The organism is Pseudomonas sp. Eqa60 (assembly GCF_018326405.1).
In the GTDB taxonomy this organism is placed as follows: Bacteria; Pseudomonadota; Gammaproteobacteria; order Pseudomonadales; family Pseudomonadaceae; genus Aquipseudomonas; species Aquipseudomonas protegens.
In genome coordinates this window covers 2279534-2336825 of record NZ_AP024342.1, presented here as the reverse complement: position 1 = coordinate 2336825, position 57292 = coordinate 2279534, and the positions used below count along the sequence as shown (strand labels likewise).

The window sequence follows — 57292 nt, the reverse complement described above, 5'->3', positions numbered from 1 at the left end:
CACGGTGGCGCCTTCCATGATGTCGGCAACGTCCTTGACCACACCCTTGGGGGTGATGCCATTGGCCAGGTTGAAGGCGATCTGCTTGTCGCGACGGCGCTCGGTCTCGCCAATCGCCCGCTCCATGGAGCCGGTGATGCGGTCGGCATAGAGAATCGCCCGGCCATTGAGGTTACGCGCGGCCCGGCCGATGGTCTGGATCAGCGAACGCTCGGAACGCAGGAAGCCTTCCTTGTCGGCATCGAGAATCGCCACCAGGGACACTTCCGGCATGTCCAGGCCCTCACGCAGCAGGTTGATCCCCACCAGCACATCGAAAGTGCCCAGGCGCAGGTCGCGGATGATCTCCACCCGCTCCACGGTGTCGATGTCCGAGTGCAGGTAGCGCACACGCACGCCATGGTCGGCCAGGTAATCGGTAAGGTCTTCGGCCATGCGCTTGGTCAGGGTGGTCACCAGCACCCGCTCTTCCACGGCCACACGCTTGGTGATTTCCGACAGCAGGTCGTCCACCTGGGTCAGGGCCGGGCGCACTTCCACTTGCGGGTCCACCAGCCCGGTGGGACGCACCACCTGCTCCACCACGCGGCCGGCGTGCTCGGCCTCATAGTTGCCCGGAGTGGCCGAAACGAAGATGGTCTGCGGGCTCACCCCTTCCCACTCGTCAAAACGCATTGGCCGGTTATCCAGAGCCGATGGCAGGCGGAAGCCGTACTCAACCAGGGTCTCCTTGCGCGAGCGGTCGCCCTTATACATGGCGCCGACCTGGGGCACGCTGACGTGGGATTCGTCGATCACCAGCAAGGCATCCGCCGGCAGGTAGTCGTACAAGGTAGGTGGCGCCGCGCCAGCCGGACGCCCCGAGAGGTAGCGCGAGTAGTTCTCGATGCCGTTGCAGTAGCCCAGTTCGAGGATCATCTCCAGGTCGAAACGGGTGCGCTGCTCCAGGCGCTGGGCTTCCACCAGCTTGTTGTTGGAGCGCAGGTATTCCAGGCGCTCCTGCAACTCCACCTTGATCCCTTCGATGGCGTCCAGCAGGGTTTCCCGCGGGGTCACGTAGTGGCTCTTGGGGTAGAAGGTGAAGCGCGGCAGTTTGCGGATCACTTCACCGGTCAAGGGATCGAAGGCGCTGATGCTTTCCACTTCGTCATCGAACAGCTCGATGCGGATCGCTTCCAGGTCCGACTCCGCCGGATAGATGTCGATCACATCGCCACGCACGCGGAAGGTGGCGCGGGCGAAATCCATGTCGTTGCGGGTGTACTGCAAGTCCGCCAGGCGGCGCAGCAGGGCGCGCTGATCGAGTTTGTCCCCGCGGTCCACGTGCAGGACCATCTTCAGGTAGGTTTCCGGGCTGCCCAGGCCATAGATGCACGACACCGTGGTGACGATGATGGCGTCCTTGCGCTCCAGCAGCGCCTTGGTCGCGGACAGGCGCATCTGCTCGATATGGTCGTTGATCGAGGCGTCCTTCTCGATAAAGGTGTCGGAGGACGGCACATAGGCTTCGGGCTGGTAGTAGTCGTAGTAGGAAACGAAGTACTCCACCGCGTTGTTCGGGAAGAAGGCCTTGAACTCACCATACAGCTGCGCCGCCAGGGTCTTGTTCGGCGCCAGCACCAGGGTCGGGCGCTGCACCTGGGCGATCACGTTGGCGATGCTGAAGGTCTTGCCCGAACCGGTCACACCGAGCAGGGTCTGGTGGGCCAGCCCGGCCTCGATGCCTTCGACCATCAGGCGGATGGCTTCCGGCTGGTCGCCGGCGGGCTGGAAGCGGGTGACTAGCTGGAATTCAGACATAACGTACCTCTGGGATCATTCGTGCGCGGCAATACCGTACAGGAACAGGAAAGACCGCGTACGACCCATGTCGCCGAGGAAAAAAACCGGAATATCCTTGATGTGGAGCCGATTACCACAGCTTTCAAGGCAAAGGTCCTACACCCGCTGACACCCTGGTTATTGCAATAAGACTAACGGTCGAAAAATAAAGCGAAAAACTTGGCGCAAAAGGTCAATAGCCTGTCGCCCCACGCGATGATGGCCTCTATACTAGCTCCCCGTTTGTGCACCGCTCTAGTGCATTCGGCTGGAGCGCGACACGTCCCTCCACACTCCATTCAGAGCCGCCGTAAAAATGAGCCTGTTCTCCGCTGTCGAAATGGCACCACGCGATCCTATCCTGGGCCTCAACGAAGCATTCAACACCGATACCCGCACCGATAAGGTCAACCTTGGGGTGGGCGTGTACTGCAACGAGGAGGGACGCATTCCGCTCCTGCGCGCCGTTGTCGAAGCCGAGACGATTCGCGCCGCCCAACATGCTTCCCGTGGCTACCTGCCGATCGACGGCATTGCCGCCTACGACCAGGCGGTACAGAAGCTGCTGTTCGGCAACGACTCGCCACTGCTGGCCGCTGGCCGCGTGGTCACCACCCAGGCCGTTGGCGGCACTGGCGCCCTGAAGATCGGTGCCGACTTCCTCAAGCAGTTGCTGCCCAACGCCGTGGTCGCCATCAGCGACCCGAGCTGGGAAAACCACCGCGCCCTGTTTGAGACCGCCGGCTTCCCGGTGCAGAACTACCGCTACTACGACGCTGCCACCCACGACGTTAACCGTGCTGGCCTGCTGGAAGACCTGAACGCCCTGCCGGCCCAGTCGATCGTGGTGCTGCATGCCTGCTGCCACAACCCGACCGGTGTCGACCTGAGCCCACAGGACTGGAAAGACGTCCTGGAGGTGGTCAAGGCGAAAAACCTCGTGCCCTTCCTCGACATGGCCTACCAGGGCTTTGGCGACGGCATCGACGAAGACGCCGCGGCGGTGCGCCTGTTCGCCGAGTCGGGCCTGACCTTCTTCGTTTCCAGCTCGTTCTCCAAGTCGTTCTCGCTGTACGGCGAGCGCGTTGGCGCCCTGTCCATCGTCAGCAGCTCCAAGGAAGAAAGCGCCCGCGTGCTGTCCCAGGTCAAGCGCGTGATCCGCACCAACTACTCCAACCCGCCGACCCACGGTGCAACCATCGTCGCCGCCGTGCTGAACAGCCCGGAACTGCGCGCCCAGTGGGAGCAGGAACTGGCGCAAATGCGCCTGCGGATTCGCGGCATGCGCACCCAGATGGTCGACTTGCTGGCCAAAGGCGCCCCTGAGCACGACTTCAGCTTCGTCGGTCGCCAGCGCGGCATGTTCTCCTACTCTGGCCTGACCGTTGAGCAAGTGACCCGCCTGCGCAACGAATTCGGCATCTACGCCCTGGACACCGGCCGCATCTGCGTCGCCGCGCTGAACCAGAACAACATCCATGTCGTGACCCAGGCCATCCTGCAAGTGATCTGATACACGACAGCGCCAACGAAAAGGGGAAGCCGGCAGGCTTCCCCTTTTTCGTTGGCGATACGTCGTTGCCCTGCCCGCCCCCACAGCCTCTAGACTGTGAGCCTATGCCCCCCCTGCTGAGCGAGATCCCGATGAAAAACGATGACCTGCGGGCCGACCGCGACGAACTGGAGCATTACCTGCCCCGCTCGCAGAAACGCGAAAAGAGCCTGGTGCTGCAAATTGCCCTGGGGGTATTCCTTGGCGGACTGGCCCTGTGGCTGGTGCAACTGGCCGCAACCTCGCTGATGGCCAAGCTGATGCTCGGCACCCTGACCTTCGGCGGCTGAACCGCCCTACCCCTGCAATTGAGCCAGGCGCTGGCTGGCGGCATCGTCGAACGCCACGTACAGCGCCTCGGCCACCTGGCTCTTGATGGCCTTGGCACTCTCCAGCCCCAGGACAAAACCTTCGGCCTTGCCGCCGGCACGGTTCAAATCCATCGCCGATCCGGCCTGGGTAATGGCGTCCAGCAACTTGCCGGCCTGGGGGCCGACCCCTTTGGGCAGGCTGATCTGCTCGATGCTCATGACAGCACCTCGCAGCACAGCGCGAAACAGACAGAAGGATGCTGGGATAAATCGAAGCAGATCATAAAGGCGTACCTATGCGGCTGAAGGCCGGCAGCGCGTGAAACCACTTCCGGGGCGCCATGGTAGCCCCTATCGGATCCGCCAGAGACCTGAAGACCGATAAATCCCGCAAAGTCCTGCCAGCCTTTCATTCAGATCCTCGTCGCCCTGAAAAAATATTTCTCGACTTGTTGACTTCCCTTTCTGAATCAGTAAGATACGGCGCATTCCGCGATAGCTCAGTTGGTAGAGCAAGTGACTGTTAATCACTGGGTCCCTGGTTCGAGTCCAGGTCGTGGAGCCATCTTCCTACACTGATTTGCCTTGATCCTCATGAGAGCGCCCTGCTCCTGCGGCAAATCAGCTCAAGCAGTATCCCCCTTGCAAATGATTGATCCGCCTGTCATCCCGACATGCGGATAGACGCCTCATGCACGCCTGGAATCCTCCTTCGCCAACCCGGTTGCATTGCCGCAAAGGCCTGACGTAGGCTGTGCGCCTCTTTATCCAAGCAGTCAGACCCCGCGATGTTCCTGCCCGCACAGTCACCGTGCCCTTCCCCCTCGATGAGCCCTTCGGCAACTCTGGCTGTTGCCCAACTTGACTGTGCGATCAACCGTCGACGCCGTAGCGTATTGTTTGCCTTCACCTTCTCCCCGCACCCGGGCCCACGCTGATCGCGATTGAACCCGGCGCCACCCCGCTAGCCCCTCTGCTTCCAACAGGGCATCTGCCCGGCAATCGCCCGCACGTCGGCCTGCGATGTCCTGCAGCGCCCGCAATAACTGTCTTTTTTGGCGCCTGACGCTTCAGGCGCAGGTCTTGATCATGAACAAAGCCTTGTTAGCCGCCCTGATCCTGGGCATCTCCATTGTCGGCCTGAGCATCGGCTCCACGGTGCCAATCCTTGCCCTGCGCCTGTATCAGGCCGGCGCCTCGAGCAACCAGATCGGCATCATGTCGGCGCTTCCCGCCGCAGGCATGATGCTCTCGGCCTTCCTGGTCAATGCCCTGAGCCAACGCCTGACCCGGCGCCAGATCTACCTGCTGTGTTTCAGCCTGTGCGCCTTGAGCGTGGCCGCCCTGGAACTGCCCGGGGCCAGCCTCTACAGCCTGGGCCTGGCGCGGGTCGCCATGGGCCTGGGGGCGGGGCTGATCATCATTCTCGGGGAAACCTGGGTCAATGAAATGGCCGAAGACGCCACCCGCGGACGCCTGGTAGCGGTCTACACCACCTGCTTCACCTTCTTCCAGCTCCTGGGCCCGGGCCTGGTATCGCTATTGGGCACCGAGGGGCCCGCCGTGCTGGGCATCGTCAGCGTCAGTTATGCGGTGGCGATCGCAGTGGTCTGGCTGATCCTGCCCCTGGAAGACCAGCAGCCGCTGCATGCCGAAAGTCGCACCTTTTCGGTACTGGGCTTTATCCGCATCGCGCCGGCGCTGTGCGTGGGCATCCTGTTCTTCGCGTTTTTCGACAGCGTGGTGCTGTCGCTGTTTCCGGTGTACGCCGCCACCCATGGCTACAGCATCAAGCTCGCGGCCTTGATGGTGACCATCATTCTGTTGGGCGACACCGCGTTCCAGTTCCCCCTCGGCTGGCTTTCGGACAAGCTCGGGCGCCCCGGGATCTACCTGGGCTGCGGCATCATTGCCCTGCTGATCGGCCTTGCCCTGCCACTGCTGATGCAAACGTCCACCCTGCTCTGGCCGAGCCTGGTCATCCTCGGCGCCGTGGCCGGCGGCATCTATACCCTGGCTATCGTGCTGATCGGCCAGTCCTTCAGCGGCGCCGACCTGGTGACTGCCAACGCCAGCGCCGGGCTGCTCTGGGGCATCGGCAGCCTGCTGGGCCCCTTGCTCAGCGGCGCGGCCATGAGCGGCGGCAGCTATGGGCTGCCCCTGACCCTGGCGGCGGCCGCCGCAGTGGTGGTGGTCTTCGCCCTGTCCCTGGTACGCCAGGGGCAACTCAGCAAGGCTGCCGACTGAAATACCGCGGATGCGGCCCGTGATCATTCACAGGCCGCATCTTTGTCATTACCATCGCGCGATCCGCACTCCCACCTCATGGATCCCCTCGCGATGGACCGACTCCTGCGCCTCCTGCCCCTGTACGGCCTGCTTTCCCTGTTGCCCCTGCCAGCCCTGGCCGAAGCTCCGGTGGACTGCGCCACCCTCAGCGACAACGTCTCCCTGGAAGCCGGCGAATATCGCCCGCCCCTCGAAGCCAAGGTGGTAGGCCAGGGGCGGCTGCACTTTCACAGCGGGCCGAATGCCACCTGCCTGAACAAGAAGCTCTACGTGATTCCCGGTGATGGCCTGACGGTGTACGCCTCCAGTGGAGACGGCTGGGCCCAGGTCATGTACATCGCCAAGGACGGCGAGGACTACACCGGCTGGGTCGAGGAAAAACGCCTGTTGCTGGGCAAGCACTATGGCGCAAGCGGCGCCGAGCTTCCCGATGAGGTGGCTGCATTCATCCAGCGCCACGAAGCCTGCGAGCACTTTGCCGGCGAGGAGGCCTACGACGAGGAACGCCGGGTCTTCCTGGAGAAAGCCGTGAATGAGGTCTGCACAGGCCATGATCAGCAGCTCGCCAGCTTGCGCCAGCAGTACCAGGACAACCCCGACGCCCTGCAGGCCCTGAAGCCGCTGGACAACCTGGAATAACCGACTGCAAAAAAACCGGCGCCCTGAGGGCGCCGGTTTTTTTCATGGCCGCGGTACTCGACTTCAGTGAGTGGCCTCGACACTGCCGCGCGCATGGCTCGGCTGCGAACCATCGCCGGCCTGGTTCGGTGAGTGGCCCGGCTCCTCTCCTACCAGAGGCACTTCATTGCCCTCGGCATCGTGCAGCTTGCCGCCGCTGAAGTAGTCACCCTCACGCAGTACGGCAACGTCCTGGAAGCGCAGGCTGCGCTCGGTGCCGGCGACGAACACCGACTGCTGGTCGGAGTTGCCCGCGGTGAAGTGGTTGAACGCCAGGTTCAAGAGGATCGCCATGATCGCCGAGGAGCTGATGCCCGAGTGGAAGATGGTTGCGAACCAGCTGGGGAAATGATCATAGAAGCTCGGCGCGGCAATCGGGATCATGCCGAAGCCGATGGAGGTGGCAACGATGATCAGGTTCATGTTGTTGCGGTAGTCGACCCGGGACAGGGTCCGGATGCCACTGGCCGCCACGGTGCCGAACAGCACGATACCGGCGCCGCCCAGCACCGAAGTCGGCACCGCGGCAATCACCCGCCCCATGAACGGCAGCAGGCCGAGGATCACCAGGAACAGCCCGCCGGTGGCCACCACGAAGCGGCTCTTGATGCCGGTGACCGCCACCAGCCCGACGTTCTGGGCGAAGGCACTCTGGGTGAAGGAACCGAAGATCGGCGCAATCATGCTCGACAGCATGTCGGCGCGCAGGCCGTTGCCCAGGCGCTTGGAGTCGACCTTGGTGTGGATGATTTCACCCACGGCGAGGATGTCCGCCGAGGTTTCCACCAGCGTCACCATGACCACGATGCACATCGACAGGATCGCCGCGACATGAAAGGTCGGCATGCCGAAGTGGAATGGCGTGGGCAGGCCGAACATCGGCCCTTGGGTGACCCCGGAGAAGTCCGCCATGCCCAGGAACAGCGCGATCACCGTACCGATGATCATGGCCAGGAGAATCGACAGACGGGAAATCGCCGCGCTGCCGATCTTGCTCAACAGCAGCACCAGCACCAGGGTCACCGCTGCCAGGCCGATGTTCGACATGCTGCCGAAGTCCGGGGCCCGGCTGTTGCCACCCATGGCCCAGCGCGCCGCCACCGGCATCAGCGTCAGGCCGATGGTGGTGATGACGATGCCAGTGACCAGCGGTGGAAAGAATTTGGTGATCCGCGAGAACACCGGTGTGATCAGCAGGCCGATCAGCGAGGCGACGATCACCGCACCGAGAATCGACTGGAAACCGCCCTCGCCGCCGCTGGTAACAATCGCCACCATGGTCGACACGCCCGCGAAGGACACCCCTTGCACCAACGGCAGCTTGCAGCCGAAAAACGGCACGCCAAGGGTCTGCAACAAGGTTGCCAGCCCTCCTGCGAACAGCGAAGCGGCGATCAGCAAGCCGATCTCCGAAGGCGACAGGCCAGCCGCCTGGCCGACGATCAGTGGCACGGCAACGATGCCGCCATACATGGTCAGCACGTGTTGCAGGCCATAAGCCATGTTTGCGCCAACACCCAAATTTTCGTCTTCGGGCCGCTGTTGTGAAACCTGGGGGGTATTCATGGTGTGGGGTTCCCTGTTTTTGTTATGGGCACACTGTATGCAACATCCAAGACAACTGTCCATAGGATTGTATACAGTTTTCCATTCTGAATTTCCCCACCCATCAACCCGGGCTATTGCGCGCAAGGCACTCGGATATTGACTCCGTGCCGGCCTGAAAAGGCGGCCCAGAGCCCTCGTTGAAACCAACCCAGGGCCGATCCGCCGCTCTTCAACCGAAGGTTTGAGGGCTGCTCTACTGGTTGAAAAAACAGGATAAAAAAGCCGATCCCATTGCCGGATCGGCTTATCTGCTGCTCGTAGGGTGCGATCCGTTGGCCGGAACCCGGATCTTGTACACATTGGGTGCAACACGGCCCTACCGTTGGCCGGGCCGGCGACGGCAAACGCGGCAACTGCACCTGGACGGCCGTGTCGACAACCGACCGGAACCGCGGACACCGCCTCGCTGTTGGGGAAGCCGTGAAATCAGGCCTCTAGCAACTGCTCGAGAACCCGCGGCAGTTCGGGGTGGGCCGGCAGGCGCAGGGCAAACTCGTCCTGCAACAGGCTCATCAGTTCCCCTGCATCGGTGATCTGCCGCCGCTCGCTGGGCTGCCCCATCCGATGCAGGGCGTAGCTGCCATTGTTCAAGGTGCGGCGTATTCCCGGCCCCATCAGCGCCACCTTCAATTGGCCGAGGAAAGGAGAGTCCGGGTGGGTCGAGACGTACCAGTTACCCATCTCGTAATCCACATCGCCCTGCAGTTGCAGGTCAAAAACGTACATCGCCCGCCATTCATCCATGACCTTGGCGCGCAAGGTGTAGCTGCCTTCGCGCAGGGTGATGCGATACGGCTCGTGGGGCGTTGCCTGTTCTTGCTCGGTATCCAGCAGCAAGGGCGCGGTGGGCACCATGCCGCCAAAGCCGACATCGACGATGTAGCGCTGGCCCTCCAGGTGCACCAGCGCCAGACGGTGGCTGCGAGCGGTCAGCGCATCTTCCGGCGCCCCCATCACCACCCGCCCGGTGATGCCCCGGGCATCGAAACCCAGGTGCTGCAACAGCACCAGGAAGGCCTGGTTGAGTTCATAGCAGTAGCCGCCGCGCCCCTCGTGGAGAATCTTGCGCTCCACCGAGGCCAGGTCGATGGGTACCGGAACCCGCAACAGAGTCGAAAGGCTTTCGAAGGCAAAACGACAGACATGGCGCCATTGCAGCTCCCGCAGGGTTTCCAGGGTCGGCGCTGGCGCCTGTGGGTAGCCCAGTTGCTGCAGGTACAGGTCGAAGTTCATCAGGTGCGGCTGGCTCATGCACAAATCCTTGAAATGAGGGTCGCCCAGGGTCGCGACAGGCCCCGGCAGGTCGGCGTTATGTATAAGCCAGAAGCGGCAAGCCCGGACAATCAATTCGGCTGATATTTTTTATCGCATTGGCCCCGGATTGGCTCTTGCCAAGCGTCGAGGGCGACTCTGTAATAAGCGCCCCGTCGCTCCCGCTGGAGAACTCTGCGCCATGCACTCACTGGAAGGCCCGCGAATCATCCTGCGCCCGTTGCAACGCAGTGATGCCGACGCCCTGGTCAACGCCGCCCGGGACGGTGAGCTGTGGAACCTGCCTTTCACCGTAGTGCCCTCCCCCGACACCGTCGAACGCTACCTCGACGTGGCGCTCGAGGGCCGTGATGCCGGTAGCGTACTGCCGTTCGCTACCGTGCTCAGGAGCACGGGCGAAGTCATCGGCTGCACGCGTTTCTGGAAGATCGACCGGCACAACCGCAAGCTGGAGATCGGCAGCACCTGGATCGCCAGCCGCTGGCAGCGCAGCTTCGTCAACACCGAGGCCAAGTACCTGATGCTGTGCCATGCCTTTGACGACATGAACTGCGTGCGGGTGCAGTTCACGACCGACGAGATCAATCACACGTCCCGCGCGGCGATCCTGCGCCTCGGTGCCCAACAGGAAGGCATAGTGCGACACGAGCGCATCATGCCCGACGGACGCAAGCGCAATTCCGTGCGCTTCAGCATCATCGACGACGAGTGGCCCTCCGTGCGCCAGCGTCTGCAACAACGCCTCAGCCAAGCCTGAGGCCTCACCCTTACAAGCCCCCACAAGGATGTAGCCATGCCCGTCGATTTCACCCTACGCCCAGCCCAGCGCGAGGACGCGCTGTGCATCAGTGGCCTGGCCACCCAGGTCTTTCTCGACACCTATGCCACCGACGGCATGCGCAGCGACCTGGCCGAGGAAGCCCTGAGCGTCTACGCCCCGGAACAGTTCCGCCAGCGCCTTGAGGATCCCCACAGAAACCTGTTGCTGGCCGAGCGTAACGGGCACCTGCTGGGCTTCGCGGAAATCGCCCGCAACACCCGGCCGCCGCTTGCCGGCCTGGCCGATGGGATGGAGCTGGTGCGCCTGTACGTGCAGCGCCATGCCCATCGGCAAGGCGTTGGCCAGGCGCTGCTGCAACAGGTGGAAGAACGGCTGCAAGCCAGCGACAGGCCCTGCCTGTGGCTCGCCGTCTGGGCACAGAACCACAGGGCGCAGGCCTTCTATCAGGCCCAGGGCTACGTCTGCGCCGGTAGCACCGCCTACGAGTTTGGCGGCAACGCCTACGCCAACCAGGTGTTCTGCAAGCGCTGGTAGCCGTCAGCGATCGGAGCGCTGCAACGGCTCCCCCACATGGTCCGCCGCCAGCGCCATGGCCCGATTGCGGCCCGTGGCCTTGGCTTGATACAGGGCCGCATCGGCCCTTTCGATAAACATCTCGATGCTGTCGCGGCCCGTCGGCACGAAGGCGTAGCAGCCCAGGCTGACCGTCACGCAGCCCACCGGTGAGCCGGAATGGGCGATGTTGCGCTGCATGACACTGCGGCGAATCTGCTCGGCCATGGCCAGCGCGCCATGAATGTCGGTGTCGGGCAGCAACACCGCAAACTCTTCGCCACCATAGCGCACGGCCAGGTCAGCCTTGCGCTGGCAGCAGCCCTTGAGCGCCTGGGCCACCTCGGTCAGGCAGTGATCGCCCGCCACATGCCCGTAGGTATCGTTGTAGCGCTTGAAATAGTCGATATCGACCATGACCAGGCTCAACGGGCTGCGTTGCCGCGCACCACGGCCAAACTCCACGGTCAGGGCGCGCTCGAACAAGCGGCGGTTGGCCAGGCCGGTGAGGCTGTCATGGGTGGCGATCACCTCCAGGGCCTCCTGGGCCTCGCGCAGATCTGCCTCGATCCGCTCGTTGTTGCGCACCTGCTGCACGAAGACCCAGCCGAACAGGCCGACCCCCAGCAGCACCAGGGCGACGATGGCCGTGGACTGGTAGGCCGAGGCATACCAGCCCTTGAGCACCGAGTCCTTGGAGTTGGCCGCGGCCACCACCAGGGGATAGGCCTGCAACTGCCGATAGCCGTACAGGCGCGTCACCCCATCAACAATCGAGGTGATCATGGCGTTGCCGGTGGTGGCCTCGGGCAAGTACTTGCTGAAGATCTCGCCGCGGGCCAGGGAAGCACCGATCTGCCGCTCTTCGAACGGCCGCCGCGCAATCAGCGTACCGTCGGACAGGGCAAGGAACATGGCGCCCTGCTCGTCGATGTTGAAACTGGTGAAGAACTGATCGAAATACGCCAGTTTGATGCCCGCCATCAGCACCCCCTGGAAATTCCCCTGGCTATCGTTGAGCCGCCGCGAGATGGGAATGATCCATTCGCCATTGGCCCGGCTGCGGATGGCCGGGCTGATGTGAGCCAGCAACGAAGCATTCTGCTGATGGAAACGAAAGTAGTCGCGGTCTGCCACATCGTTGCCATGGGGCGAATCACCAAAGGAACTGACCACCCACTGACCGTCCCGGTCATAGAGAAATACCCCGCTGAGCTGGGTCAGGGCCTGCACCCGCCGGGCGAATATGCCCTGCAAGCGGGGCTGCTGTTCAGGGCCATCGCCCAGGGCCTGGATCCATTCGGACAGGCTCATCAGCACCAGGTCGGCTTCCATGAAAGTGTCTTCGGCCTGCTGGGCGATGGCCCGGGTCAGGTTGGTGGAATTGACTTCCGCCTGCATCAGGTCGTGACGCCAGGACTGTTCCAGTTGCAGGTACAACAGCCCGCACAGGCACAGAAACACGGTTGCGATGAAGGCCACCGCGGCCTTGAGCAGCGGCAAACGCTTCAGGGTTCCGCCAGGGGGATGATGAGGATCGTAGATGGGAACAGGCAAAAGGGTCGTCCTGACGGGAGTGGCCTGGGCTACAGGGCGGGTCCCTGGTTGTTTTCGAGACTGGCTGAACGGCCAGCGCCCTGCACAGTATAGGTTTTCTGGCCGCTGACCCGGGCCGGGAGCTCAGGCAGCAACCTTGAACGACCCGGCTCCACCCTGGGGTTATCGGCCACCGCGAGCAATGCTTAAAGTGCCGATCGACGGCTCGAGCAATATTCGACAAACACCTCGGAAAGCGCCGCCAGCACAGTCTGGTCCGCTTCGGGCGCGGTGAACAGACGGTACTGCGCATCCGGCAACGGTGGCAAACCGTATTCCTCCCCCAGGGCACACAGCCCTGCCCCCAACTGGCTGGCCGCCATGGGTGCTATGGCGAACCCGGACAGCACGGCGGCGCGCAGGGCCCAATTGCTGCTGCAAAGCATAACCGTGCGCTGGGCAATGCCGGCCTGGGCCAGCCGGCCCAGGGCCGCGGCCCGGTAGGGGCAAGGCTCGGGAAACAGCGCCAGGGGCAAGGGGTCGGGCAAGAGCCCGGCAGGTTGCACCAGCCCGGCCCAGACCAGCGGTTCGGACCAGAGCAGGCGGCCAGGCTCGGCAGTTTCGCACAGCGAGCCCACCACCAATTGCAAATTGCCCTGGGCCAGCAGATCCAGCAGCGTACCGGGAATGCCAACCTGCACATCGAGCCGGATACCTGGGTAGCGCCCGGCAAAATCCTGCAGCGCACGCAGCAGCCGGGGGTCGGCAAAATCCTCGGACAGGCCCACCCCCACGCGCCCGTGGAACGGCACCCGGGTCAGTTCGGTCCAGGCGTCGCGATTCAACGCCAGGATCGCCCGGGCATAGGCCATCAACCGCTCGCCATCGGCAGTCAGCTGCTGCGAGCGGGTGGTGCGCTGGAGCAGCGGCTTGCCGACCTGCTGTTCCAGGCGCCGCAGGTGGCCGCTGACCGCGGACTGGGTCAGGTGCAGCTTGAGGGCCGCACGGCTGAACCCTTGTTCATCGACAACAGCAACAAAGGTGCGCAATAGCAGGGCATCGAACATATTTCAGAATGAAATCAATAAGGATTGAATCGACAATTTATATTTAAAAACAAGCTATGTTGCAATGACGGTCATCCCAACCCCAAGAGATTCGTCCATGACCCGGCTCCTGCACATTCAATGCTCGCCCCGCCTGCGCCGCTCCGCCTCCCTGGAAATCGCCCACGGCTTCATCCAGAGCTACCGACAGCAACGGCCGGACACCGAGGTCACCACCCTGGACCTGTGGAGCCTCGATTTGCCGGAACTCGATCAGACGGCCATGGACGCCAAATATGCGCAACTGGCCGGCCAGCCCCTGGGCAATGCCGAACAGCGGGCCTGGGCCCGGCTCCAGGCGCTGGCAGAGCCGCTGCACCAGGCCGACCTGTTGGTGCTTTCCATACCCCTGTGGAACTTCAGCATTCCCTACAAGCTCAAGCACTTCATCGACCTGGTTTCCCACCAGGGCATCCTCTTCAGCTTCGACCCCGAGAACGGCCTGCAAGGCCTGCTGCGCAACAAGACGGCGGTGGCGGCCTACGCCCGGGGCCTGGACTTTTCTTCCCGCTCCAGCACACCAGCGCCGGCATTCGATTTCCAGAAGCCCTATATAGAGGCCTGGCTGAATTTCATCGGGATTGCCAACCAGCACTCGCTGATCGTGGAAAAGACCATCCTCGGCCCGGACATCGACCAGGCCTCGCGACAGGCGGCCGCCGAGCAGGCACAGGCCCTGGCGCAGCAACTGGCGGCCCGCCAGTACTGAACCATACCCGGGCCGGCGCCGCGCAGGAGCCTGCCCGCCAGGCCCACCCTGCTCTTTACCGCCGAGCCCAGGCATCCGCAGTGAGTATTACCCTCGCGGGGGTCTTGCCACTTATCCGGCTGCGCCCGCCGCTCATCAAAAAAAGCTGTAACGACACCTTCACTTCCTGCATTTCGGGTCTATAAACAATTCACAAAATCCTTCGCTTCGAATCACCACCCGTTCACCCATGCCCTTGTCGAGCATGGGGTGGTGCTGGAAGCTGGCCCCAAGGAGCGGGAGTTGACCGGAAGTACCACGCTGCACCGTTTCACCTTCAGGCCCTGGCGTCATCGCGAGCTGCTGCGGGCACTGATCGAACGCGAAGTGACAGGCCGCTACCGCGGCTCGATTGCCGGCCTGCTCTGGTCCTTTCTCAACCCCTTGCTCATGTTGCTGGTGTACACCTTCGTGTTCAGCGTGGTGTTCAAGGTGCGTTGGGGAACCGACAACGACTCGAACACCCAGTTCGCCCTGCTGGTGTTCACCGGGATGATGGTCTTCAACCTGTTCTCCGAATGCCTCACCCGAGCCCCCGGGCTGATCCTGAGCCACGCCAACTATGTGAAGAAGGTGGTGTTCCCCCTGGACATGCTGCCCTGCGTGATGCTCGGGGCGGTGCTGTTCCACACGCTGGTGAGCTTTGCCGTCTGGCTGCTGTTCCACCTCCTGGCCTTCGGCCTGCCGCCGCCCACCGCTCTGCTGTTTCCCCTGGTGCTGCTGCCCCTGGTGCTGTTCACCCTCGGGCTGTCCTGGGTCCTCGCCTCCCTGGGGGTCTACCTGCGGGATGTTGGCCAGGTCATCGGTGTACTGATGTCGGCCCTGCTGCTGATGTCGGCGGTGTTCTATCCGCTGAGCGCCCTGCCTGAGGCCTACCGGCACTGGCTCTACCTGAACCCCTTGACCCTGGTGATCGAGTCCTCCCGCGACGTGCTGATCTGGGGCGTGGTGCCCGATCTCGGCCTGTGGCTGATAGAGCTGAGCGTCGCGCTCGGCGTGGCCTTCCTGGGATGGGCGTGGTTCGAAAAAACCCGCCCGGGGTTCGCCGATGTGCTCTGAACTGGCGATCAAGGCCCAGGGCCTGGGCAAGTGCTACCCGATCTACGACCAGCCCCGCGACCGCCTGCTGCAACTGCTGCTGCCCCGCGGCAAGCAGCGCTATCGCGAATTCTGGGCCTTGAAGGACGTTGCGCTGGAAGTGCGCAAGGGCGAAACCCTGGGCATCATCGGCCGCAACGGCAGCGGCAAGTCGACCTTGCTGCAACTGATCTGCGGCACCAGCACCGCCTCCACGGGCAGCGTGACCAGCCATGGGCGGATCGCCGCCCTGCTGGAGCTGGGCTCGGGGTTCAATCCCGAGTTCAGCGGCCGCGAGAACGTCTACCTCAACGGTGCGGTATTGGGCCTCAAACGCGCGGAGATCGAGGCGCGTTTCGACGAAATTACCGCCTTCGCCAACATCGGCGAATTCATCGACCAGCCCACCAGGACCTATTCCAGCGGCATGCTGGTGCGCCTGGCCTTTGCCGTTTCGGTGTGCGTGGAGCCGGATATCCTGATCGTCGACGAAGCCCTGGCCGTCGGCGATGCCTCCTTCCAGTTCAAGTGCCTGGAACGCCTGGAGCGCCTGACCCGACAAGGCATGACCCTGCTGTTCGTGTCCCATGACATGAGCATGGTCAAGCGCTTCTGCAACCGCGCCCTCTACCTGCGCGACGGCGAAATCCGCGCCAGCGGTGCACCGGAGGCGATGGCCGAGCTGTACCTGCTGGACATGCGTGACGAACAGCGCCGCTGGGCCAGCGCGGGCGCCGTCCAGGTCAGCGCCAAGACACCGCTCAACCCGGAGCACGGCATGGCCTTCGGCACCCCTGAAGGGCGGATCACCTCAGCCGTGTTCAGCAATACCGGGGCGCTGTACTCAAGCTTTGCCCACGGCGACATGATCGAAATCGCCATCGATGCCCAAGTCAGCGACGCCATTGCCCGCCCCAACATCAGCCTGACCATCCAGGAAGCCCGGCTGCTGGTGGTCAGCGGGGTCAACGTCGCCCTGCAATGCGGCGAGTCCCGGCAAGGCTGGCGCAGCGCCTCGGTGTGCCTGCGATTCGCCGCCAACCTGGCGGCCGGGCGCTACCACATCACGCTCAAGCTGATGAATGGCGAAACGGAAGAAACCTCCCACCTGATTGAAAAACAGGTGGCCCTCCTGGCGTTCGACACCTTGCCGGGCAACAAGCACTTCCTGGGAATCGTCGACTTGCACATCGAACCTGTCACCCGCCCATCGCAGCAGCTCCTGGCAGTCGAGGAGCGTTCATGAGCGACAAGCAATGGCAAGTCGCGATCTTCGGTACCTTCGATGTAGCCAACTACGGCGACCTGCTGTTCCCCCTCATTGCCGAAGCAGCATTGCAGGCGCGCCTGGGCAAGGTGCGCCTGCACGCGTTCTCCTATCACTCGCGCAGCACGCCGCAATGGCCCTACCCCGTCACCTCGGTCAGTGAACTACCCCAGCTCATCGATAGCCTGGACGCAGTGCTGATCGGCGGCGGCTTCATCATTCGCTTCGACAAGGTCATCGCTGCCGACTACTACCCGCCCGACCCGCAGATCCATCACCCCACCGGGTACTGGCTGTCGCCTGCGCTGATGGCCCTGCAACACAATGTGCCGCTGATCTGGAACGCCCCCGGCATGCACTGCAACCCGATTCCATCCTGGGCGGCCCCGCTGGTCAGGCTGACCCTGGAGCAAAGCCCCCACGTCCGGGTGCGCGATGCCCTGTCTGCAAACACCCTGTCCGCGCTGAGCGAGCAGGCCCAGGTCGAGGTACTGCCGGATACCGCCTTTGGCCTGCCCAGCCTGATCGACCGGCAGCAACCCTCGGCGGCCTATCGCCAACTCTGTGCCCAGGCCGGCCTGACCGGGCCCTATCTGGTGGTGCATGCGATTGCCGGCCTGGAGAGCTTTCTCCAGCTATGGAAAACCCACAACGCGCTGTTCAGCCAGTGGCAGCTGCTGCTGTTGCCCATCGGCCCGGTGCTCGGGGACCATGAGTCGATTCTCGGGGCCGACCTGCCACGGGCCGTGCGCCTGCCGGCCTGGCCAGAGCCACTGCTACTGGCGGAGATCCTGGCCCAGGCCCAGGGCGTCATCGGCCACAGCTATCACCTGGCGATCACCGCCCTGGCCTTCGGCGTACCGGCCTTCTGTTCGGCCAACCTGAACCAGGGCAAGTACACCGCCTTGCGCGCATACCGCGGGATCCGCCCCCTGCCCGCCGAACAGCCCATCGATCCCCAATGGTTCCTGCAACACCTGAGCGAAACGGGGCCCTGCCCCGAGGTGATCGCCGCGCAAGAACAAGTGCAGCGCCATTGGGACCGGGTAGCCGAACTGATCGCCCAGGGCCCGCGCTCCACCAGCCAGGCGCTGAACCGCTTCTGGCAGGCCCTGCCCGGCCTGCTGGAGGCCCCCCTCCCGGACTGTCGCGAGGCAATCCTGAGCAAACAGGCCGAACTGGATGCGCTGAAAATCCAGGTACAGCAGTTGACGCTACTACGCCGCCACCAAACGGAACTCACCAGTCGGGTCGATGCCGAGCTGGGTCGAATCCATCGTTCCAACTCCTATCGCCTCACCGCGCCGTTACGCTCCCTGCGGCGCCGCCTGCAACATTTATTGGGAAGATGAATACGATGCTGAATCTGCCAATGCTGACCAGAGCCCCCTTGCACACTCAGCCCTTTCGCTGGGGGCGGATCACCGAACTGTATTCGCCCGCGGACGCCGCGGCCCTGGTAGCGACCTATCCCCGTGACTCCTTCAAGACGGTGTCCGGCTATGGCGGAGAAAAGGACTACGAGTACCAGGCGCGGCAACTGGTGGAAATGGGCACCGGGCGCATTATCCACGAGCAGCACCTGAGCCCGGCCTGGCGCAGGCTGGCCAGCGAGTTGACCGCACCGGACTATCGCCTGGCGATGTCGACGCTCACCGACATGGACCTCAGAAACGCTCCCATGGAGGTCAATGTCTTCCACTACGGGCCGCAGGCCTGCCTCGGCCCGCACCCGGACCTGGGCGACAAGCTGGTGACCCATATCCTGTACTTCAACGATTCCTGGAACATCGAGGACGGTGGCTGCCTGAATATCCTGGGCTCTGCCGACCCCACGGATGTGGTCGCGGTGATCCCGCCCCTGGTGGGCACATCGGCAGTACTGGTACGCGCCGAGAACTCCTGGCATGCGGTGACGCAGGTGGTAGCCAATTGCCGGACTTCACGGCGCAGCATGACCGTGACCTTCTACCGGCCCGGCTCCCTCAGCTCAATGTGGCCAAGTGGCGACCAGAGCCCACTGCACAACTATGAGCCCGCTCATGACTAAGTCCCACTCGCAGGACCAGGAGTCGACCCGGCTGCGGCTCGAGCACGCACAGGCCATCCTTCAGCGCGATGCCGCCCTGGCGCATATCGAACATATGCGGCGCTCGCGTTCCTGGCGCCTGACCCGCCCCCTGCGCATGCTGATGCAACTGCTGCGGCACGGGGTGATCAACGACGAGAGCGAGTACCCGACTCACCTGCCCTCTCTCGTCCAGCCTCTGCCAGCTTCCACCCCCTTGGAGCCCGATATCGTGGAGGACTCAGCACCCGGCTCTGCTGCTCAGCATTTTGACCTGCTGTGCTTTGCCAATATCGACTGGTCCGCCAGGTTCCAGCGACCACAGCAACTGATGACGCAGTTCGCTATCCAGGGTTATCGGGTGTTCTACATTATCCTTTCGCCGCTACCCGCGGCAGAGCGGCCCTATGCGGTGCACCCAGTCGCTCCCGGGGTCTTCGAAGTCACCCTGCGCGGGCTTGCACGGCAGGACTACTACGCCACCTGCATCACCGAAGGCAACCTGCGCGCCAATGCCGAGGCGTTGCAGGCCCTGGTGAGCGACTACCGGATCAAGACGGCGGTGTCGGTGGTTCACCTGCCCTATTGGACGCGCCTGGCCCTGCACCTGCGCAAGGCATACGGCTGGCCCGTGCAATACGACTGCATGGACGAATGGCAGGACTTCCCGAACATCGGTCAGCCCTTGCTGGACCAGGAACAGGTACTGGTGAAGCAGGCTGATCTGGTAACCGTCACCGCCTCCGTGCTGTACGACAAATGGGCCAGTACCAGCCGTCGCTGCCAGTTGGTTAGAAACGGGGTGGACTTCGACTTCTTTGCCCGATGCTGTACACCCAATACTCTGCTGGAGGAGCTTCAAGGCCCGATCATCGGCTTCTATGGTGCCCTGGCCGAATGGGTCGATTTTGAGCTGGTGGCGGCCATCGCCCGGCAACGACCAGAGTGGAATCTGGTGCTCATTGGCGATGTGTTCGTCCGTGACCTGGCCGGCCTCGACCGCTTGCCCAATGTGCACCTGCTGGGCCGCAAGCCTTACTCGCAGATGCCGCAATACCTGTACCACTTCGATGTCTGCATCATTCCTTTTCGCCTCTACAACGTGACCCACGCGGTGGATCCGGTGAAGTTCTACGAGTTCATCAGCGCCGGCAAACCCGTGGTCGCAGTGCCGCTGCTGGAGATGCAGATCTACGAGCCTTACCTGTATTTCGCCGACGGGCCGTCTGCCTTTGTCACGCAGATCGAAAGAGCCCTCGGGGAAACCGATCTGCAGCGCTGGGACCAACGGCTGGCACTGGCCAGGGAAAACGATTGGCGGCAACGCTTCGAAGACACGCGCGATGCGCTGGTCGAACTGTTTCCGAAGGTCTCGGTAATCATCGTCACCTACAACAATGTGCAGCTGACCCGCGGCTGCATCGACAGCCTGCTGCGCAATTGCGCCTACCCGAACCTGCAACTGATCATCGTCGACAACGCCTCGCAGGACTCCACCCGCAACTACCTGCGCTACCTGGCCCGCAGCGAACCCAATGTGAGCATCGTGCTCAACGAACAGAACCTGGGTTTCGCCGCCGCCAACAACCAGGGCCTGCGCCTTGCGCAGGGCCACTACCTGGTCCTGCTCAACAACGACACCGTGGTGCCCAAGGGCTGGCTCGCGCCCCTGCTGCGCCACCTCGACGACCCGGAGGTGGGGTTGGTGGGGCCGACCACCAATGCGGTGGGCAACGAGGCCCGGGTCAGCATCGACTACCAGGACCTCGACGACATGGAGGACTTCGCCGACCGGCGCGCCAGCCAGTACCGCGGGCGCTGCTTCGACATCCCGATGCTGGCCATGTTTTGCGTAGCGATGCGCCGCGAAGTGCTGGATCAGGTGGGCTGGCTGGATGAAGCCTTTGGCATCGGCATGTTCGAAGACGACGACTACAGCCGGCGAGTCCAGGCCGCCGGCTTGCGCACCGTATGCGCCGAGGACAGCTACATCCACCACTACGGCCAGGCCTCGTTCAAGGCCCTTATCGCCAGCGGCGAATACCAGCGGTTATGGGACAAGAACCAGGCCTACTTCGAAAGCAAGTGGGGGCCCTGGCAACCCCATCGCCAAGTACGCCGCAGAGCGAACGCCGACGCCACGGGAATGAAGCTCACCGACTGAATCTGCAGCCCGATACACCCACAAGGAAGATGCCGAACGTGCTGAAAAAAATAATTCAACAGCTCAGTGGTCGGGCAGTCGCAGCCCATGTTCCCCCGGACGACATGAGCGAGGAGCAGCGCAAGGCGCAGACCGCCGAGCACTGGTCACAGAACCAGGCCGGCTCGGATGCGTTTTCTGCGGATGTCTACTGGCTGGCAGTGCCTGCGGTGCAACAACGCCATCAGCAAAAGGCCACGGCCGGCAGCGGTCATGCTCACTGGGTACCCTATTGCCTGAACACCTTTCTGGCGGGCCGGTTACCGGTGCAGCGTATGCTGAGCATCGGCTGCGGCACCGGTACCCTGGAACGCGAGCTCTACAAACTCCAGGCCTTCCAGGACTGCGACGCCGTGGATATCGCCCCGGCGGCGCTGGACACCGCCCGGGCAGAAGCGGCGGCGCTGGGGGCCCGGACCCTGCACTACAGCCTTACCGACGTCGAGCGGGTGCAACTGCCCAGCGCTCATTACGACGCCGTCTGGTTCAACGGTTCACTGCATCACATTCGCCAATTGGAAAAGGTCTGCGCCAATGTCCGCCAGGCCTTGAAGGCGGACGGCTGGCTGTTCTTCAACGAGTATGTCGGCGCCAATCACTTTGCCTTTGACCAGGCCCAGTGCGCAGCCATCAGCCATGCCTTCGCCCTGATTCCCCCGGCCATGCGCCGCTCTTTCGTCCAGGGTTCCTACGGTCAGGTGCAGAACAACGTACCGCTCCCTGATCCACAAGAGGTGGTGAAGGTTGATCCGTCCGAGGCGGTGCGCTCCCAGGACATCCTCAAGGTGGTGGAACAGCACTTCCAGATCCAGGCCCTCAACACCTGCGGCGGCACCCTGCTGCAATTTCTGCTGCATGGCATCGCCGGCAATTTCAAGGCCGATGATCCCCAAGCGATGCGGGTGCTGCGGATGCTGTTCGACATCGAAGACGGGCTGATCGAGTCGGGCACCCTGAACAGCGATTTCGTGATCGTTGCCGCGACCCCGAAACAGTCGGAGTCCGTGCCTTGACTCGCTCTGTATCCGGGGCGCGACAATGAGCACCGCCCTGTTCCAGCGCTGGCGCCGCGTCTATCACCGCCTGCCGCTGCCTTACCTGCTGAAAGCCTTGATCCGGCGCCTGTATCACGGCGTGCTGGGACCTGGCTGGCGGGCCCTGCGTCGGCATCAGCGGGCCGCCAAGAGTTTCGTACCCGCTTGTAGCGTGCTACCGGCGCCCGACCCGCAATGGCCGGATTACGTGGTCTGGGGTGCCATCGACTGGGATTTCCGCCAGCAGCGTCCCCAGCACCTGGCCCGCGGCTTGAGCACCAGCGGACGCCGGGTTTTCTATGTCTCGGCCAGCCTGGAGGACGACGCTCGCGACGGTTTTACCTTGCGCCCGCTGGATGACCGAGGGCGGCTGTTCGAAGTGCGGCTGTTTGCACGCACAGCCCCGCTCCTCTACCACGCTGCCCCGCAAGAGGCCGTGGTCCAGCAGTTGCGTCGCAGCATCGGCGAGTTATTGAGCTGGGCCCATTCGAGCCAGGTGATCTCCCTGGTCCAGCACCCGTTCTGGGCCCCCGTGGCCGGGGCGCTGCCGGCCAGCCGCCTGGTCTATGACTGCATGGACGACCATCAGGGCTTCGGCAACAATGCCCCGGACCTGCTGCAACTGGAGCATGAGCTGCTGCGCGAGGCCGATATCACGCTGTTTGCCTCGGCGTGGCTGGAACGCCACTGGAGTCGGCACTGCCCACCTGCAAGCACCGTGCAACGCGCCGTATTGCGTAATGCCGCCGACTTCACCTATTTTTCCAAGCCCCCGGCCCAGTGTTATCAGGACCCGCAAGGCCGTCCCGTGATCGGCTACTACGGCGCGCTCGCCCAGTGGTTCGATGTGGATCTGCTGGCCGCCATCGCCGAAGCCTTCAGGCACTGCACGATCCTGCTGATAGGCGCAGATACCGGGCGGGTTGGTGCGCGCCTGCAGCGCCATGCCAACGTCAGGCTGACCGGTGAAATCCCCTACGCACAGCTGTCCGCCTACCTGCAGGCCTTCGATGTCTGCATCCTGCCGTTTCGCATCGAGGCACTGACCCTGGCCACCAACCCGGTCAAGGTCTACGAATACCTGAGTGCCGGCAAGCCGGTGGTGGCGGTGGATCTGCCCGAGCTGCAGGAGTTCGGCCAGCAGGTATCCATTGCCAGGGATACCCCCTCCTTTATCGAAGCCATCGCCCAGGCGTTGCAGGAACCTGCCTGCGACAGCACTTCCCGCCAGCGCCAGGAATTCGCCGCACAACAGACTTGGGAGCACCGGGTAGAACAGTTGAAGGCCCTGGTTGAAGGCGAGCAAACCGGGCCCCTGATCAGCGTGATAGTAGTGACCTACAACAACCTGGCATTGACCCGCGCCTGCCTGGCCAGCCTGGCCGCCGATGCTCTGGGCCGCAATCTGGAGATCATTGTCGTCGACAATGCCTCCACCGACGGCAGCGTCGAATTCCTTCGGCAGTGGGCCAGCGACAGCGCTCACTCGCTCATCCTCAACCTCGGCAACCTGGGTTTCTCCGCGGCCAACAATCAGGGCCTGGCCCGGGCTCGGGGCGAGTTCCTGGTCTTGCTCAACAACGACACCGAGGTCACCACTGGCTGGGCGCAGACCCTGCGCCGCCATCTGCAACGCAACCCGGGGCTCGGCCTGATCGGGCCGGTAACCAACAACATCGGCAACGAAGCGAAGATCGAGATCAGCTACCGCAGCCTCGAGGAGATGCCTGGCCGCGCCCGCCAATACACCTGGCGCCATGCCGGCCAGGTGGTGCCCTGCGCCACCCTCGGTTTCTTCGCGGTCATGATGCCCAGGTCGACCTATGAGCGCGTCGGGCCCCTGGATGAAGCCTTCGGTCTGGGCTTTTTCGAAGACGACGACTATTGCCGCCGGGTCGAGCAAGCAGGGCTGTCCTGCGCCTTTGCCGAAGACGTGTTCATTCATCACCATCTTTCTGCCTCGTTCAGCCAGATGCCCGGCAGCCAGCGCCAACAACTGTTTGAGCGCAACAAGGCCCTGTACGAGGCGAAATGGGGCCGACCCTGGACTCCCCACACCGCCAGGGAGCCATCATGAGACTGGTCTATCTGTCACCGGTCAGCTGGCACAGCTTCGCGCAACGCCCCCATGAACTGGTGCGCCAGTTCCACGCGGCCACCCAGGCCCCCGTGCTGTGGGTCGAACCCTATCCCACGCGCTTGCCGGTACTGGCCGACTTGCTTACCCGCCCGCCATACCAGGGCCCGACCGTCCCCGTGCCGGACTGGCTGACCCTGGCCAGGCCCCGGGCCCTGCCCATAGAGCCCCTGCCCGGCTCGGGCTGGGTCAATCGCCTGTTCTGGCAGGAGCTCAAGCAACAGATCCGCCATTTTGCCCAGGCACCGACCCAGCTCGGCATCGGCAAACCCTCGAGGCTGGCCCTGCAACTGCTGCAGGAACCGATCTTCGCCGGCAGTTTCTATGACGTCATGGACAACGTACCAGCGTTCTATCGCGGCTGGTCGCGCCGTGCCATGCACCGGCGCCAGCATCAGACCGCCCGGGCTGTGGTCACCGCCCTGGCCTCGTGCACGACTTTGCAGCGCTACTGGCAACGGCAACAGGTCGATACCCGGCTGCTGCTCAATGGTTGCGCCAGCGAACGCCTGCCCGCCCTGCCCCTGTCCCGGCGCGCAGCACATGGAACACGGCCGGTGTTCGGCTACATCGGCACCCTCGCCAAGTGGTTCGACTGGGAATTCGTGCTTGCCCTGGCCGCGGCCTTTCCCGGGGCCGAGGTACGCCTGATCGGCCCCCAGCACGGACCTTCGCCCAGGGCACTGCCGGACAATATCCGGTGCTTGCCGGCGCTGTCCCACGAGGCCGCGCTGCAAGCCATGGCCGAGTTCGATGTCGGCCTGATCCCGTTCAAGTGCAACGACATCACCCGCTACGTCGACCCGATCAAATATTACGAGTACCGGGCCCTGGGCTTGCCAGTGGTCAGCACCGCATTCGGCGAAATGGGCACCAGGCGCCATCTTCCGGGAGTGTTTCTCAGCGACAGCCTCGACGACATCTCCCGAGTGATCCACCAGGCGCTGACGTTTACCGAGCCCCTGGCCGAGACCTTGAAGTTCCGCGAAGCCAACTCCTGGGCAAAACGCTTCGAGGGGGCCCATGCCGCGTTCCTGTGATGTGGTGGTGGTCAACTACAACGCCGGCCTTCTGCTGGAGGACTGCGTGATCTCGGTGCTGGCCCAGGACATCAACCGGCTGGTGCTGGTAGACAATGCCTCCCATGACGGCAGCCTGGAGCAGGTTGCCACCCGGTTCGCTGCCGATGAACGCCTGCTCATCCTGCGCAACCCAAGCAACACCGGCTTCGCCGCGGCCTGCAACCTAGGCGCCAGTCACTGCGAGCAGCCACACATCCTGTTCCTCAACCCCGACACCGTATTGCAACCGGGCGCCTTGCAAGGAATGATCGACGCCCTGCGCCACACCCACGATCTGGGCATGGCAGGTGGCCTGCTGTGCAACTTCGACGGCAGCGAACAGCCCGGTGGACGTCGGGTCTTCCCCACCCCACGGCGAGCAGTAGTACGCGCCCTTAACCTGTCGGGCCTGGCCTGGCTCTCGCCGCGACTGTTCTCCGACTTTCTTCTGCACCGCGAGCCCCTGCCCAGCCGTCCGACGCAGGTAGAAGCCATTTCCGGCGCCTGCATGCTGGTCAAGCGCAAAGCCCTGGACAGCGTCGGCGGCTGGGACGAAGGCTACTTCCTGCACTGCGAGGACCTGGACCTGTGCATGCGCTTTCGCCAGGAAGGCTGGAAAGTCTGCTTCGTACCCCAGGCCAGGATCTTTCACGCCTGGGGCGCCTGCAGCCGCACCCGCCCGGTGTTCGTCGAATGGCACAAGCACCGGGGCATGATCCGCTTCTATGGCAAGTTTTTTCGTGAGGACTATCCCCGGGTCCTCTCCTGGAGCATCTGCGCGGGTGTCTGGCTACGATTCAGTTTCGTGGTGGGCTACCACTGGCTGGCGCAGCTGGGACGGATGCTCGGACAACCTCGCTAGTCCGGCAATGGCTCAGAGCACAACGTCGGCGTGGCACTTCCTGATAAACTGCGCCAATTCGTCACCCCGACAACCGCCATGACCACAGGCGGTTGCCCCGCAAAGCGACAAACATCCCATGCCCTTTACCGCTTCAAGCCCTTCCCGTTCAGAACCTTCCCGGCGCTTCAGTGTGGCGCCGATGATGGATTGGACGGACCGTCACTGCCGATTCTTCCTGCGCCTACTGTCCAAACACACCTTGCTCTACACCGAAATGGTCACCACGGGTGCGCTGCTCAATGGTGATCACGAGCGCTTCCTGCGCTACCACCCGTCCGAGCACCCTCTGGCGTTGCAACTGGGGGGCAGCACGCCGGCGGATCTCGCGGCGTGCGCGCGCATGGCCCAGGAGCATGGCTACGATGAGGTCAACCTCAACGTCGGTTGCCCCAGCGACCGGGTGCAGAACAACATGATCGGTGCCTGCCTGATGGGCCATCCGGCGCTGGTGGCCGATTGCGTGAAAGCCATGCGCGATGCGGTGTCGATTCCCGTGACGGTCAAGCATCGGATCGGTATCAACGGGCGCGACAGTTATGCCGAGCTATGCGATTTCGTCGGCCAGGTCATGGAAGCCGGGTGCAGCAGCTTTACCGTGCACGCACGAATCGCCATTCTCGAAGGCCTCTCGCCCAAGGAGAACCGGGACATTCCCCCGCTGCGCTACGACGTGGCGGCGCAATTGAAGGCGGATTTCCCACAGCTGGAAATCATCCTCAACGGTGGGATCAAGACCCTCGAGGCCTGTCATGAACATCTGCAGACTTTCGATGGGGTGATGCTGGGCCGTGAGGCCTATCACAACCCCTATCTGCTGGCCGAGGTAGACCAGCAGCTGTTTGGCAGCACTGAGCCGGTGATTTCCCGGGCCGAGGCGCTGGCCCGGTTGCGCCCCTATATTGCCGAGCACCTGGCTGCCGGTGGCGCCATGCACCACATCACGCGCCATGTCCTAGGGCTGGGCACGGGCTTCCCCGGTGCTCGCAAGTTCCGCCAGCTGTTGTCGGTGGATATCCACAAGACCCAGGATCCGCTGGCCCTGCTGGATCAGGCCGGGCAGTTGCTGGAAGGACGTTAAGCGTCGGCCGGGTTGAACCTGGCCGGGCTTTTGGCATCGTATCTACTGGACAGTGCCCCAGCATTCAAACGACTGTTTTCAGGTCACGGACTTTGGGGCCGTAGTTAGCATTCCGCGCCCTTGAGCGCCTGACAGCGCTCGGGTAATGTCGTCAGACCCATAGGACAGAGCACGCTCATGACTTCCAAGCTGGAACAACTGAAGAAAATCACCACCGTAGTGGCCGATACCGGTGACTTCGACGCCATCGCCCGGGTCAAGCCGGTGGATGCCACCACCAACCCTTCGCTGCTGCTCAAGGCTGCGGCCATCCCGGGTTATGCCGATCTGCTGAATGCCTGCGTCAACGACTGCAAAGGCGATGTCGGCCTGGCCAGCGACCGTTTCGGCGTGGCTGTCGGCCAGGAGATTCTCAAGGTCATTCCGGGCCGTATTTCCACTGAGGTGGATGCCCGCCTGTCGTTCGATACCGAAGCCATGCTCAAGCGCGCCCATCGGCTGATCGAGCTGTATGACAAGGCCGGCATCGGCCGTGATCGGGTGCTGATCAAGATCGCCTCTACCTGGGAAGGCATACGCGCCGCCGAAAAGCTGGAGCGCGAAGGCATCCAGACCAACCTCACCCTGCTGTTTTCCTTCGCCCAGGCCGTGGCCTGCGCCGAAGCCGGGGTGTTTCTGATTTCGCCATTCGTAGGGCGGATCTACGACTGGTACAAGAAGGCTACCGGCAACGACTATCAGGGCGCTGACGATCCGGGCGTGCAGTCGGTTACCCGCATCTACAACTACTACAAGGCCAATGACTACAAGACCGTGGTCATGGGGGCAAGCTTCCGCAACCTCAACCAGATCGAGCAACTGGCCGGCTGCGATCGCCTGACCATCAGCCCGGATCTGATTGAGAAGCTGGCCGCCGACACCGGCAAGCTGGAACGCAAGCTGAGCCCGGGCAAGACCGGTGAAGCTCGCCAGAGCCTGAACGAAGCACAGTTCCGCTGGGCTTCCAACGAAGACGCCATGGCCACCGAAAAGCTGGCTGAAGGCATCCGCCAGTTCGCCCGTGACCAGGAAAAGCTCGAAGCCCTGCTGGCTGCCAAGCTCTGATCGCTTCGCGTCAACGCAAAAAGGGCGAACCCTCACAAGTTCGCCCTTTTTTGTGCGCTCGCGTTTCAGTCGATCAGTGACGCTCCAGGGCATTCACCAGATCGTGAAAGGCTTCACGGTTGGAGTCATTAAGGCCCATGAGTATCTTGTGCGCCTCCAGGACCTTGACCCGTACCACTTCTTCCGACTGGTCCTGGGACGGCAGGTCGGTCAGGCATTCCGGACAGGGAATCGGGCGATCGACGATGTTGAACACTTGATCGAAGCCCATGGACTGCAACAGCCTGGTAATGTCTTCGTGGGTGGTGACGACGGTGGGCAACAGACCGACTTTCTGCCGCGACAGGATCGAGAGCTTGGCCAGCAGGCCCAGGGTGGTGCTGTCGATGCTGCGGGTTTCTGTCAGATCGATCACGATCGCCGAAAAATTCAGCGCGGTGAAAATCCGCTCAATAGTCGCATCCAGCGCCGAACACAGGGTCAGGCGCACTTCACCGACGAACTTCAGGACGAAGGTGCCATCCTGCTCGGCGAACTGGATTCTACCGGTACTCATTGAAGGTTCCTGCTCAACACTAACAGGGCGATATCATCCGGCATCTCCCCTAGCGTGGCCAATCCAAAAACTTGCCGCAAGCCATCCAGGCTGCCGCCCGCTGCCCTCACCCGTTCGGGCAAGGCTGCTTCTTTCTCTTTGAGTGTAGGCTCGGGCAAAAGGTCCAGGATGCCATCGGACATCAGCGTCAGGCTGAACACCGGCGGCAGCTCCAGAATGTGGTCTTCGTAGGTGGCCTCGTTGAACAGGCCCACCGGCAAACCACGCCCTTCCAGATAACGCACACTGTCGGGGGTGTACAACACCGGCAACGGCAAGTGCCCGCCAATGCTATAGGTCAACAAGCCAGTCTCCTCGTCGATGACTCCACCGACCATCGTGACGTGTTTGCCCAGCTTACAACTGATCAGGCCACGGTTGATATGGCCTAGCACTTCCGAAGGCTTGAACTCCGGCAAGGTGCCATTGCGCTTGGACTCGAACAGCAAACGGGTGGTCATGAACTTCAACAGCACGGTGACAAAGGCCGACGACGCACCATGACCGGAAACATCCGCCAGGTAGAAGGCCACCCGGCGCTCGTCGACACGGAAATAGTCGACAAAATCACCCGACAGGTACAACGACGGGATGATCTGGTGGGCAAAGTTGAATTCGTCAATCGACCAGGGGCTGGTCGGCAGCATGTTCATCTGCACCTGTCGACCGGCGTTCTGGTCTTCCTGGAGCAGATTGAGGCTGGCTTCGAGCTCGCGGTTCGCGGCTTCAAGCTTCTCTCTGTAACGCTGGTTTTCCAGCAACAGGCGAGCACGATCCAGGGCGCGGCGCACCGAGTGCTCGAGCACAGCCAGATCTTCCAGCGGCTTGATCAGGTAGTCCGCCGCGCCTAGGCGCAGGGCTTCAACCGCATCGTTCATGACGCCCGCACCCGAAACCACGATCACCGGGGTTTGCGGGGACAGTTCGGTCACTTGACGGATAAGCTCGAGACCGCCCATCTGCGGCATGCGCAGATCGCAGATCACCAGATCGGGGTTGTCGCGCTCGAATACCTGAAGACCCTGCTGGCCGTTAGCGGCCTGCAGTACGCTGAAGCCACTGTCTTCCAAATAGGCCGCGAGGCTCGCGCGCACTACTTCGTCGTCATCGATTATCAGCAGCGTGGCACTGGTTTTTTGCATGTGGGCAAACGGCGCCAGAATTAGGTTGGCGTAGGTGCTCTGGCCTGGGGCCTGAGGCACGCTACTGGATTCGCTTTCTAGCCACTCTGCAAGCCCGGCCAGGACCTTGAGCCCTGCACGCCCGACCATCAGAGGTGCCCTTCTAAGGCGCAGACGGTACTCCCATCCGCGGGGCGTTTCAAGCTCATGCCGATGGTCGCCTGACGTCTTTACACCGCAAATCACCGGGAGTTATAAAAACCGCTAAAACCGCAACTCAATCGCAGGATGGAACCCATGAACCAAAACCAGCGTGACTACAGCGAAAAGCGCGATTACATCCGCATGCGGGTGGATGCAGAGGTCACGCTGATCCATCAGGGGCAGGTGATCGAAGCGGTCTGCATCGATCTTTCCAGCAGCGGCATGCAGGTTCAGGCACCACGTTCGTTCCAGGTCGGCGATCAGTTGAGTGTACGTATCGACTCAGAGCACGCAGCCCTCAGGGGGCTGGAAGCAGAGACAGAAGTGGTATGGGTCAACCCACAAGAAGGTGGCGGCCAGAAACTTGGACTTACAATCCTTAAAATGAAGTAAAGATTCCAACCCATGAAAAAGGCGGCCATCAGGCCGCCTTTTCAGTTTGTGCAGGACAGTCGAGCTTAGAAGTCGTCTTCGACCTTGCCGTCCTTGATCTTGAATTCGCGATTCTGCAGGTAGGCATTGCGAATGAAGGTGTATTTGTCACCGCGAATCAGCTTGTCCGCCGAGAGCAGGCTGGCACGGGTATCGACGACATCCACACCCATGGTGATGTTGCGCGCGGGGATGTCATTCATGTAGCGGTAGGGTTCGGTGTAGCTGTCGACATACTTGGCCGGCGCATCACGCAGGGTGCTTGGCCCCAGCAACGGCAGCATCACGTAGGGACCGCTGCCCACGCCCCAATGACCGAGGGTCTGGCCGAAGTCTTCGTCATTGCGCTGCAGGCCCATCTTGGTACCGACATCAAAGAAGCCCGCCAGGCCCAGGGTGGTGTTCATCAACAGTCGCGCAGTGTCGACACCGGCAGCACCAGGTTTGGCCTGGAGGATGTCATTGGCGAGGTTGCCGACATCACCGATGTTGCGAAACATGTTGTGGATGCCATCTTCCAGAAACTGCGGAGTGACGGCCTGATAGCCCTGTGCCAGAGGCTTCAGGGCATAAGTATCCAGCGTATCGTTGAAGGTGAAGATGGGACGGTTGATGCTTTCCCATGGATCATCTTCGGCCGCCTGGGCAACCAGGGGAGCCAGCGTCACACCGGCACTCATACATAGTGGAACTAGATAACGGCTCCAGCGCATAGCAGGAAACTCCTTCGATTGTTCTCTCGTGGGGCTATGCCCTGAGGATAAGTTCAGGAGTATAAAGCGGATATGCCGGTTTAGGCAGCATCACCGCAAACCGTCTTCAGTCAGGGTTCAGCCAACCTTGCTGCCATTCACCGTACTGTCACCTGCATGTCATGTTCTGCCGCTAGCCTCCAAGGGTATTTCAAGGACGCTGACATGCCCCACGCCGACGCCTCAGTGCAACCCGCCCGCCCATTGACTGCCGTACTCTTCGGCCTCAGTGGCTGCCTGGTGGATTTCGGCGCGCGGATGCGCCAGCAAGCCACGGACAAACCTGATCCGGAGCAAGCCCAAGCCACACCTGGCGCACTGGAAACGCTGCGGCGCCTGCATCAGCAAGGCATCCCCTGCGCCTGGCTGGAGCAGCTGCTCCCCGCCAGTAGCCGCCAATTGGCTGCCGTCCTGCCGGACTGGATCAAGCCGGCACCTCACTCCCCCGCCCCCTGGCCCGCACCCGATGCCTGCTGGCAGGCGCTGATGGCGCTCAACGTCAAAGGCATCGACGGCTGTGTCTTGGTCAGCGGCGAACCCCAACTGCTGCAGTCGGGCCTCAATGCCGGCCTCTGGACCATCGGCCTGGCCTCTTGCGGCTCCCTGTGCGGCATGACCCCCAGCGAATGGCAGGCCCTGAGCCAGCAGGAACGGGAATTCAAGCGTGGCAAGGCCACGGTGCAGCTCTTCGGCCTGGGGGTGCATTCGGTCATCGACCATCTGGGGGAGTTGAACACCTGCCTGGCGGACATCGAACTGCGCCGGCTCAAGGGTGAAAAACCCTGACATAAGCCTGTTGATCAGGATCATGCACAGCGCCTGGGAGTGGATTACTCTAAGCCGTGGGCATGGACCTTTGACTCGACAGCGCGGTCCATCCCTGTGCCTATCAATAAAGGGAGAACGCCATGCCTGCCCGCGAACTGCAAGAACAACTCGACACCCTGCGCGAGCAATTGGAACAGAACCCACCGCTTTCCGAAGCCGAGCGCAACAATCTGCAAGAGCTGATGCAGCAGATCGAACTGCAACTCAAACTGGAGACCGGCACCCAGGACGCCAGCCTCGCCGACGGCGTCAACCTGGCCGTGGAACGCTTCGAACTGGAGCACCCGGCGATTGCCGGAACCCTGCGCAATATCGTCCAGACCCTGGGCAACATCGGCATCTGAGCAACCCCCGGTAGCCAACCCCACAAAGCAAAGCCCCGCTCTCGGAGCGGGGCTTTGCTTTTACTGGCGTACCAACCGGTGATTGGCGAAATCCGCGGTTTCGGTACTGCGGTAAGGGTTGATATCCAGCCCACCGCGGCGCACATAACGCGCATACACGGTGAGTCTCTCCGGCTTGAGCAAGCGTTGCAGGTCGAGAAAGATCCGCTCCACGCACTGTTCGTGAAAGTCCGAGTGCTGGCGGAAGCTCACCAGATAGGCCAGCAGGCTGGCGTGATCCAGAGCCGCGCCCCGGTATTGCACCACCACGCTGCCCCAGTCCGGCTGGCTGGTTACCGGGCAGTTGGACTTGAGCAGATGACTGTGCACGCTCTCCTCCACCACGCGCGAAGCATCGCAGCGCAGCAGTTCGGGGCGCGGGTGCTCATAGCTATCGACACTGATATCCAGATCATCGATACACACCCCAGGCAGCGCCACCACGCCTTCGGCCTCGACCTCCTGCAGGCTGCGGATCCGCACGCCTACCGGCTTGCCGGCAGCAGCCGACAGATCAGTGCGCAAGGTGGCCTCAAGGGTCGCCCGATCATCGAACGGCGTCTGGTTCAGCGAATTGAGATACAGCTTGAACGACTTGGATTCGATGATGTTCGGCGAATCGGCGGGAATGCTGAACTCACCGATAGCCACTACCGGCTTGCCCGACGGCAGCAGCCAGGACAACTCGAAGCAGTTCCAGTAGTCCACGCCCTTATAAGGAAGGGTATCGGCACTCAAGCCCAGCTCGGCCCATTTTGCCGCCCGGGGAATCGGGAACAGCAAGGACGGGGTGTAAGTGGAGACGTATTCACTGGACTTGCCCAGCGGCGAATGTTCGGCTGCGGGATGCATGGCGGAAACCTGACTGAAGAATCAGCGGATTCTATCAGCCTTTGCTCCCGCCTTTGAGCCCCGGATGCCTATGGGGTGACCGTCAGCTTGCCCACCATCCCGGCCTGGTAGTGCCCGGGAATGTTGCAGGCGAACTCCAGGTTGCCGCTCTTGCTGAAGGTCCAGGTCAGTTCCGCCTGCTTGCCCGGCTCCACCAGCACGCTGTTGGGATCGTCATGCTGCATGCCATGGTCCATGCCTGCCATCGAGCCGTGGCCCATGGCTCCATGATCCATCGCCTTCATGCCGGTCGGGGTGAGCATGCCGCTCTGCTGCATCTTGAGCATTTCCTGCTGGTGCTCGGCATGCATGGCCGCGTTGCCCAGATTGAACTCGTGCAGCAACTGCCCCTTGTTGATCAGCACGAATCGCACCGTCTCGCCGGCCTTGATCTCCAGGGCCTTGGGATTGAACGACATGTCCCCCATCACCACCTCGACACTGCGAGTGGCCTTGGCCGCAGGCGCCGGCTGGCCAAAATCGTAGGACCCGGCCGGCGAGGCCCAGAGCGGTGCGCTCAACAGCATCAGGCAGCCCCCCAGGATCGACCGGCTTCGCCACAACAGGTTTTGCATACTCATCATCAGACTCCAACAAGATCGGGATTCAGCCTGTGGCACACTCTAGAGCCCTGCCGCTGCCAGCCAGCTGACATGCAGATTACAACTTTGTCAGCTTGCACTGCCCTGGCCTGCTGCACGGTATAAAGCCCGGGTTCCAACCGCCACGAGTCCCACCATGAAACTGCTGATCGTCGAAGACCAACCCAAAACCGGCCACTACCTGCGCCAGGGCCTGAGCGAGGCCGGCTTCAACGCCGAACTGGTGGCCGACGGCAGCACCGGCCAGCACCTGGCCCTAACCGGCGACTACGCTCTGCTGATTCTCGACGTGATGCTGCCGGGTCGCGACGGCTGGCAGATCCTCCAGGCGGTGCGCAGCGCCGGGCTGGAGATGCCGGTACTGTTCCTCACCGCCCGGGATGCCGTGCAAGACCGGGTGCACGGCCTGGAACTGGGGGCCGACGACTACCTGGTCAAGCCTTTTGCCTTCTCCGAACTGCTGGCCCGGGTCCGCAGCCTGCTGCGCCGGGGCAGCGCCGTGGCCCAGGAAACCAGCCTGCAACTGGCAGACCTGCGCCTGGACCTGATCCGCCGCCGGGTAGAACGCGGCAGCCAGCGCATCGACCTGACCGCCAAGGAATTCGCCCTGCTGGAAATGCTCCTGCGGCGCCAGGGCGAAGTCCTGCCCAAGTCGCTGATTGCCTCCCAGGTCTGGGACATGAATTTCGACAGCGATACCAACGTCATCGAAGTAGCCATCCGCCGCCTGCGCCTGAAGATCGACGACGATTTCCCGAACAAACTGATCCATACCGTACGCGGCATGGGCTACGTGCTCGAAGAGCGCCAGGCCTGATGCGCCGCCTGTCCCTGAGCGGGCGCCTGGCGCTGCTGTTCGCCGCCTGCACCGCAGTGGTCTCATTGTTGGCGGGGGTGTTGTTCAGCCGCGCCAGCGAAGCCCATTTCATCGAACTGGATCAGCAACTGCTGGACGGCAAGCTGCTGGCCCTGCGCAGCGCCTTGCAGGATGTCAACGAGGCCGGGGACTTCCCCCCGCGCCAGGCCAGGCTGCAGGACGAACTGAGCCACCAGCCGGACCTGCAGCTACGAGTCGGCGACGCCAATGGCCAGCTCTGGTTCGACAGCGCCCCCGGCCTGCCCGCCTCTCTGCCTGGCGGTGCCGGCCTGCGCAGCCTGGAGCAGGCCGGCACCGCCTACCGTCTCTACACAGCAGCGCTGAATCCCGGCCAGGCGGCCTCGCCGCAATTGACCCTGATCCTCGACATCACCCATCACCAGCACTTTCTGCAGCGCATGCAACACCTGATCTGGCTCACCGTGGGCCTCTCGGCCCTGGCCACTGCCCTGCTCGGCGCCTGGGCCGCCCGCAGTGGCCTGCGCCCGTTGCGGCGCATGGGCGCGGTGGCCGCCGGGGTCTCCGCCAGTTCCCTGACCCAGCGCCTGCCCCAGGAACAGATGCCCGCCGAGCTGGCGGAACTGGCCAGCAGCTTCAACGCCATGCTGGGCCGTCTTGAAGAGTCGTTTCAGCGCCTCTCGGCATTTTCCGCCGACATCGCCCATGAACTGCGCACCCCTTTGTCGAACCTGCTGACCCACACCCAGGTCACCCTGACCCGCCCCCGGCCGCTGGAGGACTATCGCGAAGCCCTGCACAGCAACCTGGAGGAGCTGCAATGGATGGCGCAACTGGTCAATGACATGCTGTACCTGGCCAAGGCCGACCACGGCTTGCTTACACCCAGGCGCGAAGCGCTGGAGCTGGCCCAGGAAACCGACATGCTGCTGGAGTTCTATGGCCCCCTGGCCGAAGACGCACAGATCGAACTGACCCGTGAAGGCCAGGCCGGCTTTGCCGGGGACCGCAGCATGCTGCGCCGGGCATTGTCCAACCTGCTGGACAATGCCCTGCGCTTCACGCCGGCCGGGGGCGCGGTCAAGGTGCGCATCAACGAAAGTGCCGGGCACCTGAGCCTGAGCATCGAGAATACCGGCGAAGGGATCGCCAAGGATGTACTGCCGCGCCTGTTCGACCGTTTCTACCGGGCCGACCCGGCACGGCGCGAAGGCAGCAGTGAACATGCGGGGTTGGGGTTGGCGATCACTCAGTCGATCATTCGTGCCCACGGCGGGCAGATCCGATGCGAATCGGCAGCGGGCTGGACCCGTTTCGTGATCGAGTTGCCAAGGCAGGATTGAAGGACTGTTCGCCGGCCAGCCGGCTCCTGCACCAATCGGACAGGAGCCGGCGGCCGGCGAAAGCGGGTCTCAGGAGTAGCGCAAAGCGTGGGCCGGCTCGACCTTGGACGCGCGCCAGGCCGGATACACGGTCGCCAGGAAGCTCAGAACGAAGCCGGCACCACAGATCAGCACCACGTCGCCGCCCTGCAGTTCAGAAGGCAGGTTACTGACGAAATACACATCGGAGCTGAAGATCTGCTGGCCGCTGATTCTTTCCAGCCAGCCCACCAGCTCACTCACGTTCAGTGCCGCGATTACCCCCAGCACCCCACCGATCAGGGTGCCGACGATACCGATCACCGTCCCCTGGACCATGAAGATCGCCATGATCTGCCGTGGTGTGGCGCCGATGGTGCGCAGGATCGCGATGTCCGCCCCCTTGTCATTCACCACCATGATCAAGGTGGCGATGATGTTGAATGCCGCCACCGCCACGATCATCAGCAGCAACAGGCCGATCATGGTCTTTTCCATCTTCATCGCGCTGAACAGGCTGCCCTGGGTGTGAGTCCAGTCATCGGCGCGGAAGTCCGCCCCCAGGCCCTCGGCGATATCCGCCGAGACCTTTGGCGCGGCATACAGGTCCTTGACCGCCAGGCGCACGCTCTGCACCTGGTTCGGCTGCCAGTGCTGCATTTCTGCAGCATCGGCCACATGAATCAGGCCCATGGAGCCATCCAGCTCGGCCCCCACCTTGAATACCCCAACCACGTTGAGGCGTTGCATGCGCGGGGTGATCCCCCCCGGTGCAGTGCTCACTTCAGGCACGATCAGGGTCAGCTTGTCGCCGACGTTCAGGCGAAAGCGCCGGGCCGTGATCTCGCCGATCACCACGCCGAACTCGCCAGGTTTCAGGTCTTGCAGGCTGCCCTGGACAATATGCTGGGCAACGATGGACACCTTGCCTTCCTGGGCCGGATCGATGCCGCTGATCTGGATCGGCTGCATCGCCCCCTTGTAGGAGAGCATGCCCTCCATCTCGGTAAAGGGCACCGCGGCGGTGACTTCCGGATTCTTCAGGGCCGCCGCGGCCACCGGCTGCCAGTCATCGATGGGCTTGACCCCAACGATAGTGGCGTGGGGCACCATGCCGAGGATGCGCGAGCTCATTTCCCGCTGGAAGCCGTTCATCACCGACAGCACCACGATCATCGCCAACACGCCCAGGGCGAGGCCGATCATCGAGGTCATGGAAATGAACGAGACAAAACGATTGCGCCGCTTGGCGCGGGTGTAGCGCGTGCCGATAAAGATCGATAAAGGTCTGAACATGGGCAAGGCACCCTGGAAAGATTAATGACCCGGCATCGACAGCCCAGCCGCCGACGCCGTGTGCGGGCGCATCAGATGGCGACCAGGTGACCTTCTTGCAGGTGCAGTACGCGGTCCATCTGTCGAGCCAGGTTCATGTCGTGGGTCACCACCAGGAAGGCGGTGCGCATCGAGGTACTGAGCTCCAGCATCAGGTCCTGAATTCCCTGGGCCGTGTGCGAGTCGAGGTTGCCGGTGGGCTCATCGAGCATCACCAGCCCCGGCTTGTTCACCAGCGCCCGGGCAATGGCCACCCGCTGGCGCTCGCCACCGGACAGCTCGGCCGGTTTGTGCTCCAGCCGATGGCCGAGCCCGACCCGCTCCAGCAGCGCGGTGGCACGCTGACGGGCTTCCGGGATCGGCGTGCGGCCAATCAGCAGCGGCATGCAGACGTTCTCCAGCGCGGTGAACTCCGGCAGCAGATGGTGGAACTGGTAGACGAAGCCCAGGGCGCGGTTGCGCAACTGGCCGCGGGCCTTCTCGCCCAGCGCCGAAAGCTCCTCGCCCGCCAGCCAGACGCTGCCCTTGGATGGCGTATCCAGGCCGCCCAGCAGGTTGAGCAAGGTACTCTTGCCCGAGCCGGAAGTGCCGACGATGGCCACTCGCTCACCCGGGTGCAGCTCCAGTTGCAGGCCAGACAGGACCACCACCGATTCCGGGCCTTCCTCATAGGACTTGCCCAGGTCGCGGCAGCTCAGGATTGCTTTTTCACTCATGCCCAACTCACTCATAACGTAGCGCCTCCGCAGGCTGGGTGCGCGCCGCACGCCAGGCTGGATACAGGGTGGCGAGGAAACTCAGGACCAATGCCGCGCCGCAGACCATCAACACATCCTCGGCCATCAGTTGCGACGGCAGGTAGTCGATGAAATACACGTCGGCATTCAGGAATTTGTGGCCGATCAGGCCTTCAAGGGCGGAAATCGCGGCACTCACGTTCAGCGCCGCCAGCATCCCCAGCACAGCACCGATCAAGGTGCCGACCACGCCGATCACCGTGCCCTGGACCATGAAGATCGCCATGATGGTTCCCGGCGTCGCCCCCAGGGTGCGGAGAATGGCGATATCGCCCTTCTTGTCGTTCACCACCATCACCAGGGTCGAGATGATGTTGAACGCGGCCACCGCGACGATCAGCAGCAGCAACAGGCCGATCATGGCTTTTTCCATGCGGATGGCCTGGTACAGGTTGCCGTGGGTACGGGTCCAGTCGCGGGCGTAATAGTGGTTCTCACCCAGCTGCTGGGCGATTTCCCAGGCGGTGCGCGGGGCCTGGAACAGGTCGTCGAACTTCAGCCGCAGGCCTTGTACCTGATCCGCCTTCCAGCGGTGCAGGCGACCCAGGTCATGGAGGTTGGTCAGGCCCAGGTAGCCGTCGATCTCGCCGGCGCCGACATGGAAGATGCCCACCACGGTAAAACGCTTCATCCGTGGGAACATCCCGGCCGGGGTCACCGTGACTTCCGGGGCGACGAAGGTCAGCTTGTCTCCCAGGCCGACACCCAGCTTGGTTGCCGCCTTGTCACCAATGACAATGCCGAAGCTACCGGGCGCCAGCGCGTCCAACTGCCCCTGCTGCATGAAGTGGTCGATGATCGACACCTGCCGCTCCTGCTCAGGGTCGATGGCATTGAGCAGCACCTTCTGCACCTGGCCATTGTTGGTCAACAGGCCCTGCATCTGGGTGAACGGTGCCACCGCCAGCACTTTGGGGTTCTGCTTGACCTTGTCGGCCAGGCTTTGCCAGTCGCTGATGGGTTCGCCGGATTCGATGGTGGCGTGGGGCACCATGCCCAGCACGCGGGTGCGCATTTCATGATCGAAGCCGTTCATCACCGACAGCACCACGATCATCACGATCACGCCAAGGGCGAGTCCGATCATCGAAGTCAGGGAAATGAATGACACAAAATGATTGCGACGCTTTGCACGGGTGTAACGCGTGCCGATAAAAGCAAACAGAGGTCTGAACATGTCGGGGCTTGTGCAGAGGAAAAGAAGACGTCCTTGTGGCGGGGCCTGGTAAGCAGCTTTACACTCAGACCACTGCCTCTACCATGGGTTCGCCATGTCGACATTAGATGAAGAAGATCGCCGCGAATACTACCGTATCGAGGACACGATCGCACTGGAAATTAGCCCCTTGTCCGCCCTCGACGCGGCGAGCAAGGAAGTGTTGCAGGATGAGTCCCCACTGTTCAATCTGCTCAGTGAACTGCACCTGAGCGAGTTCGAATCCCAGCATCTGCTGCGCCAGGTCAGCGAGCGCGATCGCACCCTGGCCAGCTACCTCAAGGCCATGAACAAACGCATCGACCTGCTCAGCCAGGTGGTGGCGCAAACGGTGTTCGGCAAGTTCGGCGAGCCGCAGCGGATCATTCTGTCCGAGGGCGGCATCGAATTCAGCCATCACCAGTGCTACCCAACCGGCAGCCATCTGGCGGTGAAGCTGTTGCTGATGCCGCAGGCCCTGGGCCTGCTGCTGCGGGCCAAGGTCACCCACTGCGAGCCCCAGAGCTTTGGCACCTTCGAGATCGGCACCGAGTTCGAAGCATTGACCGATGCCCAACGCCAGCTGCTGGCGCGCTATATCCTGCAGAAACAGGCCCAGCAACGCCGCCAGGCCCGGGAACAGAGCGACCCCGCCGCCGGCTGAGCAGTACGCCCGACCCTCTCTTAAGGAACAACATCCGTGAAGGAGCAATTGTGACCCTGATCTATGGCCATCGCGGCGCTAAAGGCGAAGCACCGGAAAATACCCTGACCAGCTTTCAGGAGTGCCTCAAGCACGGCGTGCGCCGTTGCGAGCTCGACTTGCACCTGTCCATGGACGGCGAGTTGATGGTGATCCACGACCCGACCCTCAAGCGCACCACAGACCGGCGCGGCAAAGTGGTGGAGCATTGCGCCGCCGAGCTGGTGACCTACGACGCGCGCAAGGGCGGCCCGGGCTGGGTCAACCCCTGCCCCATTCCGCGCCTGGAAGAGCTGTTCGAGAAATGCGACTTCGAGCACTGGCAGCTGGAGGTCAAGAGCGCCTCGCGCACCCGCGCCGCCACCACGGTGCTGGCGATTCGCGAAATGGCCCAGCGTTTCGGCCTGTTAGACAAGGTCACCGTGACCTCAAGTTCTCGGGAAGTATTGAAGGCCGCCGTGGAGCTGACCCCGGACCTGTCCCGCGGACTGGTCGCCGAATACGCCTGGCTCGACCCATTGAAGGTCGCCCAGAGCTATGGCTGCGAGATTCTGGCGTTGAACTGGACGCTGTGCACCCCAGAGCGTCTGCAACGGGCGCAGCGTCAGGGTTTGCATGTGTCGGTATGGACGGTCAACGAGCCTGCGCTGATGCGAAGGCTCGCCGACTTCGGCGTAGATAGCCTGATTACAGACTTTCCCGGTTTGGCCAGCGCCACCCTCGAGAATCGCTGAAATCGGTCTCCCCGGCCGGCTCAGGCCACCGGCCGGAGCCGCTCAAAAAAGCCGGTTGAGGCCATCGTATGCCGCTACCCGATAGGCTTCGGCCATGGTCGGGTAGTTGAAGGTGGTGTTGACGAAGTACTTCAGGGTGTTGAGCTCGCCCGGCTGGCTCATGATCGCCTGGCCGATGTGCACGATCTCCGAAGCCTGGTAGCCGAAGCAATGGACGCCGAGGACTTCCAGGGTTTCCCGGTGGAACAGGATCTTCAGCATGCCTTGAGGCTCGCCGGCGATCTGCGCACGGGCCATGCCCTTGAAGAACGCCTTGCCCACCTCGTAAGGCACCTTGGCCTGGGTCAGTTCCTGCTCGTTCTTGCCGATGGAGCTGATCTCGGGAATGGTGTAGATCCCGGTCGGCACGTCGTTGACGAAGCGCCAGCTGCCGTTGTCGACAATGCTGCCGGCCGCGGAACGACCCTGGTCGTGGGCGGCACTGGCCAGGCTCGGCCAGCCGATCACGTCACCGGCCCCGTAGATGTTCGGCACGCAGGTGCGGTAGTTCTCGTCGACTTCGATCTGGCCGCGGCTGTTGACCTTGACCCCGATGTTCTCCATGCCCAGCTTGTCGGTATTGCCGGTACGGCCGTTGCACCAGAGCAAGGCGTCGGCCTTGATCTTCTTGCCGGACTTGAGGTGCAGGATCACGCCGTTGTCCACACCTTCAACGCGGTCGTATTCCTCGTTGTGGCGCACGGTGATGTTGTTGTTGCTGAAGTGGTAGCTCAGGGCCTGGGAGATTTCCGAATCCAGGAAGCTCAGCAACTGGCCGCGGTTGTCCACCAGCTCCACCAGAACCCCCAGGCCACTGAAGATCGAGGCGTATTCGCAACCGATGACCCCGGCGCCATAGACGATGAGTTTGCGCGGGGTATGGCCGAGGCTGAGGATGGTGTCGCTATCGTAGATACGCGGGTGGCTGAAATCGATATCCGCGGGGCGATAGGGGCGCGAGCCGGTGGCAATGATGATGTGCTTGGCTACCAGCTTTTCCACCACGCCGTTGGCGCAGACCACTTCCACGGTCTGCTCGTCGGCGAAGCTGCCAGTGCCGAAGAACACATCGACCCGGTTGCGGGCGTAGTAGCCGGTACGCGAGGCCACTTGCTTGGAGATGACCTTCTCGGCGCTCTTGAGCACGTCCGGGAAGGAGAACCAGCGCGGCTCGCCAATGGCCCGGAACATCGGGTTGGTGTTGAACTGCATGATCTGCCGGACCGAGTGACGCAGGGCCTTGGACGGGATGGTACCCAGGTGGGTGCAGTTGCCGCCGACCTGGCGACGGCTATCGACCATCGCCACTTTGCGTCCTGCTTTCGCGGCGTTCATCGCCGCACCTTCTCCAGCGGGGCCTGAGCCCAGCACCACTACGTCGTAGTTGTAGACAGCCATGCGTACTCCTCAGAACAGGCCGAGACACCCTTCTGGCGTCTCCGGCTAAATCATGCCGCGGCCAGCGGCATGAAGGATCAATTTGGCTCGGTTACGAACCCGGGCACAGTCTATAGAAGCGTCAACGCCGCGCACATTAACCCTTGGTCGCGTCGTAGGCTACTTTTGCCTGCACTACAGGCTGTGCAACAGCGCACCAGGTTATTGTTTTTGCCCGGCCAGCAGCGCATCGAAAGCCGGGTTGCTGCGTGTGACGAAACCTGTAGCGCTGCGCATCACAAAAAATCCGGCGATGCCGTGTTTTTCCGCGTAGCCCCAGCCCGCCTCCGGGCCGAGTATCAGCAACAGCGTCGACAGGCCATCGGCCATCAACGCCGAAGGATGAATCACCGTTACCGAGGCCAACGGGTGGGCGATGGGTTGGCCGAGCCGGGCATCGAAGGTATGGGAGTAACGCCGGCCGTCCTGCTCGAAGTAATTACGGTAGTCGCCGGAAGTGGAAACGCCAAGACCATCCAGGGCGATCACCCGCTGGGCTACCTGCTGGTCATCACGCGGCTCCTCCAGGGCTATCCGCCATGGTGAGTCGTCGGGCTTGCGACCCACGGCCTTGAGCTCACCGGTGGCTTCGGCAAGGAAGCTGTCGATCCCCAGTTGCGTGAGCCGGGCAGCGATGCGGTCCACCGCATAGCCGGCGGCGATGCTGTTGAAATCCACCTCCACCGGCGCATCCTTGCACAGCTCCTGCCCTTCGATACGCAGGTGAGCGTGCCCTACCCGCTGCCGCACCTCAGCCAGGGCTGACGCGCCGGGAACCTTTTCCTCGCGCCCCTGAGGGCCAAAACCCCAGAGATCCAGCAGCGGTTCCACTGTCAGGTCGAAGGCGCCATCGCTGTCCCGGGACAACTGCTCACCCACTCGCACCAACTGCAACACCGGCTCCGGCATCGGCTGGCAGCTATCGGCGGGCAAGGCGTTGAAACGCTCGATGTCCGAATCGCTGCGATAGGTGGACATCTGCCCGTCGACCTCGGCCAGAATCCCCTCGACCTCAGCCTGTACCAGCGACGGCGCCGGCCCCTGGGCGTGGCGCACATACTGCACCGACCAGGTGCTGCCCATGGTCGGCCCGGAGAGGCTTTCCAGGCGCTCGCCGCCACAACCGGCCAACAGCACCAGCGCGGCGTACAAAGCGCTCCATCGCGATCGTTGCTTACCCGACAAGGTGTTCCTCCCGATCAACCGCCCTGCTGGGCCAGCTGGCAGTACAAATGGCCATTATGCGACAGACGGAGGCCGCCTGCCCGGCGTCCCACCGCCTTGGCTACGGGCAGAACCTTGATCTAGAGCCGCCCTGCCACCCCAAGAGTTTTTGTTGCCGGATGGCTTTCATACACATATCGTTACAAAACTGTTCAGCGTGCAGCCTCGAGCCCCGACTTTGCAGTAAGGGACGCATAACGACCAGGGATTGCTAACAAGACAGCCAAAGTGAGTGAAAAAAATGTCCACGACCACGGGCAAAGGCAAGGCGATCTTTCGCGTTGTCAGCGGCAACTTTCTCGAGATGTTCGACTTCATGGTCTACGGCTTCTACGCCACGGCGATTGCCAAGACCTTCTTTCCTGCGGACAGCGCCTTCGCCTCGTTGATGCTGTCCCTGGCGACCTTTGGCGCGGGCTTCCTGATGCGCCCCCTGGGAGCGATTTTCCTCGGTGCCTACATTGACCGTCACGGCCGTCGCCAAGGCCTGATCATTACCCTGGCACTGATGGCCGCGGGCACCGTGCTGATTGCCTGCGTGCCGGGCTACGCCACCCTTGGCGTCGCCGCGCCCTTGCTGGTGCTGCTGGGTCGCCTGCTGCAGGGCTTTTCCGCCGGCGTCGAGCTGGGCGGGGTGTCGGTGTACCTGGCCGAAATCTCCACGCCGGGCCGCAAGGGCTTCTTCGTCAGTTGGCAGTCGGCCAGCCAACAGGCCGCAGTGGTCTTCGCCGGCCTGCTGGGCGTAGGCCTGAACCACTGGCTGAGCCCCGAGCAAATGGGTGACTGGGGCTGGCGCGTGCCGTTCCTGGTGGGCTGCATGATTGTTCCGGCGATCTTCATGATCCGTCGCTCCCTGGAAGAAACCCCGGAGTTCCAGGCCCGCAAGCATCGCCCTTCGCTGCAGGAAATCGTCCGTTCCATCGGCCAGAACTTCGGCATCGTCATCGCCGGCATGGCTCTGGTGGTGATGACCACCGTGTCCTTCTACCTGATCACCGCCTACACCCCGACCTTCGGCAAGGCCGAACTGCACCTGTCGGACTTCGACGCCCTGCTGGTAACCGTGTGCATCGGTCTGTCGAACTTCTTCTGGCTGCCGGTCATGGGGTCACTGTCGGACAAGATCGGCCGCAAGCCGCTGCTGCTGGGGGCGACCATCCTGGCAATCTTCACGGCTTATCCGGCACTGTCCTGGCTGGTGGCCAACCCCAGCTTCAGCCACCTGCTGATCGTCGAGCTGTGGCTGTCTTTCCTCTATGGCTCGTATAACGGCGCGATGGTGGTGGCCCTGACTGAAATCATGCCGGTGGAAGTGCGCACCACGGGTTTTTCCCTGGCCTACAGCCTGGCCACCGCGACCTTCGGCGGCTTTACCCCGGCAGCCTGCACCTACCTGATCCACGTCCTGGGCAATCAGGCGGCTCCGGGCATCTGGCTCAGTGGCGCGGCGGTGCTGGGGCTGATCGCCACCCTGGTGCTGTTCCGCGGTAATCGCCACGAACTGCGTACCGCGCAAGCGGCAACAGCGCGCGGCGCCTGAGACAAACGCTTCGCTGGCAAGCCAGCTCCTACGGGGTTGCGCCGACCTGGCTTGCCGGCGCAAGCCACAAACAAAAACGCCCCGACAAGTCGGGGCGTTTTCATTTCAGCAGTCGCTTAGCGTGGGAACGCTGGCGGGTTGACCCCGGCCATGTCTTCCATCACGCGCACTACCTGGCAGCTGTAACCGAACTCGTTGTCGTACCAGACGTACAGAACAACGCGGTTGTCCTGAACGATGGTCGCTTCAGCGTCGACCACACCGGCGTGACGCGAGCCCACGAAGTCGGTGGACACCACTTCCTGCGAGTTGACGAAGTCGATCTGCTTGTGCAGGTCGGAGTGCAGCGCCATGTAGCGCAGGTACTCGTTCATCTCTTCACGGGTGGCGGCTTTCTCGAGGTTCAGGTTGAGAATGGCCATCGACACGTTTGGCGTCGGAACGCGGATCGCGTTACCGGTCAGCTTGCCGGCCAGCTCAGGCAGGGCCTTGGCAGCAGCAGTAGCAGCACCGGTCTCGGTGATCACCATGTTCAGCGCGGCGCTACGGCCACGGCGATCGCCCTTGTGGAAGTTGTCGATCAGGTTCTGGTCGTTGGTGTACGAGTGAACGGTTTCGACGTGACCGTTGATGATGCCGAACTTGTCATTCACAGCCTTCAGCACCGGCACGATGGCGTTGGTGGTGCAGGAAGCGGCGGACACGATCTTGTCGTCAGCGGTGATTTCGTTGTGGTTGATACCGTGAACGATGTTCTTCAGCTTGCCTTTGCCTGGCGCGGTCAGAACAACGCGATCGATACCCGGGCAGGCCAGGTGCTGGCCCAGACCGTCGGCGTCACGCCATACACCGGTGTTGTCCACCAGCAGAGCGTCCTTGATGCCGTACTGGGTGTAGTCCACCTCGGTCGGGTTCTTCGCGTAGATGACCTGGATCAGGTTACCGTTGGCGGTGATGGTGTTGTTTTCTTCGTCGATGGTGATGGTGCCGTTGAACGAACCGTGCACCGAGTCGCGACGCAGCAGGCTGGCGCGCTTGGTCAGGTCGTTTTCGGCGCCCTTGCGCACCACGATGGCGCGCAGACGCAGGCCGTCGCCACCACCGGTTTTCTCGATCAGGATGCGCGCCAGCAGACGGCCGATACGACCGAAGCCGTACAGGACTACGTCAGTGCCTTTGCGGGCCGAAGCATTTTGCTGGCCAACCACATCAGCCATTTCTTCGCGAACGAACTGCTCGGCGCTGCGGCCATTGCCTTCGTTACGGAATTTGAACGCCAACTTGCCCAGGTCTACCGATGCCGCGCCGAGCTTGAGCTCGCTCATGGCTTTAAGCAGAGGGAATGTTTCGTGGACGGAGAGTTCGCTATCGTCGGAGGAACGGTGGCGAGCAAAGCGGTGAGCTTTGAGAATCGCGATGACAGACTGGTTGATCAGGCTGCGGCCATAGATCGAGCTCACCACGTTGTTATTGCGGTAGAGCTGACCGATAAGCGGAATCATCGCTTCTGCGAGTGCTTCACGGTCGATCCATTCACCAAGACACTGGTCGGGCTTCTGAGTCACGGGAACCTTCCACATGTAGGGGCAGAAAAAAGGGGCTACATTATGCCGCCCAGTTCCTGTCGTAGCAATGCGCGCCTGTCGTGCGGAACGTAACAAAAAGCCCTTGCAAAAAAACACCACTGTGCTGGAGACCAGTAAAACCGCGGCTTCCAGCAGCGTCAATTTTTTGGACATCACACCAGCCTGTCTGTAACCCTCCGTAACACCAGCCACAATCGGCACTACATTTCAGGTCAAGAAGCGCATTTTGTTGTCATAGCCACTACATTTGCCCCAACCAGCGTATTAGACGCATCAGCCACTGACAGTGGCTGCCCGGGGCCGTTACAATTACCGACTTTGTCGCAACGCTTGGAGCTTGACCGTCCGTGCCCGTCCTGCGTCTACCGCTACTCCCTGCCGCCGCCGGCAAACAGCATTGGGGCAACTTGCCCGGTGCCGCCCTGAGCCTGGCCATCGCCGAAGCCGCCAGCGCTGCCAAGCGCTTCACCCTCCTGCTGACTGCCGACAGCCAAAGCGCTGACCGGCTGGAACAGGAGCTGAGCTTCTTCGCCCCGGATCTGCCGGTGCTGCATTTTCCTGACTGGGAAACCCTGCCCTACGACCTGTTCTCGCCGCACCAGGACATCATTTCCCAGCGCATCGCCAGCCTCTATCGGCTGCCGGAGCTGGAACATGGCGTGCTGGTGGTGCCGATCACCACTGCCCTGCACCGCCTGGCGCCCACCCAGTTCCTGCTGGGCAGCAGCCTGGTGCTGGACGTCGGCCAGAAGCTCGATGTGGAACAGATGCGCACCCGCCTGGAAGCCAGTGGTTACCGCTACGTGGACACCGTCTACGAACACGGCGAATTCACCGTGCGCGGCGCACTGATCGATCTGTTTCCCATGGGCAGCAAGCTGCCCTATCGCATCGACCTGTTCGACGACGAAATCGAGACCCTGCGCACCTTCGATCCGGAGAACCAGCGCTCCATCGACAAGGTCGACTCGGTGCGCCTGCTGCCGGCCAAGGAGTTCCCGCTGCAGAAAGAAGCGGTGACCCGCTTCAAGGCGCGCTTTCGCGAACGCTTCGATGTGGACTTCCGCCGCTGCCCGATCTTCCAGGACCTGAGCAGCGGGATTACCCCGGCCGGTATCGAGTACTACCTGCCGCTGTTCTTCGAAGAGACCTCGACCCTGTTCGACTACCTGCCCCAGGACACCCAGGTGTTTTCCCTGCCGGGCATCGAACAGGCCGCGGAAAACTTCTGGAACGATGTACGCAACCGCTATGAAGAGCGCCGCGTCGACCCTTCGCGCCCGCTCCTGCCCCCGGCCGAACTGTTCCTGCCAGTGGAAGACTGCTTCGCCCGGCTGAAGAACTGGCCGCGAGTGGTGGCCAGCCAGCAGGACATCGAAACCGGTGTCGGCCGCGAACGCTTCCCGGCCCACGAGCTGCCGAACCTGGCCATCGAAGCCAAGGCCAACCAGCCGCTGGCAGCACTTTCGGGCTTTCTCGACGAGTTCCCCGGGCGAGTGCTGTTCACCGCCGAATCCGCCGGCCGCCGGGAAGTGCTGCTGGAGCTGCTGGAGCGCCTCAAGCTGCGGCCCAAGACCGTCGACAGCTGGCCGGACTTCGTCGCCAGCAAGGAACGCCTGGCAATCACCATCGCCCCGTTGGACGAAGGCCTGGTGCTGGACGATCCGGCCCTGGCCCTGGTGGCCGAAAGCCCATTGTTCGGCCAGCGAGTAATGCAGCGTCGGCGCCGGGAAAAGCGCGCCGATGCCAACAACGACGCGGTGATCAAGAACCTCACCGAGCTGCGTGAAGGTGCTCCGGTGGTGCATATCGACCATGGCGTCGGTCGCTACCTGGGCCTGGCGACCCTGGAAATCGACAATCAGGTCGCCGAATTTCTCACTCTGGAATACGCCGAGGGCGCCAAGCTCTATGTGCCCGTGGCCAACCTGCACCTGATCGCCCGCTACACCGGCAGCGACGACGCCCTCGCGCCCCTGCATCGCCTGGGCTCGGAAGCCTGGCAGAAGGCCAAGCGCAAGGCTGCCGAACAGGTACGCGATGTGGCTGCCGAACTGCTGGACATCTATGCCCGTCGCGCCGCCCGCGAAGGCTATGCCTTTGCCGACCCGAAGGCCGACTACGCCACCTTCAGTGCCGGCTTCCCCTTCGAGGAAACCCCGGACCAGCAGAGCACCATCGAAGCGGTGCGCGAGGACATGCTGTCGGGCAAGCCCATGGACCGCCTGGTATGCGGCGACGTGGGCTTCGGCAAGACCGAAGTGGCCATGCGCGCGGCCTTCATCGCGGTCCACGGCGGCAAGCAAGTGGCGATCCTGGTGCCCACCACCCTGCTCGCCCAGCAGCACTACAACAGCTTCCGCGACCGCTTCGCCGACTGGCCGGTGACCGTGGAAGTGATGAGCCGCTTCAAGTCCACCAAGGAAGTGAATGCTGCGGTGGCGGACCTCGCCGAAGGCAAGATCGATATCGTCATCGGCACCCACAAGCTGTTGCAGGACGATGTGAAGATCAAGAACCTGGGGCTGGTGATCATCGACGAAGAACACCGTTTCGGGGTGCGCCAGAAAGAGCAGCTCAAGGCGCTGCGCAGCGAAGTCGACATCCTGACCCTGACCGCCACGCCGATCCCGCGGACCCTGAACATGGCCGTCTCGGGCATGCGCGATCTGTCGATCATCGCCACCCCGCCGGCCCGGCGCCTGTCGGTGCGCACCTTCGTCATGGAGCAGAACAAGAGCACGGTCAAAGAGGCCCTGCTGCGCGAACTGCTGCGTGGCGGCCAGGTGTACTACCTGCACAACGACGTGAAGACCATCGAGAAATGCGCCGCCGACCTGGCCGAACTGGTGCCCGAGGCGCGGATCGGCATCGGCCACGGGCAGATGCGCGAACGCGAACTCGAACAGGTGATGAGCGACTTCTATCACAAGCGCTTCAACGTGCTGATCGCCTCGACCATCATCGAGACCGGCATCGACGTGCCCAGCGCCAACACCATCATCATCGAGCGCGCCGACAAGTTCGGCCTGGCCCAGTTGCACCAGTTGCGCGGTCGGGTCGGGCGCAGCCACCACCAGGCCTACGCATACCTCTTGACGCCACCGCGCCAGCAGATCACCCCGGACGCGGAAAAACGCCTGGAGGCCATCGCCAACACCCAGGACCTGGGAGCCGGCTTCGTCCTGGCCACCAACGACCTGGAGATCCGTGGCGCTGGCGAACTGCTGGGCGACGGCCAGAGCGGGCAGATCCAGGCCGTGGGCTTCACCCTCTACATGGAAATGCTCGAACGCGCGGTGAAGGCCATCCGCAAGGGCGAACAACCGAACCTCGACCAGCCACTGGGTGGCGGCCCGGAAATCAACCTGCGCTTGCCGGCACTGATTCCCGAGGACTACCTGCCGGACGTGCACGCGCGCCTGATCCTCTACAAGCGCATCGCTTCCGCCACCGACGAGGACGGCCTGAAGGACCTGCAAGTGGAGATGATCGACCGCTTCGGCCTGCTGCCGGAGCCGACCAAGAACCTGATCCGCCTGACGCTGCTCAAACTCCAGGCCGAGCAACTGGGGATCAAGAAGGTCGACGGCGGCCCACAAGGCGGCCGCATCGAGTTCGCCGCAGATACACCGGTAGACCCACTGGCCTTGATCAAACTGATCCAGGGCCAGCCCAAACGCTACAAATTCGAAGGCGCAACCCTGTTCAAGTTCATGGTGCCGATGGAGCGCCCGGAAGAGCGCTTTAATACATTGGAGGCACTGTTTGAGCGCCTCACCCCGAAATCTGCTTGAAGGACGCCCCATGCGCCTGTTCCGCTCCCTGACCCTGCTCGTGGCCCTGGTCGCGCCAACGGCCTTTGCCGATGACCTGTACCAGGTGGAAATGATCCTCGTACGGCAGAACGCCGAGCCGCTGATCGTCAGCCGTGCAGCCCCCGAAGACTGGGCCGCCGGCGCTCAACGGCTGAGCCCGGACAGCCTGCGTACCCCAGCCCTGGGCAGCATCGTGGAAAAGCTCGGCGCCAGCGGCAGCTACAGCGTGCTGTTGCACAAGGCCTGGCAACAGACCCTGGGGGAAACCCCGGTAAAGGTTGCCCTCAGCGATGGCCCGGAACAGTTCGGCCAGTTCCCCATCGAAGGCACCCTGAGCCTGAAGCTAGGGCGCTTCACCGATGTGGACGCGGACTTCTGGGTCAACCAGATCGACAGCAACGGCCTGGTCACCAGCAGCGAGCGCCTGAAACAGCAGAGCCATACCAAGAATGGCCAGCTCAACTACCTGGACAACGGCCACCTGGCGCTACTGATCAAGATCACCTCGCTGACCGCACCGGCACCGCGCCCCGCTCCAACTGAAATTCCGGACTGATCGAAGTCCCTATGACCCCGCCCCTGACCAAACCCCTGGCCCCCTCCTGGGTCAACCGCTTCAAGGAACAAGCCTTGGAGCGTGGCCGGCGCTACGCCCTGGAAAAACGCGTGCGCATCGCCACGGCCGGAGACAGCGCTATCACCGCCAGTTGCGAAGGCTCCGGTGGCACTATGTACCGGCAGACCATCACCCTGCGCGAATCGAGCAAGGGCAACCTGCTGCTGATCGACGCCCACTGCACCTGCCCAGTACGCAGCAACTGCAAGCACATCGCTGCGGTGCTGCTACAAGTGGAGGAAACCCTGGCCTACCCGGCGGCGGCCCAGGACGCCGAATTGCTGGAAAAGCTCTCCGCAGTCCTCGACAGCCGTCGCCCCGCCGCCCTGCCCCAGGTACTGCTGGAGGACGTGCACCCGGTGCCGCGGCTGTGGCTGGCAAGCATCGAGTTCAGCGCCTTCGAACCGCGCAACGGCAAGATGCAGCGCTACATCCAGCACCGCGCCGCACTGTCGTTCAACTACAGGGGCGAATACGCCAGCGGGCAGAAGAACACCGATGTGATCATCCGCCAGGAACACCAGAGCCTGCGCATCAAGCGCCAGCCCGAGCTGGAACAGGGCTGGCGCGAGCAATTGCGAGGCCTGGGCTTCAAGATCGCCACCCGGCAGAGCAAGGCACTGCCGGAAAGCGCCGGCGAGCTGTTCGAGATGGTCAACGACAGCGCCTGGCTGACCTTCACCCTCAACGAACTGCCCAAGCTGCGCAGCCAGGGCTGGGAGCTGCAGATCGACGAAGGCTTCGGCTTCGACCTGACGGCGGTGGACGACTGGTACGCCAGTGTCGACGAGGCCCCGGGCCGCGACTGGTTCGACCTGGAACTGGGGATCATCGTCAACGGCGAGCGCTTGAGCCTGCTGCCGATTTTGCTCAACCTGATGCGCTCGCACACCGAGATCCTCAATCCGGAGCGCCTGGCCAAGCGCCGCGACGACGAGCTGATCCTGGTGAACATTCCCAATCGGCCCAACTCCCTGCATGGCCCGCTGCAAGTGGCACTGCCCTATGGCCGCCTGAAGCCGGTACTGGCAACCCTGGGCGAGTTCTATCTGCAAGAACCCGGCGATACCACCCTGCGCTTGAGCAGCGCCGACGCCACCCGCCTCAACCCGTTGCAGGTCCTGCCACTGCTATGGGAAGGCGGCGAACACATTCGCACCTTCGCCCAGCGCCTGCGGGACATCCGCGACTACTCGGCGCCGGCGCCCCAGGGCCTGAACGCCACCCTGCGCCCCTATCAGCTCGAAGGCCTGAGCTGGATGCAGTCACTGCGCCAGCTGGAAGTGGGCGGCATCCTGGCCGACGACATGGGCCTGGGCAAGACCCTGCAAACCCTGGCGCACATACTCAGCGAGAAGAACGCCGGGCGCCTGGACCGCCCCTGCATGGTGGTAATGCCCACCAGCCTGATTCCCAACTGGCTAGACGAGGCCGCGCACTTCACCCCGCAGCTCAAGGTACTGGCGCTGTATGGCGCCGGGCGCAAGAAACACTTCGCCCAGCTGGGCGACCATGACTTGCTGCTGACCACCTATGCGCTGCTGCCCAAGGACATCGAACTGCTGGCGGCCCAGCCCCTGCATGTGCTGATCCTCGATGAGGCGCAGTACATCAAGAACCCGTCGAGCAAGGCCGCCCAGGCTGCTCGGGAACTCAATGCCCGGCAGCGCCTGTGCCTGTCCGGCACGCCGCTGGAAAACCATCTGGGGGAGCTCTGGTCGCTGTTCCACTTCCTCTTGCCGGGCTGGCTCGGCGATGCCAAGAGCTTCAACCGTGACTACCGGGTACCGATTGAAAAGCACGCCAGCGAAGTGCGCCTGCAGCACCTCAACGGCCGGATCAAGCCCTTCCTGCTGCGCCGTACCAAGGAGCAAGTGGCCACCGAACTGCCGCCCAAGACCGAGATCATCCACTGGGTCGAGCTCAACGAGGCGCAGCGTGATGTCTACGAAACCATGCGCCTGGCCATGGACAAGAAAGTACGCGACGAAATCACCCGCAAAGGTGTGGCGCGCAGCCAGATCATCATTCTTGAAGCCCTGCTCAAACTGCGCCAGGTGTGTTGCGACCTGCGCCTGGTCAACGACTCGCCACCCACACGGGGCAGCTCCTCAGGCAAGCTCGATAGCCTGATGGAAATGCTTGAAGAACTGTTCGAAGAGGGCCGGCGGATTCTGCTGTTCTCGCAGTTCACCTCGATGCTGAGCCTGATCGAGGCCGAGCTGAAGCGGCGCAACATCGCCTACGCCTTGCTCACCGGCCAGACCCGGGACCGGCGCACTCCGGTACGGGACTTCCAGAGCGGCAAACTGCAGATTTTCCTGATCAGCCTCAAGGCCGGTGGTGTCGGCCTCAACCTGACCGAAGCCGATACGGTGATTCACTACGACCCGTGGTGGAACCCGGCCACCGAGAGCCAGGCTACCGACCGCGCCTATCGCATCGGCCAGGAAAAACCCGTGTTCGTCTACAAGCTGATTGCCCGAGGTACGGTGGAAGAAAAGATCCAGCACCTGCAGCAGGAAAAATCGGACCTGGCGGCAGGCGTGCTTGATGGGCGCAAGGCCGGTGACTGGAAGCTGCAGAGCGACGACATCGAAGCCTTGTTCGCCCCACTGCCGGACAACAAGGGCGGCCGCTGAGACCGGCCAAGTGCGGGGCATCCAGAATTGCCCGGAGCCCCCTTGCGAAGTCGTCAGTCGATCAACTGGGCATCCTTGAGGGCACCCAGCGCCGCCAACCAACGCGGATCCTGCTTGTACTCGATATTGGCGAAGGCCTGGCCACGCATGCGCGCGATGCGTGGCGAAGGCTGCACCTTGAGGCGCTGCACGGCACTCAGGGCCAGCTCGGCGGCAGCACGGTCATTGCATACCAGCCCCATGTCGCAACCGGCGGTCAGCGCCGCTTCGATCCGGCTTGCCGCGTCCCCGACGACATGGGCGCCGGCCATGGACAGGTCATCGCTGAAGATCACCCCGTCAAATTGCAGCTCGCCACGCAGGATGTCCTGCAACCAGTAGCGCGAGAAGCCGGCCGGTTGAGGGTCGACTTGCGGATAGATGACGTGCGCAGGCATCACTGCCGCCAACCGCTTGCTCAGACGAGCAAAGGGCAACAGGTCCTTGGCACGGATTTCATCCAGACTGCGCTCGTCATTGGGGATCGCCACATGAGAGTCGGCCTCGGCCCAGCCGTGCCCGGGAAAGTGCTTGCCGGTAGCGGCCATGCCGGCGCTGTTCATACCGCGGATAAACGCACCGGCGAGCAACGCCGCCTGCTCGGGGTCGCCCTCGAACGCCCGGCTGCCCACCACCGCGCTGCGCTGGTGATCGAGGTCCAGTACCGGGGCGAAGCTCAGGTCCAGCCCCACCGCCAGCACCTCGGTGGCCATGACCCAGCCACACTGCTCGGCCAGGTACTCGGCATTCGGATTGTCGGCCAGGGCACGCATGGCCGGCAGGCGCATAAAGCCCTGGCGCAGACGCTGCACCCGGCCGCCCTCCTGGTCCACGGCCAACAACAGGTCCGGGCGAATCGCGCGAATCGCCGCACACAGCTCCCGCACCTGGCGCGGATGTTCGATATTGCGGGCAAAGATGATCAACCCACCGACCTGCGGCTGGCGCAGGAGTTGGCGATCTTCGGCCGTCAGCCAGGTACCGGCGACGTCCACCATCAAAGAGCCTTGCAGGCCAGCAGTCATAGAAATTCCTTAAGCACTACGATGGCTTCCAGGCAACGCTGATCGAGCCGCATCCGCATGGATGCAGCCGGGCCGAGCAGCATCGGCGCAGGGAAGGCACGGGATATAGAACGAGAATCGGCATGGGCGGCTAGCTTAGCGGATGTAAGCTGTCGCGCCCACCCGTGGGTCAGGCCTTGGCGGCTGCCGGGGCCGATTTGCTGCGCGGCTTGAGCTGGGCGCTGGCCATGGCTTCGTCGGTGACGCCGGTTTCGGCACGCATGCCCGCGGCGAGGAACGGCACCATCAGGCGCATCACCTGCTCGATGGAGGTATTGACCCCGAAATCGGTTTCGGCGATAGCCCGCAGCGCCTTGATCCCGGACATGCTGAACGCCGCAGCACCGAGCATGAAGTGCACGCGCCAGAACAGCTCGATGGGCGGAATACGCGGCGCCGCTTCGTTGACCAGCAGCATGTAGCGGCGGAACACCTTGCCGTACATGTCCTCCAGATAACGCCGCAAATGCCCCTGGCTCTGGCTGAACGCCAGCCCCAGCAGACGCATGAAGATCGACAGGTCGTTACCGCTGCGCGGCTGCACTACCAGGGCCTGCTCGACGAGGATCTCCAGCAGCTCTTCCAGGCTCGGCTTGTTCTCCGGCCTGGACTGGCGGCGCTCAAGCTCACGATCGAGACTGATGCAGAACGGGCCGAGGAAACGCGAGAATACCGCCTGGATCAAGGCCTTCTTGGACCCGAAATGATAGTTGACCGCTGCCAGGTTGACCCCGGCCTTGCTGGTGATCAGCCGCAATGAGGTTTCGGCAAAACCTTTTTCCGCGAACAACTGCTCGGCAGCATCGAGAATGCGTTCAACGGTTTCCGACTGGGCCATGGCTACTCCGCCTGACAAACACTTGTTTGAAACATACGTTTCAGGCGTTGCAATGTCAAGCCTGCCGGCCTCTGCGCAAGCCGTCCGGCGCGCTATTTAATCACACCTGCCGGCCACTGTAGCCAGCCTTCGGCGCAGGATTGCGGCCCCCGGATGACAACCGCTCGGCCGCCACAGGCAAAAGGAGGATTGCCAAGCGACGTTCACTGTATATAATCCCAGTCACTGTATAAAAAGACAGAGCGATCGACATGCTAAAACTGACGCCACGCCAAGCTGAGATTCTGGCTTTTATCAAACGCTGCCTCGAAGACAACGGCTACCCGCCCACCCGTGCGGAAATTGCCCAGGAACTGGGATTCAAATCGCCCAACGCCGCTGAGGAACACCTCAAGGCCCTGGCCCGCAAAGGCGCCATCGAGATGACCCCGGGTGCCTCCCGCGGAATCCGCATTCCCGGCTTCGAAGCCAAGGCCGACGATACCCTGCCGATCATTGGCCGTGTCGCCGCCGGTGCACCGATCCTGGCCCAGCAGCACATCGAAGAGTCCTGCAATATCAACCCGACCTTCTTCCACCCTCGCGCCGATTACCTGCTTCGCGTCCATGGCATGAGCATGAAGGACATCGGCATCTTCGACGGCGACCTGTTGGCGGTACACACCACTCGCGAGGCCCGCAATGGCCAGGTCGTGGTGGCGCGCATCGGTGATGAGGTCACGGTCAAGCGCTTCAAGCGCGAAGGCAGCAAGGTCTGGCTGATTGCCGAGAACCCTGAATTCGCCCCCATCGAAGTCAACCTGAAAGATCAGGATCTGGTGATCGAAGGCTTGAGTGTCGGCGTCATTCGCCGCTAAAGGAGGCTCCATGCAGTTCCCCCACACACCACAGCAAGCACAACTGCCACTGTTCGAGGCGTTCCTGGCCCAGCCATTGGCGCCCGCCCTCAAGGAAGTGGTCGAATCGCCCTGGAACAAAGATCCAGAAGCCTTCAGCGAGCTGTCGTTACGCGGCGCCGCCGGGAACTGCCTGAACCTATTGGCACCTATCCTTCGGGAACTCAGCCAGGACCAGGACGCGCGCTGGCTGACACTGATCGCCCCGCCCTCCAGCCTGACCCAAAGCTGGCTACGGGACGCCGGCCTGAATCGCGAGGGGATCCTGCTACTGCACCCCCGGGGCAATCAGAGCCCGCAACAGCTCGCCTGCGAGGCCCTGCGCCTGGGTCGCAGTCATACCGTAGTCAGCTGGTTGAACCCGTTGAGCGCCAGCGCCCGGCAACAGCTGATCAGCGCCGCACGGACTGGCGATGCGCAGAGCCTGAATATTCGCCTGGGATGAAACACCGGGAAAGCGTGGGATTTACGCTTGAATGACACAAGGCTTCTCCAGGATTGAGAAGCCGGAACAAATGCGACGGATGACAGGAGAAACCCGATAGACGGGCTTAGTGCAGAACCCGCGGGCCATCTTCCTTGTCAATTTCACCTTCAA

51 protein-coding genes and 1 tRNA gene (2 of these 52 cut by a window edge) are annotated in these 57292 nt (G+C 62.8%); 32 read left to right on the top strand and 20 right to left on the bottom strand.

The window, feature by feature from the left end; all coding sequences use genetic code 11:
• A protein-coding gene (gene uvrB, locus KI242_RS10555; protein ID WP_011060364.1) for an excinuclease ABC subunit UvrB crosses the window boundary here: on the bottom strand, positions 1 to 1800 show its 5' portion. The gene continues 216 nt to the left of window position 1, outside the view; 1800 of the gene's 2016 nt are visible here — the first part of the coding sequence; the start codon lies at positions 1798 to 1800; its stop codon lies off the left edge, out of view.
• A 337-nt stretch (positions 1801 to 2137) separates the two neighbouring features.
• Here uvrB and KI242_RS10550 point away from each other — a divergent pair, with 337 nt between their 5' ends.
• Positions 2138 to 3334: an amino acid aminotransferase gene (locus tag KI242_RS10550; RefSeq protein ID WP_011060363.1), complete on the top strand. Its 1197-nt coding sequence runs from the start codon at positions 2138 to 2140 to the stop codon at positions 3332 to 3334.
• A gap of 131 nt (positions 3335 to 3465) precedes the next feature.
• Positions 3466 to 3663, top strand: a complete 198-nt coding sequence (locus KI242_RS10545) for a hypothetical protein (RefSeq protein WP_011060362.1) — start codon at positions 3466 to 3468, stop codon at positions 3661 to 3663.
• A gap of 6 nt (positions 3664 to 3669) precedes the next feature.
• On the opposite strand, the gene KI242_RS10540 is transcribed toward KI242_RS10545, so the two are convergent.
• The gene (locus tag KI242_RS10540) at positions 3670 to 3903 is read right to left on the bottom strand and encodes a hypothetical protein (RefSeq protein WP_011060361.1); all 234 of its coding nucleotides are present in this window, start codon (positions 3901 to 3903) and stop codon (positions 3670 to 3672) included.
• Between the two features lie 270 nt (positions 3904 to 4173).
• On the opposite strand from KI242_RS10540, the gene KI242_RS10535 reads away from it, so the two are divergent.
• The 3 genes from KI242_RS10535 to KI242_RS10525 all read left to right on the top strand — a co-directional run bounded on the left by KI242_RS10535 (position 4174) and on the right by KI242_RS10525 (position 6612).
• Positions 4174 to 4249 (top strand) — tRNA-Asn (locus KI242_RS10535).
• A gap of 524 nt (positions 4250 to 4773) precedes the next feature.
• Complete coding sequence (locus KI242_RS10530) at positions 4774 to 5931, top strand: MFS transporter (RefSeq protein ID WP_212806090.1); 1158 nt, start codon at positions 4774 to 4776, stop codon at positions 5929 to 5931.
• A 93-nt stretch (positions 5932 to 6024) separates the two neighbouring features.
• The gene (locus KI242_RS10525) at positions 6025 to 6612 is read left to right on the top strand and encodes an SH3 domain-containing protein (protein ID WP_053150219.1); all 588 of its coding nucleotides are present in this window, start codon (positions 6025 to 6027) and stop codon (positions 6610 to 6612) included.
• Positions 6613 to 6675: 63 nt separating this feature from the next.
• On the opposite strand, the gene KI242_RS10520 is transcribed toward KI242_RS10525, so the two are convergent.
• Entirely contained in the window at positions 6676 to 8217 is a 1542-nt protein-coding gene (locus tag KI242_RS10520) for a nucleobase:cation symporter-2 family protein (RefSeq protein WP_011060358.1), read from the bottom strand.
• A 468-nt stretch (positions 8218 to 8685) separates the two neighbouring features.
• Positions 8686 to 9510 (bottom strand): arylamine N-acetyltransferase, encoded by an 825-nt coding sequence (locus KI242_RS10515; protein ID WP_011060357.1) that lies wholly within the window; start codon positions 9508 to 9510, stop codon positions 8686 to 8688.
• A gap of 202 nt (positions 9511 to 9712) precedes the next feature.
• On the opposite strand from KI242_RS10515, the gene KI242_RS10510 reads away from it, so the two are divergent.
• Together KI242_RS10510 and KI242_RS10505 are read left to right on the top strand one after the other, a co-directional pair.
• On the top strand, positions 9713 to 10288 hold the full coding sequence (locus tag KI242_RS10510; protein WP_212806089.1) for a GNAT family protein: 576 nt from the start codon (positions 9713 to 9715) through the stop codon (positions 10286 to 10288).
• A 36-nt stretch (positions 10289 to 10324) separates the two neighbouring features.
• Complete coding sequence (locus KI242_RS10505) at positions 10325 to 10846, top strand: GNAT family N-acetyltransferase (protein ID WP_174395715.1); 522 nt, start codon at positions 10325 to 10327, stop codon at positions 10844 to 10846.
• Between the two features lie 3 nt (positions 10847 to 10849).
• Here the strand turns inward: KI242_RS10505 and KI242_RS10500 are convergent, their stop codons facing one another.
• Entirely contained in the window at positions 10850 to 12421 is a 1572-nt protein-coding gene (locus tag KI242_RS10500; protein ID WP_011060354.1) for a GGDEF domain-containing protein, read from the bottom strand.
• A 185-nt stretch (positions 12422 to 12606) separates the two neighbouring features.
• Positions 12607 to 13467, bottom strand: a complete 861-nt coding sequence (locus KI242_RS10495) for a LysR family transcriptional regulator (protein ID WP_015634881.1) — start codon at positions 13465 to 13467, stop codon at positions 12607 to 12609.
• A 97-nt stretch (positions 13468 to 13564) separates the two neighbouring features.
• On the opposite strand from KI242_RS10495, the gene KI242_RS10490 reads away from it, so the two are divergent.
• The 12 genes from KI242_RS10490 to tal all read left to right on the top strand — a co-directional run bounded on the left by KI242_RS10490 (position 13565) and on the right by tal (position 28187).
• Positions 13565 to 14215, top strand: a complete 651-nt coding sequence (locus KI242_RS10490) for an NAD(P)H-dependent oxidoreductase (protein WP_053157329.1) — start codon at positions 13565 to 13567, stop codon at positions 14213 to 14215.
• Between the two features lie 282 nt (positions 14216 to 14497).
• Positions 14498 to 15313, top strand: coding sequence for an ABC transporter permease (locus KI242_RS10485; protein ID WP_212806088.1), 816 nt, complete (start codon positions 14498 to 14500; stop codon positions 15311 to 15313).
• Entirely contained in the window at positions 15303 to 16577 is a 1275-nt protein-coding gene (locus KI242_RS10480) for an ABC transporter ATP-binding protein (RefSeq protein ID WP_212806087.1), read from the top strand. Before KI242_RS10485 ends, KI242_RS10480 begins: the two co-directional genes overlap by 11 nt.
• Positions 16574 to 17950 (top strand): polysaccharide pyruvyl transferase family protein, encoded by a 1377-nt coding sequence (locus KI242_RS10475; protein ID WP_015634878.1) that lies wholly within the window; start codon positions 16574 to 16576, stop codon positions 17948 to 17950. Before KI242_RS10480 ends, KI242_RS10475 begins: the two co-directional genes overlap by 4 nt.
• Before the next feature lie 5 nt (positions 17951 to 17955).
• Positions 17956 to 18648, top strand: coding sequence for a 2OG-Fe(II) oxygenase family protein (locus tag KI242_RS10470; RefSeq protein WP_212806086.1), 693 nt, complete (start codon positions 17956 to 17958; stop codon positions 18646 to 18648).
• The gene (locus KI242_RS10465) at positions 18641 to 20830 is read left to right on the top strand and encodes a glycosyltransferase (RefSeq protein WP_212806085.1); all 2190 of its coding nucleotides are present in this window, start codon (positions 18641 to 18643) and stop codon (positions 20828 to 20830) included. The genes KI242_RS10470 and KI242_RS10465 overlap by 8 nt, the downstream gene beginning before the upstream one ends.
• Positions 20831 to 20859: 29 nt before the next feature.
• The gene (locus KI242_RS10460; protein WP_227454141.1) at positions 20860 to 21882 is read left to right on the top strand and encodes a class I SAM-dependent methyltransferase; all 1023 of its coding nucleotides are present in this window, start codon (positions 20860 to 20862) and stop codon (positions 21880 to 21882) included.
• 25 nt (positions 21883 to 21907) lie between these two features.
• On the top strand, positions 21908 to 23980 hold the full coding sequence (locus KI242_RS10455; protein WP_212806084.1) for a glycosyltransferase: 2073 nt from the start codon (positions 21908 to 21910) through the stop codon (positions 23978 to 23980).
• Positions 23977 to 25080: a hypothetical protein gene (locus KI242_RS10450; RefSeq protein WP_041116977.1), complete on the top strand. Its 1104-nt coding sequence runs from the start codon at positions 23977 to 23979 to the stop codon at positions 25078 to 25080. The genes KI242_RS10455 and KI242_RS10450 overlap by 4 nt, the downstream gene beginning before the upstream one ends.
• Complete coding sequence (locus KI242_RS10445) at positions 25064 to 25963, top strand: glycosyltransferase family 2 protein (protein WP_015634872.1); 900 nt, start codon at positions 25064 to 25066, stop codon at positions 25961 to 25963. Before KI242_RS10450 ends, KI242_RS10445 begins: the two co-directional genes overlap by 17 nt.
• 118 nt (positions 25964 to 26081) lie before the next feature.
• Positions 26082 to 27083, top strand: a complete 1002-nt coding sequence (dusA, locus tag KI242_RS10440; protein ID WP_047285009.1) for a tRNA dihydrouridine(20/20a) synthase DusA — start codon at positions 26082 to 26084, stop codon at positions 27081 to 27083.
• Positions 27084 to 27260: 177 nt separating this feature from the next.
• Positions 27261 to 28187, top strand: coding sequence for a transaldolase (gene tal / locus KI242_RS10435; protein WP_011060293.1), 927 nt, complete (start codon positions 27261 to 27263; stop codon positions 28185 to 28187).
• 73 nt (positions 28188 to 28260) lie between these two features.
• On the opposite strand, the gene rssC is transcribed toward tal, so the two are convergent.
• Both rssC and rssB read right to left on the bottom strand, forming a co-directional pair.
• Positions 28261 to 28743, bottom strand: a complete 483-nt coding sequence (gene rssC / locus KI242_RS10430) for an anti-sigma factor antagonist RssC (RefSeq protein ID WP_003218919.1) — start codon at positions 28741 to 28743, stop codon at positions 28261 to 28263.
• Positions 28740 to 29924 (bottom strand): two-component system response regulator RssB, encoded by a 1185-nt coding sequence (gene rssB, locus KI242_RS10425; RefSeq protein ID WP_026020041.1) that lies wholly within the window; start codon positions 29922 to 29924, stop codon positions 28740 to 28742. The genes rssC and rssB overlap by 4 nt, the downstream gene beginning before the upstream one ends.
• Positions 29925 to 30200: 276 nt before the next feature.
• Between rssB and KI242_RS10420 the strand changes: the two genes are divergently transcribed.
• The gene (locus tag KI242_RS10420; RefSeq protein WP_011060291.1) at positions 30201 to 30500 is read left to right on the top strand and encodes a PilZ domain-containing protein; all 300 of its coding nucleotides are present in this window, start codon (positions 30201 to 30203) and stop codon (positions 30498 to 30500) included.
• 65 nt (positions 30501 to 30565) lie between these two features.
• Here the strand turns inward: KI242_RS10420 and KI242_RS10415 are convergent, their stop codons facing one another.
• Positions 30566 to 31252 carry a VacJ family lipoprotein gene (locus KI242_RS10415; protein ID WP_011060290.1) on the bottom strand — a complete coding sequence of 229 codons (687 nt, stop codon included), beginning with the start codon at positions 31250 to 31252 and terminating at the stop codon, positions 30566 to 30568.
• 204 nt (positions 31253 to 31456) lie between these two features.
• Here KI242_RS10415 and KI242_RS10410 point away from each other — a divergent pair, with 204 nt between their 5' ends.
• Together KI242_RS10410 and KI242_RS10405 are read left to right on the top strand one after the other, a co-directional pair.
• Positions 31457 to 32077 carry a phosphatase gene (locus KI242_RS10410; protein WP_065363470.1) on the top strand — a complete coding sequence of 207 codons (621 nt, stop codon included), beginning with the start codon at positions 31457 to 31459 and terminating at the stop codon, positions 32075 to 32077.
• 122 nt (positions 32078 to 32199) lie between these two features.
• Complete coding sequence (locus KI242_RS10405) at positions 32200 to 32463, top strand: DUF4404 family protein (protein ID WP_011060288.1); 264 nt, start codon at positions 32200 to 32202, stop codon at positions 32461 to 32463.
• 60 nt (positions 32464 to 32523) lie between these two features.
• On the opposite strand, the gene queF is transcribed toward KI242_RS10405, so the two are convergent.
• Together queF and KI242_RS10395 are read right to left on the bottom strand one after the other, a co-directional pair.
• Entirely contained in the window at positions 32524 to 33354 is an 831-nt protein-coding gene (queF, locus tag KI242_RS10400; protein WP_011060287.1) for an NADPH-dependent 7-cyano-7-deazaguanine reductase QueF, read from the bottom strand.
• A 68-nt stretch (positions 33355 to 33422) separates the two neighbouring features.
• Positions 33423 to 33974 carry a cupredoxin family protein gene (locus KI242_RS10395; RefSeq protein ID WP_019093682.1) on the bottom strand — a complete coding sequence of 184 codons (552 nt, stop codon included), beginning with the start codon at positions 33972 to 33974 and terminating at the stop codon, positions 33423 to 33425.
• 157 nt (positions 33975 to 34131) lie between these two features.
• Here KI242_RS10395 and KI242_RS10390 point away from each other — a divergent pair, with 157 nt between their 5' ends.
• A complete protein-coding gene (locus KI242_RS10390) occupies positions 34132 to 34812 on the top strand; it encodes a heavy metal response regulator transcription factor (protein WP_041116967.1) in 681 nt (226 codons plus the stop codon).
• Complete coding sequence (locus KI242_RS10385; RefSeq protein WP_280517145.1) at positions 34812 to 36173, top strand: heavy metal sensor histidine kinase; 1362 nt, start codon at positions 34812 to 34814, stop codon at positions 36171 to 36173. Before KI242_RS10390 ends, KI242_RS10385 begins: the two co-directional genes overlap by 1 nt.
• Before the next feature lie 69 nt (positions 36174 to 36242).
• Here the strand turns inward: KI242_RS10385 and KI242_RS10380 are convergent, their stop codons facing one another.
• The 3 genes from KI242_RS10380 to KI242_RS10370 form a co-directional block, all read right to left on the bottom strand.
• A complete protein-coding gene (locus KI242_RS10380; RefSeq protein WP_212806083.1) occupies positions 36243 to 37487 on the bottom strand; it encodes a lipoprotein-releasing ABC transporter permease subunit in 1245 nt (414 codons plus the stop codon).
• 71 nt (positions 37488 to 37558) lie between these two features.
• Positions 37559 to 38242 (bottom strand): lipoprotein-releasing ABC transporter ATP-binding protein LolD, encoded by a 684-nt coding sequence (gene lolD / locus KI242_RS10375; protein WP_015634822.1) that lies wholly within the window; start codon positions 38240 to 38242, stop codon positions 37559 to 37561.
• A 7-nt stretch (positions 38243 to 38249) separates the two neighbouring features.
• Entirely contained in the window at positions 38250 to 39500 is a 1251-nt protein-coding gene (locus KI242_RS10370) for a lipoprotein-releasing ABC transporter permease subunit (RefSeq protein ID WP_053157167.1), read from the bottom strand.
• Between the two features lie 94 nt (positions 39501 to 39594).
• Between KI242_RS10370 and KI242_RS10365 the strand changes: the two genes are divergently transcribed.
• Complete coding sequence (locus tag KI242_RS10365) at positions 39595 to 40182, top strand: PilZ domain-containing protein (protein WP_053150140.1); 588 nt, start codon at positions 39595 to 39597, stop codon at positions 40180 to 40182.
• 50 nt (positions 40183 to 40232) lie between these two features.
• The gene (locus tag KI242_RS10360; protein ID WP_041116963.1) at positions 40233 to 40955 is read left to right on the top strand and encodes a glycerophosphodiester phosphodiesterase family protein; all 723 of its coding nucleotides are present in this window, start codon (positions 40233 to 40235) and stop codon (positions 40953 to 40955) included.
• 42 nt (positions 40956 to 40997) lie between these two features.
• On the opposite strand, the gene sthA is transcribed toward KI242_RS10360, so the two are convergent.
• Together sthA and KI242_RS10350 are read right to left on the bottom strand one after the other, a co-directional pair.
• Positions 40998 to 42392 (bottom strand): Si-specific NAD(P)(+) transhydrogenase, encoded by a 1395-nt coding sequence (sthA, locus tag KI242_RS10355; RefSeq protein ID WP_011060278.1) that lies wholly within the window; start codon positions 42390 to 42392, stop codon positions 40998 to 41000.
• 201 nt (positions 42393 to 42593) lie between these two features.
• The gene (locus KI242_RS10350) at positions 42594 to 43568 is read right to left on the bottom strand and encodes an FAD:protein FMN transferase (protein ID WP_212806367.1); all 975 of its coding nucleotides are present in this window, start codon (positions 43566 to 43568) and stop codon (positions 42594 to 42596) included.
• Positions 43569 to 43896: 328 nt separating this feature from the next.
• Between KI242_RS10350 and KI242_RS10345 the strand changes: the two genes are divergently transcribed.
• Positions 43897 to 45195, top strand: a complete 1299-nt coding sequence (locus KI242_RS10345) for an MFS transporter (RefSeq protein ID WP_011060276.1) — start codon at positions 43897 to 43899, stop codon at positions 45193 to 45195.
• 116 nt (positions 45196 to 45311) lie between these two features.
• Here the strand turns inward: KI242_RS10345 and KI242_RS10340 are convergent, their stop codons facing one another.
• Positions 45312 to 46775, bottom strand: coding sequence for a glyceraldehyde-3-phosphate dehydrogenase (locus tag KI242_RS10340; RefSeq protein ID WP_011060275.1), 1464 nt, complete (start codon positions 46773 to 46775; stop codon positions 45312 to 45314).
• Between the two features lie 353 nt (positions 46776 to 47128).
• Between KI242_RS10340 and mfd the strand changes: the two genes are divergently transcribed.
• The 3 genes from mfd to KI242_RS10325 are packed head-to-tail and all read left to right on the top strand — an operon-like array spanning position 47129 to position 53857.
• Positions 47129 to 50578: a transcription-repair coupling factor gene (gene mfd, locus KI242_RS10335; protein ID WP_015634818.1), complete on the top strand. Its 3450-nt coding sequence runs from the start codon at positions 47129 to 47131 to the stop codon at positions 50576 to 50578.
• Between the two features lie 10 nt (positions 50579 to 50588).
• Positions 50589 to 51155, top strand: a complete 567-nt coding sequence (locus tag KI242_RS10330) for a CsiV family protein (RefSeq protein WP_011060273.1) — start codon at positions 50589 to 50591, stop codon at positions 51153 to 51155.
• Positions 51156 to 51166: 11 nt separating this feature from the next.
• Positions 51167 to 53857: a DEAD/DEAH box helicase gene (locus KI242_RS10325; RefSeq protein WP_212806082.1), complete on the top strand. Its 2691-nt coding sequence runs from the start codon at positions 51167 to 51169 to the stop codon at positions 53855 to 53857.
• Positions 53858 to 53910: 53 nt separating this feature from the next.
• On the opposite strand, the gene nagZ is transcribed toward KI242_RS10325, so the two are convergent.
• Positions 53911 to 54909 carry a beta-N-acetylhexosaminidase gene (gene nagZ, locus KI242_RS10320; protein ID WP_210671892.1) on the bottom strand — a complete coding sequence of 333 codons (999 nt, stop codon included), beginning with the start codon at positions 54907 to 54909 and terminating at the stop codon, positions 53911 to 53913.
• Between the two features lie 181 nt (positions 54910 to 55090).
• On the bottom strand, positions 55091 to 55798 hold the full coding sequence (locus tag KI242_RS10315; protein WP_011060270.1) for a TetR/AcrR family transcriptional regulator: 708 nt from the start codon (positions 55796 to 55798) through the stop codon (positions 55091 to 55093).
• Between the two features lie 251 nt (positions 55799 to 56049).
• Here KI242_RS10315 and lexA point away from each other — a divergent pair, with 251 nt between their 5' ends.
• Together lexA and sulA are read left to right on the top strand one after the other, a co-directional pair.
• Positions 56050 to 56655 (top strand): transcriptional repressor LexA, encoded by a 606-nt coding sequence (gene lexA, locus KI242_RS10310; protein ID WP_011060269.1) that lies wholly within the window; start codon positions 56050 to 56052, stop codon positions 56653 to 56655.
• Between the two features lie 10 nt (positions 56656 to 56665).
• Complete coding sequence (gene sulA, locus KI242_RS10305) at positions 56666 to 57139, top strand: SOS-induced cell division inhibitor SulA (RefSeq protein WP_011060268.1); 474 nt, start codon at positions 56666 to 56668, stop codon at positions 57137 to 57139.
• A gap of 106 nt (positions 57140 to 57245) precedes the next feature.
• Here sulA and KI242_RS10300 read toward each other — a convergent pair whose 3' ends face one another.
• Positions 57246 to 57292, bottom strand: the end of a protein-coding gene (locus tag KI242_RS10300; RefSeq protein ID WP_011060267.1) for a hypothetical protein. 187 nt of this gene lie beyond the right edge of the window; only the last 47 of its 234 coding nucleotides appear in the window; its start codon lies off the right edge, out of view — the gene reads right to left on this strand; it ends in the stop codon at positions 57246 to 57248.

Excerpts from the sequence above, each read along its gene's own strand:
- KI242_RS10550 (WP_011060363.1), top strand. The coding sequence starts at position 2,138 with ATGAGCCTGTTCTCCGCTGTCGAAATGGCACCACGCGATCCTATCCTG.
- KI242_RS10545 (WP_011060362.1), top strand. The coding sequence starts at position 3,466 with ATGAAAAACGATGACCTGCGGGCCGACCGCGACGAACTGGAGCATTAC.
- KI242_RS10540 (WP_011060361.1), bottom strand. The coding sequence starts at position 3,903 with ATGAGCATCGAGCAGATCAGCCTGCCCAAAGGGGTCGGCCCCCAGGCC.
- KI242_RS10530 (WP_212806090.1), top strand. The coding sequence starts at position 4,774 with ATGAACAAAGCCTTGTTAGCCGCCCTGATCCTGGGCATCTCCATTGTC.
- KI242_RS10525 (WP_053150219.1), top strand. The coding sequence starts at position 6,025 with ATGGACCGACTCCTGCGCCTCCTGCCCCTGTACGGCCTGCTTTCCCTG.
- KI242_RS10520 (WP_011060358.1), bottom strand. The coding sequence starts at position 8,217 with ATGAATACCCCCCAGGTTTCACAACAGCGGCCCGAAGACGAAAATTTG.
- KI242_RS10515 (WP_011060357.1), bottom strand. The coding sequence starts at position 9,510 with ATGAGCCAGCCGCACCTGATGAACTTCGACCTGTACCTGCAGCAACTG.
- KI242_RS10510 (WP_212806089.1), top strand. The coding sequence starts at position 9,713 with ATGCACTCACTGGAAGGCCCGCGAATCATCCTGCGCCCGTTGCAACGC.
- KI242_RS10505 (WP_174395715.1), top strand. The coding sequence starts at position 10,325 with ATGCCCGTCGATTTCACCCTACGCCCAGCCCAGCGCGAGGACGCGCTG.
- KI242_RS10495 (WP_015634881.1), bottom strand. The coding sequence starts at position 13,467 with ATGTTCGATGCCCTGCTATTGCGCACCTTTGTTGCTGTTGTCGATGAA.
- KI242_RS10490 (WP_053157329.1), top strand. The coding sequence starts at position 13,565 with ATGACCCGGCTCCTGCACATTCAATGCTCGCCCCGCCTGCGCCGCTCC.
- KI242_RS10480 (WP_212806087.1), top strand. The coding sequence starts at position 15,303 with ATGTGCTCTGAACTGGCGATCAAGGCCCAGGGCCTGGGCAAGTGCTAC.
- KI242_RS10475 (WP_015634878.1), top strand. The coding sequence starts at position 16,574 with ATGAGCGACAAGCAATGGCAAGTCGCGATCTTCGGTACCTTCGATGTA.
- KI242_RS10470 (WP_212806086.1), top strand. The coding sequence starts at position 17,956 with ATGCTGAATCTGCCAATGCTGACCAGAGCCCCCTTGCACACTCAGCCC.
- KI242_RS10465 (WP_212806085.1), top strand. The coding sequence starts at position 18,641 with ATGACTAAGTCCCACTCGCAGGACCAGGAGTCGACCCGGCTGCGGCTC.
- KI242_RS10460 (WP_227454141.1), top strand. The coding sequence starts at position 20,860 with ATGCCGAACGTGCTGAAAAAAATAATTCAACAGCTCAGTGGTCGGGCA.
- KI242_RS10455 (WP_212806084.1), top strand. The coding sequence starts at position 21,908 with ATGAGCACCGCCCTGTTCCAGCGCTGGCGCCGCGTCTATCACCGCCTG.
- KI242_RS10450 (WP_041116977.1), top strand. The coding sequence starts at position 23,977 with ATGAGACTGGTCTATCTGTCACCGGTCAGCTGGCACAGCTTCGCGCAA.
- KI242_RS10445 (WP_015634872.1), top strand. The coding sequence starts at position 25,064 with ATGCCGCGTTCCTGTGATGTGGTGGTGGTCAACTACAACGCCGGCCTT.
- dusA (WP_047285009.1), top strand. The coding sequence starts at position 26,082 with ATGCCCTTTACCGCTTCAAGCCCTTCCCGTTCAGAACCTTCCCGGCGC.
- tal (WP_011060293.1), top strand. The coding sequence starts at position 27,261 with ATGACTTCCAAGCTGGAACAACTGAAGAAAATCACCACCGTAGTGGCC.
- rssC (WP_003218919.1), bottom strand. The coding sequence starts at position 28,743 with ATGAGTACCGGTAGAATCCAGTTCGCCGAGCAGGATGGCACCTTCGTC.
- rssB (WP_026020041.1), bottom strand. The coding sequence starts at position 29,924 with ATGCAAAAAACCAGTGCCACGCTGCTGATAATCGATGACGACGAAGTA.
- KI242_RS10420 (WP_011060291.1), top strand. The coding sequence starts at position 30,201 with ATGAACCAAAACCAGCGTGACTACAGCGAAAAGCGCGATTACATCCGC.
- KI242_RS10415 (WP_011060290.1), bottom strand. The coding sequence starts at position 31,252 with ATGCGCTGGAGCCGTTATCTAGTTCCACTATGTATGAGTGCCGGTGTG.
- KI242_RS10410 (WP_065363470.1), top strand. The coding sequence starts at position 31,457 with ATGCCCCACGCCGACGCCTCAGTGCAACCCGCCCGCCCATTGACTGCC.
- KI242_RS10405 (WP_011060288.1), top strand. The coding sequence starts at position 32,200 with ATGCCTGCCCGCGAACTGCAAGAACAACTCGACACCCTGCGCGAGCAA.
- queF (WP_011060287.1), bottom strand. The coding sequence starts at position 33,354 with ATGCATCCCGCAGCCGAACATTCGCCGCTGGGCAAGTCCAGTGAATAC.
- KI242_RS10395 (WP_019093682.1), bottom strand. The coding sequence starts at position 33,974 with ATGAGTATGCAAAACCTGTTGTGGCGAAGCCGGTCGATCCTGGGGGGC.
- KI242_RS10390 (WP_041116967.1), top strand. The coding sequence starts at position 34,132 with ATGAAACTGCTGATCGTCGAAGACCAACCCAAAACCGGCCACTACCTG.
- KI242_RS10385 (WP_280517145.1), top strand. The coding sequence starts at position 34,812 with ATGCGCCGCCTGTCCCTGAGCGGGCGCCTGGCGCTGCTGTTCGCCGCC.
- KI242_RS10380 (WP_212806083.1), bottom strand. The coding sequence starts at position 37,487 with ATGTTCAGACCTTTATCGATCTTTATCGGCACGCGCTACACCCGCGCC.
- lolD (WP_015634822.1), bottom strand. The coding sequence starts at position 38,242 with ATGAGTGAAAAAGCAATCCTGAGCTGCCGCGACCTGGGCAAGTCCTAT.
- KI242_RS10370 (WP_053157167.1), bottom strand. The coding sequence starts at position 39,500 with ATGTTCAGACCTCTGTTTGCTTTTATCGGCACGCGTTACACCCGTGCA.
- KI242_RS10365 (WP_053150140.1), top strand. The coding sequence starts at position 39,595 with ATGTCGACATTAGATGAAGAAGATCGCCGCGAATACTACCGTATCGAG.
- sthA (WP_011060278.1), bottom strand. The coding sequence starts at position 42,392 with ATGGCTGTCTACAACTACGACGTAGTGGTGCTGGGCTCAGGCCCCGCT.
- KI242_RS10345 (WP_011060276.1), top strand. The coding sequence starts at position 43,897 with ATGTCCACGACCACGGGCAAAGGCAAGGCGATCTTTCGCGTTGTCAGC.
- KI242_RS10340 (WP_011060275.1), bottom strand. The coding sequence starts at position 46,775 with ATGTGGAAGGTTCCCGTGACTCAGAAGCCCGACCAGTGTCTTGGTGAA.
- KI242_RS10330 (WP_011060273.1), top strand. The coding sequence starts at position 50,589 with ATGCGCCTGTTCCGCTCCCTGACCCTGCTCGTGGCCCTGGTCGCGCCA.
- KI242_RS10325 (WP_212806082.1), top strand. The coding sequence starts at position 51,167 with ATGACCCCGCCCCTGACCAAACCCCTGGCCCCCTCCTGGGTCAACCGC.
- KI242_RS10315 (WP_011060270.1), bottom strand. The coding sequence starts at position 55,798 with ATGGCCCAGTCGGAAACCGTTGAACGCATTCTCGATGCTGCCGAGCAG.
- lexA (WP_011060269.1), top strand. The coding sequence starts at position 56,050 with ATGCTAAAACTGACGCCACGCCAAGCTGAGATTCTGGCTTTTATCAAA.
- sulA (WP_011060268.1), top strand. The coding sequence starts at position 56,666 with ATGCAGTTCCCCCACACACCACAGCAAGCACAACTGCCACTGTTCGAG.